Raw genomic sequence first — 42,500 nt, forward strand, 5'->3', positions numbered from 1 at the left:
GGTCGCGAAGAGTGACCGTCCCGAGCTGACCTCGGCCAAGATCATCGTCTCCGGTGGCCGCGCCATGCAGAGCCGCGAGAACTTCGCAAAGTACATCGAGCCGCTCGCCGATAAACTTGGCGCCGGTGTCGGCGCTTCGCGTGCGGCGGTGGATGCGGGCTATGCGCCGAACGACTGGCAGGTCGGCCAGACCGGCAAGGTCGTGGCCCCCGAGCTCTATGTCGCGGTCGGCATTTCCGGCGCGATCCAGCATCTGGCCGGCATGAAGGACTCCAAAGTGATCGTCGCGATCAACAAGGACGAGGACGCGCCGATCTTCCAGGTCGCTGATTACGGCCTGGTCGCCGACCTCTACCAAGCGGTTCCGGAGCTGACGGCCGAACTCGGCAAGCTCGGCAAGTAAAACGCGCTAAACACCGGCCGGAGCTATAAACTCCGGCCGGTGTTGCTTTTTGAGGCGTTTTCTTTGGCGCGGGACACGCCTTCGAAGCGATCCAATCTAGGTTTCGAGGCCGGGTTCTGATTAAATCAGACCTCCCGGCTCAGGGGGATAGGCAGGCGCGGTTGATAGCGCGCCGTTCCGGTGGATGACATTATGGCGGCAGTAATCAAGAAGGTCGGCGTGATCGGCGCGGGGCAGATGGGCAATGGCATCGCGCATGTCGCTGCGTTGGCCGGCTTCGACGTGGTGCTCAACGATATTTCGACCGACCGCCTCAAGTCAGGCATGGCCACGATCAACGGCAATTTGACGCGCCAGGTCTCCAAGAAGGCCGTCAGCGAGGACGACAAAGCCAAGGCGATGGCGCGTATCGTAGCCGGCGAGAAGCTGGACGATCTCGCGGACTGCGATCTCGTGATCGAGACCGCCGTCGAGAAGGAAGAGGTCAAGCGCAAGATTTTTCACGATCTCTGCGCTGTGTTGAAGCCCGAGGCGATCGTCGCTTCCGATACTTCCTCGATCTCGATCACGCGGCTGGCCGCCGCCACTGACCGGCCCGAACGCTTCATCGGCATTCACTTTATGAATCCGGTGCCGTTGATGGAACTGGTGGAGCTGATCCGCGGCATCGCCACCGACGACCAGACCTTCGAGGCGTCAAAGGAATTCGTAGGCAAGCTCGGCAAACAGGTCGCGGTCTCCGAGGATTTCCCGGCCTTCATCGTCAACCGCATCCTACTGCCGATGATCAACGAGGCGATTTACACGCTGTACGAAGGCGTGGGCAACGTCGAGGCGATCGACGCGGCGATGAAGCTCGGCGCGCACCATCCGATGGGCCCGCTGGAGCTCGCTGATTTCATCGGCCTCGATACCTGCCTGTCGATCATGCAGGTGCTGCATGAGGGCCTCGCCGACTCCAAGTACCGCCCGTGCCCGCTGCTGGTGAAATACGTCGAGGCGGGGTGGCTTGGTCGCAAGACCCAGCGCGGCTTCTACGACTATCGCGGCGCCAAGCCGGTTCCGACGCGATAAAGCTGTTTTGTGCCCCGGAGGCAGCGCGAAGCGCTGCAGAGCCGGGGCCCAAAGGCCGCGCGCACACTGAAGCATGGGTCCCGGCTCCGCCGTGCGTCACTTCGTGCCGCGCCGCGTCCTGGACACGGACGAAGCCTACCCTGCGGCGCTTCGTGACAATTCATGTCGCGTTAACCGCTCGCCTCTAGGTTACGCGCGGTACGAGGGTTTGCGTAATGGACATGATGGCGATGGTCAGCAGCATGCTGGCCTCTCAGCAAGGCGCGCTGCAGTCGAATATCTCGGCGACGCTGATGAAGCAGAACGCGGATGCGGAGAAATCCACCGTCCTGACGCTGCTCGGCGCCGGACAGCCATCGCTCGCCAATGTCGGCGCCGGCGTCGGCGGCAATATCAACGTCACCGCCTAAACATCATCGCTTAGAACGACGCGGCGGCTTTGCCCGTCGCAGCCCGGATCAGCTTGAGCGCATCCTCGCTCGCCCATTCCGCCGGCCCCGCGATCGTCGCGATCTCGCAGCCTTGAGGATCGACCAGCACCGAGGTGGGCATGCCCACGGCCCGGCCTATCGCCTTAAGATCCTGAAAAACCTTGGCTTTCTGATCGCTGAAATAGCCGAGCCTGATAAGATTAGCCTCTTTCAGAAACGTCTTGGGCTTCTCGGGGGCGCGGGTGTCGATATTGATCGCCACCACCTCGAAATTCGGGCCCGAAAGTTTGCCCTGGAGCTCGTCCAACGCCGGCATTTCCTTGCGGCAGGGCACGCACCAGGTGGCCCAGAGGTTCACCAGCAGCGTCTTGCCGCGGAAATCCGACAGCTTCTTCGGCCTGCCGTCGGCGTCCTCGAAGGCCAGGTCCGGCAGCTTTAGCGGTGCGGTCGCCATGGTCAGCGCCGCCACCTCGCCATGGGCAAGTGGGGCGATCCTCTGTGCGGTGTTCACCGCCGCCCGGCAGGCGGGATCGCCGGAGGGGGCCCGGCCTAGGCCCAGCCCGTACAGCGCGGCAAAGCCAGCCAGGCCCCCGACCACCACGGTGGCGATGACCACGGGGATACGGCGCGTGGCCGACCGTGCTGTCCTTTGGTCGAGCCTGTCGTTGGGGTCGAGCATATCGTTTGTCATCCGGTCGCAGATATGGCTATCAGAGGCCTCTTAATACGGCTGGCAGCCGTCAGCAAACATGCGGCGGCCACAGGCAAGGCGTGAGCAGGGGATCATGAGCAACAAGATGTGGGGCGGCCGGTTCTCGGAACGTCCCGACGAGATCATGGAAGAGATCAACGTCTCCATCGACGTCGATCGTCACCTCTTTGCCCAGGACATTGCCGCGTCCAAGGCCCACGCCGCGATGCTGGCCGCGCAGGGCATCATCACGGCCTCTGATGCGAGAAATATCGGCAAGGGTCTAGACACGATTTTGTCAGAGATCGGCGAGGGCGCCTTCGAATTCAAGCGCGCGCTCGAGGACATTCACATGAATGTCGAGAGCCGCCTGTCCGAGCTGATCGGCCCTGCCGCCGGCCGCTTGCACACCGCGCGCTCGCGTAACGACCAGGTCGCGACCGATTTCCGTCTCTATGTCCGCGATGTCCTCGATGAGACCGACGCCTCGCTCGCCGCGTTCCAGCAGGCGCTGGTCGAGCGCGCGCTGGAGCACGCCGGAACGGTCATGCCGGGCTTCACGCATCTGCAGACCGCGCAGCCGGTGACCTTCGGCCACCATCTGCTCGCCTATGTCGAGATGGCCGCGCGCGATCGCGGCCGTTTCCAGGACGCGCGCAAGCGGCTGAATGAGTCCCCGCTCGGAGCTGCAGCGCTCGCCGGTACCTCGTTCCCGATCGACCGTCACGCCACGGCGAAGGCGCTCGGTTTTGAGCGTCCGATGGCGAACTCGCTCGATGCGGTCTCCGATCGCGACTTCGTGCTGGAGACGCTGTCGGCGGCCTCGATCTGCGCCGTGCACATGTCGCGCTTTGCCGAGGAGATCGTGATCTGGACCTCGCCGCTGGTCGGCATGATCCGCCTCAGCGACAAGTTCACCACGGGATCCTCGATCATGCCGCAGAAGCGCAATCCTGACGCCGCCGAGCTGGTGCGCGCCAAGACCGGCCGCGTCATCGGCGCGCTCAATGGGCTGCTGATCGTCATGAAGGGCCTGCCGCTCGCCTATCAAAAGGACATGCAGGAGGACAAGCAGGGCGCCATGGAAGGCTTCGCCGCGCTGTCGCTCGCGATCCGCGCCATGACCGGCATGGTCCGAGATCTCGTGCCTGATGAAGCGAAGATGAAGCTTGCTGCAGGCGAGGGCTACGCCACCGCGACCGATCTTGCCGACTGGCTGGTGCGGACGCTGAAGATGCCGTTCCGCGAGGCCCATCACGTCACCGGCCGCATCGTCGCGAAAGCCGCCGAGGACGGCGTGGCGCTGCACGAGCTGCCGCTGAGGGAGATGCAGGCAATCGAAGCGAAGATCACGAAAGACGTGCTTGGCGTGCTCTCGGTCGAATCGTCGGTGAAGAGCCGGACCAGTTTCGGCGGTACCGCGCCGAAGAACGTGGCATCGCAGGCCAAGGCCTGGCTGAAGCGGCTGGAAAAAGAGCGAAAATTGGGCTGAGGGGCAAAATTTCGCTTATGTTTCATGGTCATCCGGGTCTCGCCAGAGCGCGCCAATCTCTGTATGGTGCGCCGCGCGTAGTGGGGATTTCGTCGTGACGTCAAAGTTTCGCCCGGCCGGCTCGGGGTGGGCCATCATTGTCTTGAGCCTGACGGCGCTCGCGCTTGCCGGCTGTGGCCGCAAGGGCCCGCTGGATCTGCCGCCGACCGCCTCCAGCGCGTCAACGGCCAACGTCGCGCCGCCGACCGATACCGAGACCGAAGCCCAGAAGACGCCGAGCGTGTTCAATCCCACCTATGGCGCGGACGCCGCACCGGCGGCGACCAAGGGCAGGAAGAAACCGTTTATCCTCGACCCGCTCCTGGACGAAAGACCCAGCCGATAGGCTGGGGCAACTGAGCCAACGCCATGAATCATTTTGACTATCGCAACGGCGTGCTGCACGCCGAGGCGGTGAACCTGTCCGAGCTGGCTGCAACCGTCGGCACGCCGTTCTATTGCTATTCGACCGCGACGCTCGAGCGGCACTATCGCGTTTTCACCGACGCCTTCGCGGGCGAGAAGGTGCTGGTCTGCTACGCCATGAAGGCAAATTCCAACCAGTCGGTGCTGCGCACGCTGGCCAGGCTCGGCGCCGGCGCGGACGTGGTGTCCGGCGGCGAATTGAAGCGCGCGCTGGCCGCCGGCATTCCAGCAAGCAAGATCCTGTTCTCCGGCGTCGGCAAGACGGAAGCCGAGCTGCGCGCTGCGCTGGCGGCCGACATCCTCTGCCTCAATGTCGAATCCGAGCCCGAGCTCGAGCTGCTGTCGCGCCTTGCGACCGAGACCGGGAAGACCGCGCGGATCTCGATCCGTGTCAATCCTGACGTCGATGCCGGCACGCATGCGAAGATTTCGACCGGCAAGTCCGAGAACAAGTTCGGCATCCCGATCGCGCATGCCCGCGAGGTCTATGCCCGCGCCGCGAAGCTGCCGGGCATCGAGGTCACAGGCACCGACGTGCATATCGGCAGCCAGATCACCGACCTCTCCAAGATGGAGATCGCGTTCCGCATCCTCTCCGAATTCGTGCAGACGCTGCGTGCCGACGGCCACAACATCTCGCATGTCGATTTCGGCGGCGGTCTCGGCATTCCCTATTACATGGACCGCGAGGCGCCGCCGGCGCCCGACGCCTATGCCGCGATGGTCAAGCGCGTCAGCCACAATCTCGGCTGCACGCTGATGTTCGAACCGGGCCGCATGATCGTCGGCAATGCCGGCATCCTGGTCGCCAAGGTGATCTATGTGAAGCACGGTGACGGCAAGAATTTCGTCATCATCGACGCCGCCATGAACGATCTGATCCGCCCGACGCTGTACGAGGCCCATCACGACATTCTGCCGGTGACGCAGCCTGCGACGGGGGCCGCGACCATCGTGGCCGACATCGTCGGCCCGGTCTGCGAGACCGGCGACTATCTCGCACTCGATCGCACGCTACCGACGCCAAAGCCCGGCGACCTCATCGCCATCATGACCGCCGGCGCCTACGGCGCAGTGCAGGCCGGCACCTACAATACGCGGCCGCTGGTGCCCGAAGTGCTGGTGAAGGGCGACCAGTACGCGGTCGTGCGTCCGCGCATCGAGGTCGAGCAATTGATCGCGATGGATACGCCGGCGCCGTGGCTATGAGGCTGTGATTGTCCACGATGAGCGCAGCTAGCGCTGCGCCCATCGCTGCATTGACCCTACTTCTTGAACCGGTCCCTGATTGCTGCGAGGCCGGAATCATAGACGCCGCCGAGGGCATCGACCGCTTCCTTCTCCCGCCCCGGGTCGGGCGTGTAGATGCCGGTCCATGTCACCACCGATGCGCCTTCACCCTTTGCCGTGACCTTGATGGTCGACTTGTACTGGCTCACCGGCAGTGGGCTCGACAGGAACGCGTAGGAATAGCTGTAGTCTTTGTCGTTCCGCGCAGTCTGCGTCTCCACGAACGAGGCCTTGCCGTCCCTGGTGACGAGCGTCCGGGTTGGCGGCGACTTGCCGTCCGCAATGCACTGCCCCACCGGCGGCAGCCAATCCTTGATCGCGCAGAACGGCCCGATGACGGACCACACCTCGGCCGCAGCACTGCTGACCTCGATGCTCCTCGTCAGATTGGCTGCGGACGCCGGCATGACGCCGACGCCCAGGCCGAGGGTGCAAATCGCGGCGCTGCGAACCGAAACGAGCAATCTGGAAGCCGTTGAATCGTATTTCTTCATGGTAATCTCCTGTGTCCGGCGGGCCGCGATTGCGGCGGCCGGCTTGCCAATGCCGGTCGAATAGACGCTCACCACGGTCCGCGGCCAGTTCAGAGAATGAATCGCTGCTGATACAGAAACTGAACTAGGAAGCCGCGCGCCGCGGCCCTAAGGTTGCGCCTTCGCTTGTCACGGAGGCCCGCATGACCATCGGCAGCTACAGGCAGTTCTGTCCGGTCGCGATGGCGGCCGAGATATTGTGCACGCGCTGGACCGTCGTGCTGCTACGTGAACTCGTCGCCGGCTCGACCCGGTTCAACGAGTTGCGCCGCGGCGTTCCCCGCATGTCGCCTGCGCTGCTTTCCCAGCGCCTCAAGGAACTCGAAGCTGCAGGCATCATCATCCGCCAGCCGTCGGCTTCCGAGCGCGGCGTGATCGAGTATCAGCTGACCGCTTCCGGACGCGAACTCGGCCCCATCGTCGAGGCGTTCGGCATCTGGGGCCAGCGCCGCATCGAGTCGGATCTGTCGCTTCAGCATCTCGATGTCCAGCTGTTGATGTGGGACATGCGGCGGAATTTGAACACGACGCCGATGCCGACCCGCCGCAGCGTGCTGCAGTTCGCGTATCCGGAATTACCTTCGACGCAGCGATTGTGGTGGCTGATCGTCGATCCCGACGACAGTGTCGACCTCTGCTCGATTGATCCCGGTTTCGACGTTGACCTTTACGTGTCGGTTGATCTGCGCACCATGACGGCGATCTGGATGGGACTCGATACCGTGCGGGCGGCCGCCGCAAGCCGGCGGATGCTGCTCACCGGCGATCGGCAGCTTGCCGCGGCCATGCAAAGTTGGCTCGGCCTTAGCCCGTTCGCCAAGGAACGCAAGCTGGCGAGCTGATCCAGGGCGGCGCAATTCAGTATTTGTATCGCCCCGCTACAGTTCCCGTACTGGCAAGTCCGCGCCGTGTTCTGGCACCAAGTGATGCCCGCCCTTCAACGCGGAGCTGAACTCGAGCCAGGAGACACGACATGACAGCGTATCTGATCGCGGACATCAAAGTGACTGACGGAAAGTGGGTGCCGGACTACGCCGCGTCCGTCCACGAGCTGGTGCACAAGCATGGCGGCAAGTATCTTTCCCGCAGCGGCAATGTGAAAACTCTTGAAGGTGCCCCTCTCGACACATCGCTGATCGCGATCATGTCTTTTCCCACGGCGAAAGCGGCGGAGTCCTTCGTTACTGATCCCGCCTACGGCCGATTCGCGGCAGCGCGCAGGGGCGGCAGCGAGAGCCGCTTCCAGTTGATCGACGATACGGACTTGGCCGGCACGATCCCCTATCTCGCCAAGGCTTGAACTGCGTCTTCGTCAAAAACCCGGCCGCAGGCGCAGACGTGCCCGGCCAACACAGGAGATCGAATGAACGATTCACTCGCCGGCGCCGGCCTGCTTCGCATGCTTTTCGTAGCTTGCAGCGTGGCCTTCGTGCTCGGACTCTCCGGCGTCGCGTCGGCCCGAGTCACACGGTGCGACATTACGTGGGTCAGCTGCAACAATACCTCTGCGAAATGCTCGAGCGAGAGACGGTGCATGCGCAGGTGCGACGAGAAGTATATCAAATGCAGCGGGGGCTCGGCCTCCCTGCAACTGGGGCAGCCGATCGACCTTCCGGAACTTGGCAGACGCCGCTCGTAGCAGATCGATCCAAGGAGGACAGCGCAGCGCCGGTCGTCGGCGCTGCGCTGTCGTGTTGGCGCTAGCCGGGTGGCCTGCCGCCAACCACGACGCCCGCCCTCTTCTCGATCGGCTTGATCGCCGCGGTGAAATCGGACTCGGCGCCTTCCGCGCTGATGACCGTCTCCCACAACCGGCCGACCGCCTCCGCGACCTCCATCGACAGGCCGAGCTGCTTCATCTCCTCCAGCGCCAGCCGCACGTCCTTCACCATCAATCCCGTGGCGAAGCCGAAGTCGAAGCTGCGCGGCAGCACCGAGCGCGGAAACTTGTCGCGGCTCGCGGTGTTCATGCCGGAGCCGGCATTGATGACGTCGATCATCACGGCGGGATCGAGCCCCGCCTTGACGCCCATCACCACCGCTTCCGAGGTCGCCACGATCGCGGTGGCCGACAAGAAGTTGTTGGCGAGCTTCATGGTCTGCGCCGCGCCGGGCTTCTCGCCAATGAAGAACACTTTCCCGATGACGTTGAGCGCGGGCTTGAGCAGCTCGAACTCGGTCTTCGGCCCCGAGACCATTACCGCGAGAGTGCCTTTCTCGGCGCCGCCGACGCCGCCGGAAACTGGGCAGTCGATCTGCACGATGTCATGCTTGGCGAGCAGGCCGTGAATCTTCACCGCCATCGCTGAGCCGACGGTGGAGAGATCGACGAAGCGTTTGACGCGGCTTCCCTCGATCACGCCGTTCGGCCCCGTCGCAACCGCGAGCGAAGCCTGCAGCGAAGGCAGGCTCGCCATGACGGTCTCGACCTGGTCGGCGACGTCCTTCGGCGACGTCGCCGCAGTGGCGCCGCGCGCCACCAGCTTGTCGACGACCTCCTGGCGCGTGTCGAATACGACGAGCCGGTGGCCGGCCTCGATCAGCCGCCGTGCCATCGGGAAACCCATATTTCCGAGGCCGATGAATCCGATGTCCATGGTGTTTCCTTGTGGTGAGTATTCGTTGTTGTTGATCGGCCCGTATCCATCCTCGGTGTCTTCCTGGCGAAAGCCAGGACCCATTACCCCAGGGAGACGTTTTGGCGCGAAGTGGCAACTCCGAGTGCCCGTAACCACACCTGCCAGTGGCTATGGGTCCGGCTTTCGCCAGGACGACATGGGGACGTCGCGTCCCCGTCCTTCACGACGGCACCCCTCACGCCTTGCCGTCGATCTCCGCGAACATCTCGCGCGCGATTCGAAAACTGTCAACCGCGGCCGGCATGCCGCCATAGATTGCGACCTGCATCAGGATCTCGCGGATCTCGTCGCGGCTGACGCCGTTTGTGAGTGCACCCTTCAGATGCGCGCGGAATTCGTGCTGACGATTGAGGATCGCGATCATCGCGATGTTGAGCATGCTGCGGGTCTTGCGCGGCAGCTCCTCGCGGCCCCACACCGTGCCCCAGCAATATTCGTTGAGCATCTCCTGGAACGGACGGTTGAAGTCGTCGACGGTCTTCAGGGCGTTGTTGACATAGGCCTCGCCCAACACTGCTTTGCGGACTTCCAGGCCCTTGTCGTGCATCTTCTTGTCCATGGTGTTTCCTTTGTTTTCCTTGGCTGTCGGCGCGGAAATTACGGGGTTGCGGCGGGCCAGTCACGTCCTCGTGTTATGCGGGAAAAGGGGCGTCTCCCGTACAGGAACGGATGCCTCAGTGCTGCCGTTGTGGTACGCTTCTCTACCGGGCAACCTGGAGAGTTGATTGAACGGCGTCACCCCCGACCCGTCAGACCCGATCCGCGATGGCGACGCTCTGTCGCGGCTGAAGCTGGCGCAAGCCCTGCAGCGGGCCACTTATGCCATCGCGTGGGAGCGTGCCTGGCCAAATTTGGCGCGGCTTCTCACCGTCGTCGGTCTGTTCCTGGTGGTGTCCTGGGCCGGCCTCTGGCTGGCGCTGCCGTCTATTGCCCGCGCCATCGGTCTCGTCGTTTTCGCCGGCGTCGCGATTGTCACCCTGTTCCCGTTGAGTCGCTTCCGCTGGCCGAGCCGCGAGGAGGCGCTGGCCCGACTCGACCGCGGCTCCGGCATCCGTCACCGGCCGGCCACCACGCTGACGGACACGCTGAGCTCGCAGGACCCGGTTGCGCAGGCCTTGTGGCGGGCGCAGCGTGAGCGCAAGCTGGCTTCGATCAAGCGCATCCGCGCCGGTCTGCCGAAGCCCCGGCTCGCTCTGCATGATCCCTGGGCGCTGCGCGCGCTGGTCATGGTGATGTTGGTTGCGACCTTCTTCGCCGCCGGCGACGAGCGTGCGATGCGGCTCGGGGCCGCCTTCCACTGGAACGGCGTGCTGGCCCCGACGAATGTTCGCGTCGATGCCTGGGTCACGCCGCCGCTCTACACCGGCAAGCCGCCGGTCATTCTGTCGGCCGCGAACAAGGAGGCCGCCGTGCTGCCGGCCAGCGGCCCGCTTGCCGTTCCCGCCGGCGCGACCCTGATCGTTCGCTCCTCCGGCGGCAGCCTTGATGTTGTCGTCTCCGGCGGCCTCAAGGAAGTAGCGCCCACCGAAGCCGCCCCCAAGGGCACCAACGAGAAGCATTTTGCCATCAGCGGCGACGGCACCGCGCATGTCCGCGCGCCCTCCGGCCAGCCGCAATGGGCGTTTGCGGCAACGCCGGACCGCGCGCCGACGATCGCGCTGGCCAAGGATCCCGAGCGCCAGGCCCGTGGCGGACTCCAGCTCACCTACAAGATCGAGGACGATTACGGCGTCACCGGCGCCGATGCGCAAATCGGCCTGCGTGCCGCCGATACCAAAGATGGTGTCAAGGATGGCAGCAAGGAGGCCGACACCAAGGCCGCCGCGCGGCCGCTATTCCAGCCGCCGCAATTCCCGCTCGTGCTGCCGAATGCGCGCACCCGCAACGGCGTCGGTCAGACGGTGAAGGACCTCAGCGAGGATCCCTATGCCGGTGCCGATGTCACGCTGACCCTCACCGCCAAGGACGAGGCCGGCAACGAGGCCAAGAGCGAGCCCTTCAACATGCGCCTGCCCGAGCGGCTGTTCACCAACTCGCTCGCGCGCGCGCTGGTCGAGCAGCGCCGCATCCTGGCGCTCGACGCCAACAAGAATTCGGATGTCTACGCCGCGCTCGACGCGCTGATGATCGCACCCGAATTGTTCACGCCGGATGCGGGCTGCTATCTCGGCCTGCGCAGTCTGGCGCTGCAGCTGGAAGCCGCCCGCACCGACGACGCGCTGCGCGATGTAGTGGGAAGCATGTGGGCGTTCGTGGTCACCATCGAGGACGACGGTGTCGCCGGCAGCGTCAACGCCGCGCTGCGCTCGGCTCAGGACGCGCTCAAGCGGGCGCTGGAACGCGGCGCCAGCGAGGACGAGATCAAAGCGCTGACGCAAAAGCTTCGCGAGGCGATGGCCGGCAAGGTGCGCGATCTCGCCCGGCGCGCCGAGCAGAATCCGCTTGGACCCCGGCAGCCTTTCCCGGCAGAGGTTCAGCTCATCCTCGACAAGGCGGTCGAGCTGCGACAGAAGACCCAGCATGCCAAGCCCGAGCAGCTCGAAGAGCTGGCGCAGCAGCAGGACGTCTTGCGCCAGCAGCTGCAGGCCTATCGGAAGTCGGCGAACAGCCGGGCGAAGGGGGGCGAGGACGGCGCCAATCAGTTTACGCGGGACCGGAAATGCGGAAGCTAGCGCGCGTGCCAGTCGTGAAGGCGATCTCGATCGCCTGTCTTGCCCTCCTCCTGGGAGGCTTCCCCGCTGCCGTCTCGGCCCAGCAGGACCAGGATCCCGATGCGCTGCTCGATAGCGCGGAAAAGGCGATGCAGGAGTCCGGCGACAGCCTCAGGCAAAAGGAGTCCGGACGAAGCCTGAACAATCAATCCGATGCGATTCAGAAGCTCGAGGACTACAAGCGCGCGACGGAAAAGAGCCAATCCTCCAATCGCGATCGTTCCGTCATCACGCAGCGCGATCTCGACGAGCTGTTGAAGCAGATCGAGAAGGCCGCGAAGGAAGGCAATCGCGAGGCGGCCCAGCGCCTGCTCGAGCAGCTCGCGCAGATCATGGAAAACCTCCAGATGGCGCAGCCCGGGCAATCCGGCGACAGCGACATGGAGCAGGCGCTCAACGAGCTCAGCGACATGATCCGCAAGCAGCAGCAATTGCGCGACAAGACTTTCAAGCAGGGGCAGGATTCCCGGCGTGAGCGCTCGCGCGGCAAGCAGCAGGGCGACCAGTCGATGTCGGATCTCCAGCAGGATCAGCAGTCGCTGCGCGACCGCCTGAAGAAGCTGCAGGACGAGCTCGCCAAGCGCGGCCTCACGCAGAAGGGGCAAAAGGGCCAGAAGAGCCAGGGCCAGAAGGGGCAAAAGGGTCAGCAGGGCGAGCAGGGACAGCCGGGCCAGGATGGCGATCAGGACGGTGACCAGGGCGATGACGACGGCAGTCTGGACGCCGCCGACGGGGCCATGGGCGATGCCGGCTCGCAGCTCGGCGAAGGCAATTCGGATGGTGCCGTGGACTCGCAGGGGAAAGCTCTCGAGGCCTTGCGCAAGGGCGCGCAGAAGATGGCCGAGGCGATGCAGCAGGGCGATGGCGACGGGCAGGGCGATGGCCCCGGCAACCGGCCCGGTCGTCAGCAGAGCGGCGGCAATCAGACCGATCCGCTCGGTCGCCCACTTCACGGCCGCGATCTGAGCGACGACTACACGGTCAAGATCCCCGGCGAGATCGACGCCCAGCGCGTCCGCCGCATCCTCGAGGAGCTCCGCCGCCGCTTGGGGGACAGCTCGCGCCCGCAGATCGAGCTCGATTACATCGAGCGGCTGCTGAAGGATTTTTGAGTTCTCTGTCATCGCCCGGCTTGACCGGGCGATCCAGTACTCCGAGACGGTTGTGATTCAATCGAGAGGCTGCGGCGTACTGGATGCCCCGGTCAAGCCGGGGCATGACAGCGGAATACGTGGCGCCCCGACGCCGCTACCCCTTCTTCGCCGCCAGCGCGTCCGCCACCGCCGTGCGGATGTCGGCGACCGAGAACGGCTTGGTCACGACGTCATGCACCAGCGCATTGAGGTTCGAGGCGCGCTCGCGCTGGTCGGCAAAGCCGGTCATCAGCAGAATGGTCAAATCGGGGAAATCGCGTGCGACGGAAAGCGCCAGCGCGATGCCGTCCATCACCGGCATCTGGATGTCGGTGAGCAGCAGGTCGAACCTGCCGTCCGCGCGCGTGAGGATCTCCAGCGCCTCGGCGCCGTCTTGCGCGGTGACGATCTCGTGGCCGTCCATGGCGATGGCGCGCGCCACCAGCTGGCGCATCGAATCCTCGTCGTCGGCGATCAGGATCTTGGACATGAGACCAACCTTGGGATCAATCTCGCCACCAACTTTGCCTGCGAGACCTGCGAAATCGATTATACGCTGCCGCCGGCGATGTCGCGCCGGTTGAAGAAGCGAACGTCGATATTGCGGCCCTCCGGCGGCGGCGAGGCCAGGCGCGAGCGGAAGAAGGCGCGCTCGCCGGGCTGTAGCACGGTCTGTTCCAGAACGGCGTTCCAGGCGTAGATTTCCGCGCCTTGCGCGTCGCGCACTGCGAAGCGCAAGCGGGGAATGTCGAGCGGCTTCTTGCCCTGTCCCACGATCACGCCCTCGATCACCAGCACCTGCTTACCGTCTACTGTCTCGCTGGAGAGCTTGACGTCCTTGAAGGCGAGTGCGCGCAGGTTAACTTCGAGGCCAACCATCCTGTAGAAGGCTGCCGTCTGCGGCAGCAGCCGCACCATGTCTCCGCGCCAGATCACCAGCGCCAGGACCAGCGCGCCCATGGCGGCGCAGGCGGTCGGCAGGCCGAAATGGGATTTTCGCGGGGCCGCCGTGGCCACCGGACGGCGCACTCGCGCGCCGCGGCGACGGCCGAACAGGCCACGGAACCAGGACTGGTGCTGTTCGCCGCCGACTTCCTCCTCAACGGATCGGGCGGCCGCGGACCATTCGTCCTCGGTGTCGGCGGCTTCCTGGTCCGGCCAGTCGCTGGCGATCGAGGGGCTGTCAACGACAGGCGCGTCAGCGGCTCCGTCGTCCTGGGCATAGGAGTTCCATTGCTCGGCGAGATCGGCCTGGTCGTCGGCCCGGCTGGCCGCGGCCATGGCCGGCACAGATGCCTCCTCGATGGCATCCTCGGCATGGGCGACCCACGTTTCCTTGCAACGGGAACAGCGCACGGTCCGGCCGTTCGCCCCAAGGCTCGCGGGCTTGATGGCGTAGGATGTCGTACAATGAGGGCAGACGATATGCATGGACGAGCCTTGATGCATGGACAAGTCTTGACCGTGACACGGTCGTGGAGAACCGAGACGGAAAGATGCTACCAATTATGCTACAGGACGACCGTTAACGAACCGGAAACCATAACGGCCGCAAAACCCGCGGATCGCGTGTGGCGGAGCACAGCCGTGCGGCCCGCGGCCTCTCTCGAACGGAGCTGAGCTTGGTTCGGTTCGAAAATGTCGGATTGCGTTACGGCCTGGGGCCCGAGGTCCTGCGCGACCTCAACTTCCAGATCCCGGCGCATTCCTTCCAGTTCCTCACCGGCCCGTCCGGCGCCGGCAAGACCTCGTTGCTGCGCCTGTTGTTCCTCTCGCATCGCCCGACGCGGGGGCTCGTCAACTTGTTCGGTCACGACATCTCGCAGCTCGGCAAGGACGAGATCGCAGACTTGCGCAAGCGCATCGGCATCGTGCTCCAGGATTTCCGCCTGCTCGATCACATGACGACCTATGAAAACGTGGCGCTGCCGTTCCGCGTGATGGGCCGCAGCGAATCGAGCTACCGCAAGGAGGTCATCGATCTCCTGAAATGGGTTGGGCTCGGCGAGCGCATGGACGCGCTGCCGCCGATCCTGTCCGGCGGCGAAAAGCAGCGCGCGGCAATCGCGCGCGCCGTGATCTCGCGGCCGCAGCTGCTGCTGGCCGACGAGCCAACCGGCAGCGTCGATCCGACGCTCGGCCGCCGCCTGCTGCGGCTGTTCATCGAGCTCAACAAGTCAGGCACCGCCGTCATCATCGCCACCCACGATATCGCCCTGATGGACCAGTACGAGGCGCGACGCTTCGTGCTGCACCAGGGACGGCTGCACGTCTATGAATAGGCCCGACGAGCGCGGCGTGCTGGTCGATCTCGGGCAGGAGGGGCCGCCGCTTCCGGCCCGGGCGCGCAATATGTCGCCGATCGTGCCGCGCGCCTCGATCCACGGCCGCGCGCTGGTCGCCGTTGTCGCCATCATGACCTTCCTGGCCTCGATGACGACCGGCACGGTGCTGCTGGTGAGCGCCTCCGCCGCCGAATGGCAGTCGGATGTCGCGAGCGAGATCACCATTCAGGTCCGGCCGCAGACGGGCCGCGATCTCGAACGCGACACCGCGGCGGTGACCGAGGCCATGCGCGCGCAAGCCGGCATCGTCGAGGTCAAGCCGTTCACGAAGGACGAGAGCGGCAAGCTACTCGAGCCCTGGCTCGGCACCGGGCTGTCGATGGACGATCTGCCGGTCCCGCGCATGATCATCGCGCGCGTGCAGCCCGGCACGGCGATCGATCTCGGCGCCTTGCGCGCCCGCGTGACCCAGGTGGCGCCAAGCGCGAGCGTCGACGATCACCGCGCCTGGATCGAGCGCATGCGCTCGATGACCAACGCCACCGTGCTCGCCGGTCTCGGCATCCTCGCGCTCGTCATCGTCGCCACCATCATCTCGGTGTCGTTCGCAACCCGCGGCGCCATGGCGGCGAACCGTCCGATCGTCGAGGTGCTGCATTTCGTCGGCGCCGGCGACCGCTACATCGCCAACCGCTTCCTGCGTCATTTCCTCAGGCTGGGGCTGGAGGGCGGCGTGATCGGCGGCGGCGCCGCCATGCTGGTGTTCGGCTTCTCCGAGTCGATTGCAGGCTGGTTTTCGGGCACTCCCGTCGGCGACCAGTTCGCCGCGCTGCTCGGCACCTTCTCGCTGCGGCCATCCGGCTACATCGTGCTCGCGGTGCAGGCCGTGCTGATCGGCGCCATCACCGCGGTCGCCTCGCGCCAGACGCTGTTCGCGACGCTGAATGATGTCGATTGAGATGGTTTTCTTCCTTCTCCCCTTGTGGGAGAAGGTGGCGCGAAGCGCCGGATGAGGGGTTCTATCCACGTGCACGAACGTCGAGGCGAGTTCGCGGAGACATACCCCTCACCCGTCTCGCCGCTATCGCGGCGAGCCACCCTCTCCCACAAGGGGAGAGGGGAAATCTGGTTCGCGGCCCCAGCGCTTCGCCACATAGTTTGAGGCCGACAAACCGGACTCCACTTCGCCTCAAAACGTCCTAAAATCACCTCTGGGAAGGGATCACCGACATCGCATGAGCGCGCCGACCGCCGATCGATCGCCGAAACTGCCGCGCGGGTGGCTGCGCGCGGCCGTGATGTCGACGATTGCGCTCGCCTTCGTCGGCGCGGCGGCGGGCTTTATAGCGTTTCTGTCGCAATTGCGCGGCGCCGAGATCGCGCCGGACCGCAAGGCGGACGGCATCGTGGTGCTCACCGGCGGCTCCTCGCGGGTGTCGGATGCGATGGAGCTGCTCGCTGCCGGCTACGGCAGGAGGCTCCTGATCTCCGGCGTACACCCGACCTCGACGGCGAGCGACATCTCCCGGACGCTGCCGGAGAACCAGTCTTTCATGCGTTGCTGCGTCGATCTCGACCGCACCGCGGTCTCGACCCGCGGCAATGCCGCGGAAGCGCGGCGCTGGGCCGCGGGACGCGGCTTCAAATCGCTGATCGTGGTCACCTCGAACTATCATATGCCGCGCGCGCTGGTGGAATTCTCGCATGCGATGCCGGAGGCGACACTGATCCCGTTCGTGGTGGTCGGCGACAAATGGCGCGACGAGCCGTGGTGGACCTCGGCGTCCACTTTGCGGCTGCTGCTGTCGGAATATGTCAAGTATATCGCGGCGGAGGTCAGGGTGCGGCTGGAGGATTTCGGGATTGACCTTTCGCCCGAGATGTCGGAGCAGCCTTCCGGGCTGCAGGCGAAGCGGCCCGCCACCGCACAGGCCAATTGATCGGCAACTGATCGGCAATTGATCGGATCCTCGATGTTCTTGATTTTCCTGCGATCGCTCGTGTTCAACGTGCTGTTCTACACCGTGCTGGTGTGCCTCGCGATCGTGGCGCTGCCGACCTTCGCATTGCCGCCGCGCGCCATGCTCACGGTCGCGCAATGGTGGGCAAAGGCGACGCTGTTTCTGATGCGGGCTGTCTGCAACATCAAGGTGGAATTCCGCGGCCTCGAAAAGATCCCGAGGGGACCATTGGTCGTTGTGGCGAAGCATCAGTCGTTCTGGGAGACGTTCGTCTTGCCGGGCTTCTTCGACCGTCCGATTTTCATCCTCAAGCGTCAGCTCATGCAGATCCCGGTGTTCGGCCAGTTCCTGGTCAAGACCGGGATGATCGCGATCGACCGCAATGCCGGCGTCAAGGCGCTGCTGGACATGACGCGGCGGGCGCGGGAGGCGGTGCGCAGCGGCGGGCAGCTCGTGATCTTTCCCGAAGGCACGCGCCGCGCCCCGGGCGCGCCACCGGACTACAAGAGCGGCTTCGCGCAGATCTATTCGTCCTGCGGCGCGCCGTGCCTGCCGATCGCGCTCAATTCCGGCCTGTTCTGGCCGCGCCGCACCTTCATGCGCTATCCCGGCACGCTGGTGGTGGAATTCCTCGATCCGCTGCCGCCGGGCTTGCCCAAGGACGAGTATCTCTCCCGTGTGCAAACGGTGATCGAAGACGCGACCGGTCGCCTCGTCGAAGCGGGCCGCAAGGAGCAGGAGCAGCTGATCGGCTCGGCGCCGAGCTATGCGCCGTTGGAGAGCTAGCGGTTTTCCCGATCGTCCGCCGGAGCCGGCGCGTGCGGAGAATGCGCATCACCATGCAGCATCATGGCAAGCTGATGCAGCTGCGCATCGCGAAAGCCTTCGGCCTCGATCGCCTTCACCGTCGCAGTCACGTAGTCGCGGTTGGCGCCGGACTGGCCGTGGCCCTGGAGCACGTGGCGATGCTGGTCGGTGAGCGACAGCCGACCGGCATATTGCACATGGCCGCGGTCGACGACATAGGCGAGCGCGGAGACGCGCTGCCGCGCATCGTTCTCCAGCCACACCGAGCGCATGACTTCGCGATAGACCGACGTCACCTGCTCGCGCGCGCGCAGATAGGCGACGACGTCGGCGCGGTTCTTTTCGGCGACGCGGAAGGCGATGCCGCGGCAGGCGCCGCCGCGGTCGAGGCCGAGCACCAGACCCGGCTTCTCCGGCGTGCCACGGTGGACGAAGGAATAGACACAGAGCGCGCGGTGCTCGCCGACCAGCCGCGCGGGGACGCGCTCCTCGAATTCGAAACCCGGCCGCCACATCAGCGAGCCGTAGCCGAACACCCAGAGGTCGCCTTTGGCTGTGGTGACGGAGGGGAGGGTGATTTCCGACATTTCGGGCACGGCTACCAGAACCGCGCTCCCAAGCGAAGCGAATTCTCCGCCTTTCGGAGCACGCCAACCTCGCTTACATTTGACAAAATCAGGGGTCAAAGGGTCGCCGCATGTCCGATATGACCGTTGCCGCACGCCGGCGCTCCCGCTGGGGCCTTTTCATCGCCCCTGTCATCCTCCTGATCCTCGCGGTGGCGTGGAGCTGCTTCTGGTTCTATGCGGCGTCGCAGGCCGAAATCGCCGCCGATGCCTGGCGCGCGCAGGAGGCCAAATCCGGCCGCGTCTATGATTGCGCCAAGCGCTCGATCGCGGGCTTCCCCTTCCGCTTCGAGGTCCGGTGTTCGGGCGCCAGCGTCGCCCTGGTGTCGCAGAACGCCAGCAAGACGCCGTTCACGGCGAAGCTCGACAACATCCTGGTCGTCGCCCAAGTCTACGATCCCAAGCGCGTCATCGCCGAATTTACCGCACCCGCGACGCTCACTGACGGCGTCACGCAGAGCACCTTCGTGGTGAACTGGAGCAAGGGTCGCAGCAGTGTGGTCGGCCTGCCCGCCGTGCCGGAGCGCGCTTCCATCGTGTTCGAGGAGCCGACCGTCAATCGTGTCGACGGCAGCATGCAGGTGCCGCTCGCGCGCGCAAAACAGGTCGAGCTGCATGGACGCCTTGCGGATGGATCTCCGTCCGATCATCCCGTGATCGAGACCGTGCTCCAGATCGCGCAGGGCAGCGTCCAGGGCGTTCATCCGCTGCTCGCCGAGCCGTTCGAGGCCGACACGCGGGCGAAGATCACCGGACTGTCCGATCTCACGCCAAAGCCGTGGCCGCAGCGCTTCCGCGAGATCCAGGCCGCCGGCGGCCATATCGAGATCGTGCAGTCCCGCATCCAGCAGGGCGAGATGATCGCGGTTGCGGCCGGCACGCTCGGGCTCTCGGCAAACGGCCGCCTCGATGGCGAATTGCAGATGACCGTGACGGGCCTGGAGCGCGTGATCCCCGCGCTCGGCATCGAGAAGATGCTGCAGGAGGGGGTGCCGCAGGCGACCCTCGATCGCGTCGCGCCCGGCGTGAAGTCGCAGGACCTCAACAATCTGTTCGGTGCGCTCGACCGTGCCGTTCCCGGCCTCGGCAAGGTCATCAAGCAGAACGCCAATGCCGGCGTTGCCGCCGGCATCAATTCGATCGGCACCGAGAGCACGCTGGAAGGCAAGAAGGCTCGCAGCTTCCCGCTGAAGTTCGTCGACGGCGCCGTGCTGCTCGGCCCGGTCAAGGTCGGCCAGATCCCGCCGCTGTATTAGGTCGTGAATTCATAAACCTGCCGGGCGGACAGCTCGGTCCGTCTGATGCGTTCGAAACTGTGAACAGATCGCTTCTGCGAAGAGCTTCTTGTCGGCGCCGGTGACGCAACCTGCGAGGTTCTCTCCTGCGTCGGGCGAGGAGTGCGTCAGCGCGTCTGGACAGGTAGCGTTCTGCCGCCCTATTGAAGACCAACTGACGGCTCTAAGGTCGCGGCCAAATTATCTGGGGTTCGGGGGAAACAATGCGCGCGTTGAATTGTCTCGTGGCAGCATCGCTGCTCGTTGCCTCGCTTCAGACCGCAACCGCCAAGGATAGCGAACATTGGGTGGTGTCCTGGACGGGCGCGGTTCAGGGCCCATACCCCGTCGGCAATCCGTCAGCCCAGCCCGAACAGAAATTCGCGTTTCCCGAGCCTGCGGCCGGTGCGCGGGACCAGACCTTTCGCCTGATCGTGCGGCCGGATATCTGGGGCCGTCAGGCCCGCATCCGGCTCAGCAACGCCTTCGGCACCAAACCCGTCACGTTTGACGGCGTTTACGTCGGCCTGCAGTCGGGCAGTGCCGCGTTGATCCGCGGCTCCAACATTCCGGTTACGTTCGCCGGCACGCCTTCCATTACGGTGTCGCCGGGGAATTCGGTCTGGAGCGATGCGATCGCGCTGCCGTTTGCAAAGCGGCCTGATGACCTCGCCGGCCGCCGGCTTGCGGTCAGTTTTCATGTCGCCGGCCAGAGCGGTCCGATGACCTGGCACGCCAAAGCGCTGACCACCTCCTATGTCAGTGCGCCCGCCGCCGGCGCGAAGGGCGCCCTGGAAGACGAAGCTTCCTTCCCCTATGCGACCGCGTCGTGGTTCTTCCTCGATGCGGTCGAGATGACTGCGCCTGCCGATGCCTTCGCCATCATGGCGTTTGGCGATTCGATTACCGACGGGACCGCCTCAACCATGAATGGCGACGATCGCTGGCCCAACGTGCTGTCGCGTCGCCTGAAGGCGGTCTACGGCAACAAGGTTGCCGTAGTGAATGGCGGCATCGGTGGCAACCAAATCGCAGGCCCGGCCGAATATGGTCCCGACAAACCGTACGCGGGCGGCCCCGCTTCTGGCCAGCGGCTCGAGCGTGACGTGCTGTCGCTGTCCGGCATATCGAGCCTGATCTGGCTGGAAGGTATCAACGATTTCAGCAAGAACGGCAATTTTACCACCGACCAAGTCATCGCCGCGATGAAGGATGGCGTCGCGAGGCTACGTGCGAAATGGCCGCAAGCCCGGATCATCGGCGCCACCGTCGTTTCGGCATTGGGTAGCACCAGCGCGGCACATGGTTTTCCCGAGCAGGATGACAAGCGCAAGGCGCTCAACGCATTCATCCGTAGCTCGGGGACATTCGACGGTGTGATCGATTTTGATCGGGCGACGCTCGATCCGGCCTCGGGTGGCCTCAAGCCGGAGTTCGTTCCCGAAAGCACGACTGGTGGCGCCGGCGACAAGCTTCATCCCAACCGCACCGGATATCTGGCGATGGGACAGGCCATCGACCTCGATCTGTTCAAGCCGGGAAAGATTAGTCGTAGCGCGAAGCAGTAGGATGGATTCAGAGTCTCCTCTCCCCATTCATCGCCCTCAGCTGTCGTAACTCCCTCCATGCGGGTTACGAGCTGAACTCACGGCCGCTTCGCCGGATCGTGATGACTGGCTGGGAATGCCGAGCCGCAAACTCCGCTCTCTATCCATGTCGGCCACACGATGATGCGGTCGCCCAGGCAGGAGAGATATCATGATCAAGTCCAGGCTGTTCATTGCCGGTATCGCCATCTCGACCACGCTCGCGACGCCCGCGTTCGCGCAGTGGCAATGGCAGTCGCAGGAGCCGGCAGCATACGCCTCGATGTATCCGAACGGTGATCGCAACGTCTCGAATCCCACGACGCGGGAGACGATGGCCTTCGTCCCCTCGCCGAAATCACCGCGCCCAACGGTGATGCGCGCGACCAAGGGCAAATAGCCGCCATCCACCACTTGGCCGTCGCGAACTGGGCCCGGTCATGTCCCGGCCGGGCCCAATGCGCGTTGCCTTGAACGAGGCCTTGAAAAGTTGCCTTGGACAATCGCGACAGTCGCGCGTGCGGATCGACAGCCAACGAAAATATTCCAAACAGGATCGTCAGGAAAACGTGATGCAGAAGATGCACGGCGCCGCGAATAACCGCAGCCGCATTCAAATCACTCCACACCAGGGAAGCATGCATGCGCCGGAGATGGCGCGCGGAATCCAATCCGCTTCCCAAATGGAGGAAGCTTCAAGTGCGGATCATCAATTGCGGACTGATGCTGGGTATTCTCGCTGCCTGTTCAGGGCAGGCGCATGCCGACGACAATGTCACAACCGAAATCCAGTCGCTGAAGGCGAAGCTGAAGGAGCTCCAGCAGCGCGTGGACTCCGAGGCGCGCAAGACGCGACAGGTTGAAGCGCAGGCGAAGGCCGTTCAGTTACCAGCAAGTTACAAGGCGCTCGCCGCCGATCCATGTGCGGCCGGCAAGGTCTGCTACAAGGGCGTGACGTTGACCTTCGGTGGCTGGGTCGATCTCACCGGCATCTACCGCTCGCGCAATCTCGCTTCCGATACCGGCTCAGTCTACAACTTCATCCCCTATCAGCAGAGCCGCAACTTCAACATCCCGGAAACGCGCTTCTCGGCACGCCAGAGCAGGTTCTCGGTGCTGGCCGAGGGCAATGCCGATGCCGACACGCACCTCGCGGGCTATGGCGAGATCGATTTCGAAGGTGCGGCTCAGACGGCGAGCTCGGTTGCGACCAACTCGTTCAATCCGCGCATGCGGCAGCTCAGCCTGGAACTGGACCGCACCGATCTCGGTCTTCACTTCCTCGCCGGGCAATCCTGGTCGCTGAACGCGCCGACCAAGTCCGGCATCGATCCTCGCGGCGTCGATGCGCCCGGCGTGATCGACTTCGAATCCGTTCCGGGATTTCTTGCCGCACGGCAGCCCGGGCTGCGCGTCTGGCAGGACATCGGACCGGAGTTCAAGCTGGCTGCGTCGGTCGAGAATGCCCAGACAGCGTTCTTCGGCGGCAACGTCCCGACCGTCGGCACCCCCGCCTTCGGACCACAGGGCGTGCTGAACCCGAACCTTCAGGTCAATCTGACCGGTCCCGGCGGCAGCTTCTTCAACAACCTCAATAATGTCAGTCTGAATCAGGTGCCCGACGTCACCGTCAAGGCAGCCTGGGACCCAAGGCTCGGGCCCTATAAGTTGCATGTCGAGGCGTGGGCGCTCTACCGCCAGCTGTTCGACCGCTTCAATAACGCCAACCACACCTACGACACCGGAAGCTTCGGCGGTCACATCTTCGCCGAGCTGATTCCGAAAACTCTCGATCTTCAGCTCTATGGCTCGCATGGCGTGCTGGGCCGCTTCACGGCAACGCCGTTCCCCGACGCGGCGCTGGCGCAGGACGGCACCATCCTCCCGCTGACGGTCACGGCGGCCGCCGTCGGCCTGATCTGGCACGCGACGCCCAGCCTCGATGTCTACTCCTATGCAGGCCTCGAAAAGGCCAAGGCGAATTTCGCCAATGTTGGAACGGTGCCGTTCGGCTACGGCAATCCGCTCTACAACAACACCGGCTGCTTCACCGAAAACTCGGCGGGCGCGACCTGCAACGGCAACACCAGGGAGGTTCGGCAGATCACGGCCGGGATTTACGACACCATCTACCAAGGCAATTTCGGCACACTCAAAGCAGGCCTGCAATATTCCTACACGCAACGGTTCGCGTTCGCCGGTGTCGGCGGCGCGCCGAAGACCGACGACAATGTCGTCATGACGCAGATCCGGTACTACCCATTCTAGTGACGGAGCCACGCAGGCTCGTAGCCCGGATGGAGCGAAGCGCGATCCGGGAATCCTGCCTCAAGCGACGGAAGTCCCGGATTACGCTTGCGCTCCATCCGGGCCACTTCGGTGCTACGGTTTGTTGCCGAGCTGCGCATGCGGCCGGCCGAAATCGGGCGCGGCTGAGTCCTGGCCGATTTCGACGATGCCGCGGCGGATGGCGCGGGTGCGGGTGAAGTGGTCGAACAGCGCCTCGCCGTCGCCGCGGCGGATCGCGCGGGTGAGCTTTGCCAGATCCTCGGTGAAGGTGCCGAGCATCTCCAGCACGGCTTCCTTGTTGGCCAGGAAGACGTCGCGCCACATCGTCGGATCGGAGGCGGCGATGCGCGTGAAGTCGCGAAAGCCGCCGGCGGAGAACTTGATGACCTCTGACTCCGTCACCTGCGCCAGCTCGTCGGCGGTGCCGACGATGGTGTAGGCGATCAGATGCGGCAGATGGCTGGTGATCGCGAGCACGAGATCATGATGATCCGGCGTCATGACCTCGACCTTGGCACCCATCGCCGTCCAGAACGCGCGCAGGCGATCGGTGGCAGCCGCATCAACGCCCTCCGGCGGGGTGAGGATGCACCAGCGGTTGATGAAGAGCTCGGCGAAGCCGGAATCGGGACCCGAATGCTCGGTGCCTGCGACGGGATGCGCCGGCACGAAATGGACGCCTTCCGGCAGGTGCGGCGCCATATCCCTGACGATGGCGCCCTTGACCGAGCCGACGTCGGAGATGATCGCGCCGGGTTTGAGATGCGCGGAGATCTCCTGCGCCACCGGGCCGCAGGCGCCGACGGGAATGCAGAGGATGACGAGATCGGCGTCCTTCACGGCTTCCGCATTGGTCGCGACGACCTGATCGACGATGCCGAGCTCCATCACGCGTGCGCGCGTCTTCTCCGAGCGCGCGGTGGTGACGATCTCGGAAGCCAGGCCCTGGAGCTTCGCGGCGCGCGCGATCGAGCCCCCGATCAGGCCGAAGCCGATCAGCGCAACGCGCTGGAAGTGCGGGGTCGCGCTCATCGTCCGGCCATGAAGTCGCGCAGGCCCTCGACGACGAGGCGGTTGGCCTCCTCGGTGCCGATGGTCATGCGCAGCGAATGCGGCAGGCCGTAGTTCTTCAAGCCGCGCAGCACCAGCCCGCGCTTGGTGAGGAAGGCGTCGGCTGCGTCCGAGGTCTTGCCCTCGGTCGGGAAGTGGATCAGCACGAAATTGGCGACGCTCGGCGTCACCTTCAGCCCGAGCTTGCCGATCTCCTCGGCGAGCCAGTCGCGCCAGGTCTCGGTGAACTGCTTCGACATGGCCTGGTGCGCTGTGTCCTCGATCGCGGCAACGGCGGCGTACATGGCCGGCGTCGACACGTTGAAGGGACCCCGGATGCGGTTGACCGCGTCGATGATGTGCTCGGGGCCGAACATCCAGCCGATGCGCAGCGCCGCAAGACCATGGATCTTGGAGAAGGTGTGGGTCACCACCGTGTTTTCGGTGGTCGCGACCAGCTCGATCCCCATCTCGTAATCGTTGCGCGAGACGTAGTCGCAATAGGCTGCGTCCAGCACCAGCAGCACGTGCGAGGGCAGGCCGGCGCGCAGGCGCTTGACCTCGTCGAACGGCACATAGGTGCCGGTCGGATTGTTGGGGTTGGCGAGCCAGACCAGCTTTGTCTTCGGCGTCACCGCCTTGAGGATGGCGTCGACATCGCAGGTGAGGTTCTTCTCGGCCGCGATGACATTCTTCGCGCCGACCGCCATGGTCGCGATCGGATAGACCAGAAAGCCGTGCGTGGTCGAGATCGCCTCGTCACCGTGGCTGAGATAGGTGTGGGCGAGCAGGTTGAGGATCTCGTCCGAGCCGGCGCCGCAGATGATGCGGTTGGGATCGAGCCCGAAGGTGCGCCCGATTGCTTCGCGCAGCACGCGCGAGGTTCCTTCCGGATAGTCTTCCAGATGATCCGCCACCTGCTTGAACGCCTCGATCGCCTTCGGCGAGGGCCCGAACGGCGTCTCGTTGGCCGAGAGCTTGAACACCTTGCGGCCGGGCTCTGCCACCGGGGTCTTGCCGGGCGTATAGGGCGCAATATCGAGAATGCCGGGATTCGGCATGGGGCGGGACATCTTCAACTCCGGACTGGCTTAAGCGGTTCGCGACTTACGATTTCGACCCGGTCGGGGGCACCGTATAGCGCGTTGCGTGGCTGCCGACGAGGGCCGTGGAGCGCACCGAGGCCCCCGCTTCGATCAGGGCAGCCTTGATCTTGTCGATGCTGCTTGTCGCGGTGACCGAGACCAGCAGCGCGGCGCCGTCGAAGGCGGTGTCGGGCACCGCCACGATCTCAGCGAGCGGCGACAGGGCGCGCGCGACCTCCGCATTCCACCCAGAGACGCGTACGCTGAAGGTCTCGACCTCCGTCACCAGCGCGCTGTCGGCGACGCGCGAGACCGCGAACACGGGCAACGCCGCCGGATGGTCGGCGCGCTCGACGAAGGGCAGCCGCGCGATGATCTTTGGCGCGCCAGCTTCTTCCAGCGACAGCCACCACGGCGTGCGGCTCGAGGTCGCCGAGACCAGCGCCAGATCGCCCTTGGACTTCGCGACGGCCTCGACCGCCGCCTGCGCGCTGAAATGCGCGACGTAAGGCACGGTGAAGCCGAAATGGAATCGCGCGGAATCGCGCATGGCCGGCTCGCTCGCCGAGATGTCGGCGTGGACCGAGAACGGGGCCTGGACATAGGTGAAGGTCGCGATGATGACGCGCCAGATGCTCTCGACCGTGTCGAGCGGCAGGATGCCGCGATGACGCTGCACGAGGTCGCGCATCATGGAGGCCTCGCGTGCCGGGCGGAACGCCGAGCCGACCTCTTGGGTCTGCTTCACCTGGATCAGGCGGTCGATGATGTCGCCGCGTTGCATCAGCAGGCGATGCATGCCCTCGTCGATCGCGTCGATCTCCTTACGCAATTCCTGGAGTGATGGTGGCGCGGGCGGACGTTGGGACATGTCTGACAGGTGCTGCTGAGAGGCGTTCCAATGCGGATCAGTCGAGCCGTCACCGCTGTGATGGATATCCTGATTAGGCAGTCGGGGCTGCGAAAGCAAAGAGAAATGCAAAGAGAAATCGGGCCCTTTCCGCCCGTGGCGCGACAGGCGAATTTGGCTGATCCGGGCCGTGACTTGACGAAAACCGTCCAGGACGGTAGTTTTTACCCGTTCCGTGGTCATTTGAGCCGGCCGGCTTGCAGCCACGTTAAAAAACTCGCTAAACAGGCCGGGGACGCTTTCGATCCCGGCCGAACCTATCGTTCAGGCCGGGTTTTTCATGGCCTGATGTCAATGCGGTCACCACGACGACCGCAAACGAGGTCGATGGTCAGATGGTTGGCGTCCAGTCAATTCCGAGTCCCGCGATCACCGCCGACGAGCGGTCGCACGAGGTGGATCATCCGAGTTCGCACGTCGCGCAGTTCGGCTCGGAGCAGCCGCTGCGGCTCGACTGCGGGGTCGATCTCAGCCCGTTCCAGATCGCCTACCAGACCTATGGCGAGCTGAATGCCGATCGCTCCAACGCGATCCTGATCTGCCATGCGCTGACCGGCGACCAGCACGTCGCCAATGTGCACCCTGTCACCGGCAAGCCCGGCTGGTGGGAGACTTTGGTCGGCTCGGGCCGACCGCTCGATCCCAGCGAGTATTTTATCATCTGCTCCAACGTGATCGGCGGCTGCATGGGCTCGACCGGCCCGGCCTCGATCAATCCCGCGACCGGCAAGGTTTGGGGGCTCGATTTCCCCGTCATCACCATCCCCGACATGGTGCGCGCGCAGGCGATGCTGATCGACCGGCTCGGCATCGACACGCTGTTCGCGGTCGTCGGCGGCTCGATGGGCGGCATGCAAGTGCTGCAATGGACTGCGGCGTATCCGAGTCGCGTGTTCTCCGCGCTGGCGATTGCCTGCTCGACACGACACTCGGCGCAGAACATCGCGTTCCACGAGCTTGGCCGCCAGGCGGTGATGGCCGACCCCGACTGGCACCATGGCGGCTATGCCGATCGAGGCATCCATCCGCATCGTGGCCTCGCTGTCGCCCGGATGGCGGCGCACATCACCTATCTCTCCGACGCCGCGCTGCATCGAAAATTCGGGCGGCGCATGCAGGACCGCGAGCTGCCGACTTTCTCTTTCGACGCCGACTTCCAGGTTGAGTCCTATCTGCGCTACCAGGGCTCGTCCTTCGTCGAGCGCTTCGACGCCAACTCCTATCTCTATCTGACCCGCGCGATGGACTATTTCGACATCGCCGCCGACCATGGTGGCGTGCTGGCGAAGGCGTTCGCGGGAATCCAGACCCGCTTCTGCGTGGTCTCCTTCACGAGCGACTGGCTGTTCCCGACCTCGGAATCGCGCGCGCTGGTGCACGCGCTGAATGCGTCGAGCGCGCGGGTGTCGTTCGCCGAAATCGAGACCGATCGCGGTCACGACGCGTTCCTGCTCGACGTGCCCGAGTTCTTCGACATCGCCCGTGCCTTCCTGCAATCGGCGGGCAAGGCGCGCGGGCTTACCGCCAGGAATGCTTAACAAGGACGACTAGGCATGTCTGTACAGGAAACGTTGCCGCTCGGCGGCGTTGTGGCCGGGCAACCCGGTGATTTTCGCGCCGACCATGTGCTGGTGGCCGAGATGGTCAAGCCGGGCTCGAAGGTGCTCGACGTCGGCTGCGGCGAGGGCGACCTGCTCCAACTGCTGGAAACCCGCGGCGTCGACGGCCGCGGCATCGAGCTGTCGCGCGAGGGCGTCAACCGCTGCGTCGCCAAGGGTCTTGCGGTGGTGCAGGGCGATGCCGACACCGACCTCGTGAATTATCCGGATGACGCCTTCGACTACGTGATCCTGTCGCAGACGTTGCAGGCGACGCGGCAGCCGAAAGTGGTGCTGGAGAATTTGCTGCGCATCGGCCGCCGCGCCATCGTGTCGTTCCCGAATTTCGGCTTCTGGAAGATGCGGCTCCAGCTCCTGATCGGCGGCCACATGCCGCGCACGGAGAACCTGCCGGCAAGCTGGTATGACACCGCCAACATCCATTTCTGCACCATCAAGGATTTCGTCGAGCTCTGCGACGCGATCGACGTCAAGATGGAACGTGCCGAGGCGCTCGACCTCTACGGCCGTCCGCTGCGGCTGCGGATGCCCTGGTGGGTGTGGAATCTGTTCGGCGAGCAGGGCGTGTTTCTGCTGACGCGGGGCGGCAGGAAGTAGGCCGGCCCGTTACCCCATCTACGCGACCCAGTACCTGGTGACGCCTTCGCGCTAATGCGCCGCCAGTGACCTCGGGTCGCGCACCGGCCATCTTCCCGCTTCCACCAGCGTGACGAACCGTTCCACCATTTCGTTGAACAGCGCTGGCTCTTCGAGATTGAGGACGTGGCCGGACTTTGGAAACATGGCGAGCCCTGCCGCCGGCAGATGCTTCTTCAGAAACAGGCTTGCGCCCACGCACGGATCGTCCTCGTCGCCGCAGATGATGAGTGCCGGCGTCGTGGCCGCTCTGATCGCGTCCGTCATCGTAAAGATCGAGGGACGGCCGGCCTGGAAGCCGCGCATCGTCCGCGCTGATCCCTTGGCGTCGTGCCGCGCCAGGGCGGCATAGAAATCGGCGTGACCGCGCGGGTCCTTCACCAGGAAGGGGATCCGGCTCGGCGCCTCGCGCGTGACTTTTGCGACTTCGGCTGAGCCGAGCATCTCGAATTGCTCTGCGTTGGCGCGGCACTGCTGGCGCCAAGCGTCGAGGTTCTCGATCTCCGAGCCCGAGCCGACGCCGGCGAGCGTCATCGACAGCGCACGTTGGGGCGCGTTGAGCCCGATCTGGAGCGACGAATAGGCGCCCATCGAGAGGCCGACGAAGTGCGCGCGATCGATCTTCAGATGATCGAGCACCGCGAGCGCATCGGTGTAGAAATGCGTGTAGCCGTAGACCTCGCCATCAGGCACGTCCGATGGCGTGTAGCCGCGTGCGGAATAGGTGATGCAGCGATGGCCGCGCGAGAAGTAGCGCATCTGCGGCTCCCAATTGGTGTAGTCGGCCGCGAATTCGTGCAGAAAAATAATCGGCGTGCCCGTGCCCGCTTCTTCGAAATAGAGTCGACAATTGTCCTTCGTGAGGGCGTGAGGCATCCGGTTTTCTCCCTGAGGTGGCTGCGGCTTTGGAATGCCGTCCTGCGGTCAGCGCATACGATGGTAGCACTTATTAATCATCGTCCAAATTCTTAGGGGCCGCGTCTTGTTCTCGCCACATCAGGATACTGATACAGCCCGCGGATGTCGGCCACCGCACGGGCCGACGGGGAAGTGGGGTGTCAACGAAGGATGAAGAATGTTCGAGTTGTTTGCGTCTCGCCTGTCGCGCTGTGTCGTCGCGCTGGCTGTTTTCTTCGCGGCGTTCGCCGCCTTCACTTCTCCGGCGTCAGCACGACCTCATCGTCATAGCGCAGAGCGGCACGCTTACGCGCATCACGCCAGCAGACATCATCATTACCGGCATGCACGCGGCTCGCGCTTCGAGCGCGGCGCGGCGCAATTGCAGGCGAACGGCTTCGGCAACACCTTCGCCAGCTATGATCCGAACGCCAATAGCGGCGGCATCGCCATAAGCGGCAGCGCTGGAACGGCTATGAGCGGCAGTGGTGGAATGGCCATGAGCGGCAGCCGTGGAATGGCCATGAGCGGCAACGCTGGAATGGTTACCAGCGGTGAGATGACCACGCGCGCCAGCCGTCGAATTATGAGGCGTGGAGGTGGGATAGCCACTAACGCGAATGACGGCGGCATGGCCAATAGCGCGACGAGCGGCGGCGGCTTCGGCGGTGGGTCGGGCCTCGTGTCCGAGGCACGCCGCTATGTCGGCGGCAATCCGACCGGTCGCGGTAGCCTGTGGTGCGCGCGCTTCATGAACATGGTGCTCGAAAAGACCGGTCATCGTGGCACCGGCTCCGACATGGCGAATTCGTTCGCGCATTACGGCACGCGCGTGTCCGGTCCGCAGGTCGGCGCCATCGCAGTGATGTCGCGTGGTGGCCGGGGCGGTCATGTCGGCATCATCACCGGTGTCGACGCGCAGGGCAATCCGATCATGATCTCCGGCAACAACGGCAACCGCGTTCGCGAAGCACCGGTCTCGCGCGGCCGGATCTATGCGTATGTGATGCCGAACTGACGGCCGTCATTGCGAGGAGCGAAGCGACGAAGCAATCCAGACTGTCTCCGCGGGCGCATTCCTGGATTGCTTCGCTTCGCTCGCAATGGCGGAGCGGGGCCAGCGCGCAGCGTCACACCAGCTTCGGCTGTTCCAATGCAACCGCGTCGCCCACGCCGATGTCGCCTTCAGCGATCACCTCGGCATAGATGCCGCAGTCCATGTGGCCGAGATTGCTCGAGAGCGTGGCGGGGATTTCGAGATCGCGCTTGGCGGTATCAGGGTCGACATTGGTGGCCGGGCAGCGCTTGATGCGCTTGACCACTTGCAGCCGGGCCTGTCCGATCGCGAGCGTCTGGCCGACGAGGTCGAGCTCGGACCAGGCCGGCCAGCCCTTCACGTAGAGATTGGCGCGGAAGCGTAGCGGGTGGACGGCGGCGCCGCCGAGCATGGTCTCGAGCGCGCGGACGCTGTCGAGATTGATGATGGACACGACCTTGCGGGCGACGTCGGAAAAGCTGTGGTCGCGGCCGGACAGGATCTTGGGCGGGCCCTTCAGCTCCGGCTGAAATTTTTCCCTGAAATAGTCCTCGATGGCGGCGCGCCCGGCGGCGGTCTCGAGATCGCCGCTGGCGACGATCTGGCCGTCCTTGCGGATGGTCAGGCAATTGGTCGCGTCCTCGAACCGGCTGTCGAGCGAAGCTAGCCGCTCATTCCGCGCCAGCATCAGGAACTGGATCTTCGGCTTCCACTGCGGTGCTTCCGGATCGAAGCCGCTCGGGCCGTTCTCGATGGCGTAGCGGCGGTCGGCGGGCAGGGTCTGGCCGGCTCGCAGGGAGACGCGGGGCAGGGCCTCCGGCGTCAGGCCCTTGATCGGGTAGCGGTAGAGCCCGGTGATCTCGGCGGTCTGGCTGATTGTCATTGCGCTGGGTGTCATGCCGCTACTTAGGGGATTCGGCCCACCGGCGCCAAGCGGGCGGATCCGCGCACGAAATTGTGAACTCGCCTCTTCCGGTCCGAGGCCTCGCTTCCCACATCTGGGTCAGGCCGGCGCCAGCGCCGGCTGATAACGACCGTTGCCGGTTGAGAAACGTCAATGCGGTAATCGGAAACCCAATGAAGATGCCGTTTGGAGTGCCTTTGAGGGCTCCAGGGGCAGGCCGAGGGAAAGACCACGAAATGAACATCGAAAAATATACCGAACGCTCCAGAGGCTTCGTCCAGTCCGCGCAGTCGCTTGCGGTGCGCGAAGGGCACCAGCAGTTTTCGACCCTGCACGTCCTGAAGGTGCTGCTGGACGACAATGAAGGCCTCGCTGCCGGCCTGATCGACCGCGCCGGCGGCAATTCCCGCGCAATCCTGAAGGCGACCGAGGACGCCCTGAACAAGGTGCCGAAGGTCTCTGGCGGCGGAGCCGGCCAGATCTATCTGGCGCCCGAACTCGCGCGCACCTTCGACGCCGCCGAAAAGGCTGGCGAGAAGGCCGGCGACAGCTTTGTCACCGTCGAGCGGCTGCTGCTCGGCCTGGCGCTGGAGAAGACCAGCGAGGCGGGCGCGATCCTGGCCAAGGGCGGCGTCACCCCGCAAAACCTCAACGCGGCGATCGAAGCGCTGCGCAAGGGCCGAACGGCGGACTCCGCCACGGCCGAGAACGCGTATGACGCGCTGAAGAAATATGCCCGCGACCTCACTCAGGCGGCGCGCGACGGCAAGCTCGACCCGGTCATCGGCCGCGACGAGGAGATCCGCCGCACGATCCAGGTGCTGTCGCGCCGGACCAAGAACAATCCCGTCCTGATCGGCGAACCCGGCGTCGGCAAGACCGCCATCGCCGAGGGCTTGGCGCTGCGCATCGTCAACGGTGACGTGCCGGAGAGCCTGAAGGACAAGAAGCTGCTGTCGCTCGACCTCGGCTCGCTGATTGCAGGTGCAAAATATCGCGGCGAGTTCGAGGAGCGGCTGAAGGCCGTGCTGCAGGAGGTGACCGGGAGCGATGGTAATTTCGTCCTGTTCATCGACGAGATGCACACGCTGATCGGCGCTGGTAAGGGCGATGGCGCGATGGACGCGTCCAATTTGCTCAAGCCTGCGCTCGCCCGCGGCGAGCTGCACTGCATCGGCGCCACCACGCTCGACGAGTACCAGAAGCACGTCGAAAAGGACGCGGCGCTGGCGCGGCGATTCCAGCCGATCTTCGTCAGCGAGCCCTCGGTCGAGGATACGATCTCCATTCTGCGCGGGCTGAAGGACAAATACGAGCAGCACCACGGCGTGCGGATCACCGATTCCGCGCTGGTCGCCGCCACGACCCTGTCCAACCGCTACATCACCGACCGCTTCCTGCCGGACAAGGCCATCGACCTCATGGACGAGGCGGCCGCGCGGCTCAAGATGCAGGTCGATTCCAAGCCGGAAGAGCTGGATTCGATGGATCGGGAAATCATCCGGCTGAAGATCGAACAGGAAGCGTTGAAGAAAGAAAGCGATGCCGGGTCGAAGAGCCGCCTGCAGACGCTGGAGAAGGAGCTGGCCGATCTCGAGGAGAAGTCCGCGGCGCTCACCGCACGCTGGAGCGCGGAGAAGAACAAGCTCTCCGACGCTCAGAAACTGAAGGCCGAGCTCGACGGCTTGCGGGTTGAACTTGCCAACGCACAACGGCGCGGTGAATTCCAGAAGGCCGGCGAGCTGGCCTATGGCCGGATCCCCGAATTGGAAAAGCAGCTTGCGGAGATCGAGGCCAAGGAGAACTCCGGCGAGATGATGGAGGAGGCGGTCACCGCCAACCACATCGCGCAGGTGGTCTCGCGCTGGACCGGCGTGCCCGTCGACAAGATGCTCGAAGGCGAGAAAGACAAGCTCCTGCGGATGGAGGACTCGCTCGGCAAGCGCGTCGTCGGCCAGGCCGAGGCCGTGCGTGCGGTCGCGACCGCCGTTCGCCGTTCGCGCGCGGGGCTGCAGGACCCGAACCGGCCGACCGGCTCGTTCATGTTCCTCGGGCCCACCGGCGTCGGCAAGACCGAGCTGACGAAAGCGCTCGCCGAGTATCTGTTCAACGACGAGACCGCGATGGTCCGCCTCGACATGTCCGAGTACATGGAGAAGCACTCGGTCTCGCGGCTGATCGGCGCGCCTCCGGGCTATGTCGGTTATGACGAGGGCGGTGCGCTCACCGAAGCGGTGCGGCGCCGGCCCTACCAGGTCGTGCTGTTCGACGAGATCGAGAAGGCGCATCCCGACGTGTTCAACGTGCTGTTGCAGGTGCTCGACGACGGCCGCCTCACCGACGGCCAGGGCCGCACCGTCGACTTCCGCAACACGCTGATCATCATGACCTCGAACCTCGGTTCGGAGTTTCTGGTGAACCAGCCGGAGGGCGAGGATACCTCGGCGGTGCGCGAGCAGGTGATGGGCATGGTGCGGGCGCACTTCAGGCCAGAGTTCTTGAACCGCGTCGATGAGATCATCCTGTTCCATCGCTTGCAGAGGAGCGAGATGGGCCGGATCGTCGAGATCCAGTTCGCACGGCTGCAAAAGCTTTTGATCGATCGCAAGATCGTGCTGACGCTCGACGCTGCGGGCCGCGACTGGCTCGCCGCCAAGGGCTGGGATCCCGCCTACGGCGCACGGCCGCTGAAGCGCGTGATCCAGCGTCACGTCCAGGATCCGCTCGCCGAGATGATCCTGGCCGGCGACGTCAAGGACGGCGACAACGTTGCGATCTCCTCCGAAGGCAACGTGCTGACCTTCAACGGCAAGGCGCCGCAGACCGCGGAGATCGCCCAGTTCGAGGCGCCGGTGTCGAAGCGGAAGCTGAACTGATCGTCGGCATTCGAAGCCTGAAGCAACAAGCCGCCCCGGAGATGTCAACCTCTCCGGGGCGGTTTGTTTTGCGGGTTGTTGGCGAACTTACTGCGGCGACCTATTTCTTCGTGAGCTTGTAGATCGCGTTCTCGATGTCAGAAGAGAAATAGATCGTGCCGGATTCCCCGATGCCGACGCCTGTCGGAATGTGCGTCGGCAGTCCTCCGGGTGCACCCACGAGGCCGATTGGAAGATTGGCCGCGATCTCGGTAACCGTGCCGGTCTCCGGCACGATTTCGATCAACCGTTTGGCGCCGACCTCCGCTACGATCAGCTTGCCGTCTCTGGCGCGGGCGATGCCTTCGGGCATTTTCAGGTCCTTGGCGACGACTGTCTTTTCGCCGTTGCTCTCGATCATCGAGATCACGCCGGAAAAGGCTTCGGTGAGATAGACCTCGCCACGCGATCCAGCGACGAGCCCGACCGGGCCCTCGAGGCCGCCGATCAGTGTGGTGCGATCCTTGCCGTGCTCGCCGCTGACGCGGACCAGCGATTTGGTGCCGAACTCGGCCACCAGGATGCTGCCGTCCGCGAGCACGAGCGCGTCGTGCGGCGCCTTGAAGCCGTGCAGCATGTCGCGGGTGGCCCCGGTCTTGCCGTCGATCACCTGCACCGTGCCGGTGAACCAGCTCGATAGGACCACATCGTTGCCCTTCGCCGTTGCGCTCATCGGATATTCGAGCGTGACGCCGGCGGCGTGCATGCGCGCCTTCTCGGTGACCTCGCCGGTCGCGCCGTCCACCGTGCGATAGGCGAACACGTCGGCGACGTGGATCGTATCCTTGCCGTTCTCTGACGTGACGCCGATGCCGCCGGGCAAGGCGAGCTTGCCGATGATCACCTGCCGCGCCTGGCCGGTCGCCGGATCGACCTCCTGGATGCCGTTATCGGCCATGTTGGAGACGTAGATTCGGTCCTTGTCGTCGATCGCGAGATTGTCCAGCGACGGCTTCAATTGTGCGACCATGGTCTTGGCGCCCGACTTGGGATCGACCCGAACGAGCTGGCCGAGCGCGGTGTCGACTACCCAGAGATCGCCCTTGGAATCGAAGTTCACCGCGGCCGGGACCTTGAAGCCGTCCGCGACGACGGTCAGCTCGGCCTTGTCGACGTCGACCTTTGCGACCTGTCCCTTGAACCAGAGCGGACCGTAGAGCTTGTCGTCGGGACCGAACTCGAAGCCGTTGAGGCCGCCCATCTTCTCCATGATCTGGCGCGGCGGTTTGACGCCCTCGACGTCGATCTCATAGAGCGTGTCGCCGAGGAAGACGGTGGTGGCGTACAGCCTGCCGTCCTTGCGGAAGGCGAGCGAGTTGATGCCGGGAAGGCCTGAAGCGAGTTTCTTGATCGGGCCGTCGCCCTTGCGCGAATAAAGATCGCCGGCCAGGAATCCGGTCCAGGCCATGGTGCCGTCGGGGGCGAATGCGATGTCGTCGGCCATTCCGATCGGGGCGGGGATTGCAACCTTCGCGCTACCGCCGGGGATGTCGACCTCGTAGAGCGCCGCGCCCGCGACGCTGCCGGCAAACAGATGGCCGGCCTTGTCGATCGCAAGCCCGTGCACGCCGTGGAACGCCGAGCCCGGAACGAGCTTGGTGACCTCCCAGTTTTCGGCCGAAACACTGGTAGCGGAGACGACCGCAGCGACGAAGGCTGCGCAGGCGAGCCTGTTCTTCATGGCGAGACCTCCCGCTTTTTTGGAAAGTATTCGCTCCTCATGCCGCTTTGGCAAACGAAACTTGACGTTGTGATGCGGCCAAGCCGGGCCCCGCGCGACGTCGTCAAATCCGGATCGTACTTGAATATGTCCGGCCGATCTCGGCCCGGTTCGCCGGCTTTACCTGTTGGTGACCTGCAACGGACCGCCGGTGGCGTCCGACATCCGGGCGATGGCACCGGCGCGGCCGCTCATCATGCCGTCGAGCCGGTCGCGCTCCTTCTCGAAGCCGGCCAGCATCGGGCCTTCCAACGAGCGGCCGCGCGGCAGTTTCACACGCAGCGGATCGACGAAGCGGCCGTTGACCAGGATTTCGTAGTGGACGTGCGGGCCGGTCGACGCGCCGGTCGAACCGACGAAGCCGATCACCTGGCCCTGCCGCACCTTCTTGCCGGGCTCCATGCCCTTGGCGAAGGCCGACATATGGCCATAAGCGGTCTCGTAGCCGTTGTTGTGCTTGATGCGGATGTATTTGCCGTAGCCGCCCTCGGGGCCGGCCTTCTCGATCACGCCATTGCCGGAGGCGAAGATCGGCGTGCCGTAGGAGGTGGCCCAGTCGACGCCGGTATGCATCTTCACATAGCCGAGGATGGGGTGACGGCGGCCGCCGAAGCCGGAGCGCATGATGGCGTTGTTGACGGGCTTGCGCACCAGGAACTTCTTCGCGCTCTTGCCGGTCTCGTCATAGTAATCGACGACGCCGTCATCGGGGCTCTGGTAGCGGTAGTATTTCTTGGTCTCGCCGCCGAGCGTCAGCGAAGCGAACAGCACGTCGTTCTTTTCGCTCGCGGTCACGCCTTCGTCTTCGCCGGCGTAGAACACGTCGAATGAATCGCCCGGCGCCACCTTGCGCTGGAAATCGACGTCGTAGGAATAGATCTTGATCATGTCGTCGATGACGGGCATCGGCACTTTGTTGCGCATCGCGGTCTCGTAGATGCTCTGGTAGAGCCGCACGCCCGTGCCGTCATCATCGTCATCGTCGTCGCTGTTGGCGTTCGCCGCCGCGTCGGCGACGGTGTTCATGCTGGAGACGTCGACCGCGACGTATTTGCCGAGATCGGACAGCGCCGCGATCGCCTCGACCATGGTCTCGTTGGCGATGACGACGCGGTAGGGCTGCAGGCGGGCGCCGGGGCTTGCGGGCGCCATCAGGATCCGCAGCTTCTCGCCTTCCTTCAGGCCGCCGTCGCGGCCGCGCGGCCCAAGCGTCGCGGTGATCGCCTTGATCTCCTCGGCCGTGGCGCCGAGATCGCGCAGCACGCCGGCGACGCTGTCGCCCTTCTTGACCACGTGGACGCGTTCGCCGTTGGGATTTCCGCCGGTGATCTGCTCTTTGGTCTTCGGCAGCAGCGTGACGTTTTCCGGCACCACGCGCGTCTCGAAGCCGGCATAGGGATCGGACGGCGACACTTCGGTGGCGTAGGCGCTTCTGATATCGGACGGGCCGGTCGCGCCGGAGACGTCGGCCGCAGCATTGGAGAGCGCGGCGTAGCGCACCCCGCCATTGCCGCGCCAGTTGGCGGCATCGCGGACCCGCATCAGGATGTCGTCGAGCGCCACCACTGCGGAAATCTTGGCTTTCGGCAGCACCTGGGAGAGGTCCTTGGTGACGAACGAGACCTCGGCGTCGGGTTCGACGGCTTCCGGATTGTTGGGATCCTCGGATGCCGCCTTCGGATCGGATCCGACATCTGTGAGAAGGCGCTGGGCGTTGAATGGCGGGATCTTCGCCGACAGATCGCTCGTCGTCATCGACAGATTGCCGGCAATCCGGATGAAGGGACGCACCCGCATCACGTCGCGGTTGCCGACGCGGGCGACGGTCGAGACGCGCACGATGTTGCGCGAGGCCGTGGATTCGCTCGGCGGCGGCAGGCGGTCGCTCTTGTGCAGCGTGGCGGTGCGGTCGGCTGCGCCGAATGCGCCGCGCAGCGCGCCTTCGACGCGCTCCGGCACCTTGGCGAAGGTCATCTCGCCGTCGAGCGAAGCGAAAACGGCGCCGCCGATCAGGGCTGCGCCGCAAAGTCCGGTTAGAATCGTCCCGCTGAACCATTGCACCGAGACGCGGCGGCGATCGATGACGGCGGCTTCCGAACCATCGACGGACAGCGGCGGCTCGTGGCCGAGATCGATGATCCCGGTCTCACGCCCGTAAGCGCCGCGTGACGTCCTATGGTTCAACCCAAGTCCCCCAATCAACGATCCGAGAGCCCGATTTCGAGCAGCCCCGTTTCGAGCAACCCTGTTTCGAGCCCCTCCTTGAGCCGCCCTCTTCGGGGCGTCTCTGGAAAAGGCAAGCCGCATAGGCGTCCGCGGTCAGAAGGCCCAGATGTCGGACCGGCCGAATTTACGAACAGCTAAGCGGAAAAAGATCTCTCGATGTGTCTCGAATGTCTGAAGAAGGCCGCTTCATCGTACGATCGCCTTCCTCTGACCCCACACAAACCGCCGGCAGCCCCCACTGGCATCCCTGCGATTCAAGCTTTGTCTGTACCAGAACGCCGGGGGATTGTGGCTCAAGTACGGCGCCTAATATGGAAAAGTTTCCCGAACGGCCGGGCGTCAGGGGCCTTCCAGGGACGAGCGATCCAAGTCGCGTCCAAGTCGCCTCATGCCGCCTCCGGAGCCCTCTCGAGCCCAAACTTTTTTTGAGTTTTTTCTCCGCGCTGGCGCGATCCAGCCGCTCAGCGACTTTCTAACCTGCTGTAATCGCGTGGATTTTTCGAACAATCCACCGTGCGACGATTTTCTGACAATGGTCGTTGACAACCCCGATGGGTGGGGCCTATAACCCGACCACTGAGCGCGGCGCCGCCGGGTCACTGACCAAGGCGAGCGAACGCGCCACTGATGCTCCTCACCTTGTTGAGTGACACAACAGTCGACGTAAGTCGATTGGAGTTCATCCATCGTCGGTAAGGGTGTCGGAACCCTTCCTCTCTGGAAGGTTGGGACCTCCTGGTCCCGGGCTGTTTGACAAGTGAAGATGAAGAAAGAGAAACGTGGACGGCGGAGTCCTTGCGCCTCTCGGATACTGAAGAGCTTCGGCTTTTGAGTTCTGAGAGGGGACGAAAGACTTCGGCGGTACACGTTTTAAGGTTACACCATCGTTGCCAGCGATGTGAATCGCGGGCAGCTCATCGACTTCGGTCGATGAAAAATGGTGGGACCTCGTCAAAACGTTGTGATCAGCCGGTTCAAAGTTCAAGTCCAACTTGAGAGTTTGATCCTGGCTCAGAGCGAACGCTGGCGGCAGGCTTAACACATGCAAGTCGAGCGGGCGTAGCAATACGTCAGCGGCAGACGGGTGAGTAACGCGTGGGAACATACCTTTTGGTTCGGAACAACACAGGGAAACTTGTGCTAATACCGGATAAGCCCTTACGGGGAAAGATTTATCGCCGAAAGATTGGCCCGCGTCTGATTAGCTAGTTGGTGAGGTAATGGCTCACCAAGGCGACGATCAGTAGCTGGTCTGAGAGGATGATCAGCCACATTGGGACTGAGACACGGCCCAAACTCCTACGGGAGGCAGCAGTGGGGAATATTGGACAATGGGCGCAAGCCTGATCCAGCCATGCCGCGTGAGTGATGAAGGCCCTAGGGTTGTAAAGCTCTTTTGTGCGGGAAGATAATGACGGTACCGCAAGAATAAGCCCCGGCTAACTTCGTGCCAGCAGCCGCGGTAATACGAAGGGGGCTAGCGTTGCTCGGAATCACTGGGCGTAAAGGGTGCGTAGGCGGGTCTTTAAGTCAGGGGTGAAATCCTGGAGCTCAACTCCAGAACTGCCTTTGATACTGAGGATCTTGAGTTCGGGAGAGGTGAGTGGAACTGCGAGTGTAGAGGTGAAATTCGTAGATATTCGCAAGAACACCAGTGGCGAAGGCGGCTCACTGGCCCGATACTGACGCTGAGGCACGAAAGCGTGGGGAGCAAACAGGATTAGATACCCTGGTAGTCCACGCCGTAAACGATGAATGCCAGCCGTTAGTGGGTTTACTCACTAGTGGCGCAGCTAACGCTTTAAGCATTCCGCCTGGGGAGTACGGTCGCAAGATTAAAACTCAAAGGAATTGACGGGGGCCCGCACAAGCGGTGGAGCATGTGGTTTAATTCGACGCAACGCGCAGAACCTTACCAGCCCTTGACATGTCCAGGACCGGTCGCAGAGATGTGACCTTCTCTTCGGAGCCTGGAACACAGGTGCTGCATGGCTGTCGTCAGCTCGTGTCGTGAGATGTTGGGTTAAGTCCCGCAACGAGCGCAACCCCCGTCCTTAGTTGCTACCATTTAGTTGAGCACTCTAAGGAGACTGCCGGTGATAAGCCGCGAGGAAGGTGGGGATGACGTCAAGTCCTCATGGCCCTTACGGGCTGGGCTACACACGTGCTACAATGGCGGTGACAATGGGACGCTAAGGGGCAACCCTTCGCAAATCTCAAAAAGCCGTCTCAGTTCGGATTGGGCTCTGCAACTCGAGCCCATGAAGTTGGAATCGCTAGTAATCGTGGATCAGCACGCCACGGTGAATACGTTCCCGGGCCTTGTACACACCGCCCGTCACACCATGGGAGTTGGTTTTACCTGAAGACGGTGCGCTAACCCGCAAGGGAGGCAGCCGGCCACGGTAGGGTCAGCGACTGGGGTGAAGTCGTAACAAGGTAGCCGTAGGGGAACCTGCGGCTGGATCACCTCCTTTCTAAGGATGGTTCTTCAGAAGCTTGCTTCTATCGAACCGTTTTAGAAACATCAGTGGCCAACGGTCGTCAGGATCGTTGAGCTGCATTGGCGGGATTTCGCCGTCTTCGTTTCTCTTTCTTCGCGGACGAACACGCGCTGGGGCTGCAACCTTGCAGAATCCCTGGTCCTTGACTGGATATGCGTTAGGGGCTTGTAGCTCAGTTGGTTAGAGCGCGCGCTTGATAAGCGTGAGGTCGGAAGTTCAAGTCTTCCCAGGCCCACCACACTCATCGAGTGAGCATTCGTCTTCTGGTTACGGGGCCATAGCTCAGCTGGGAGAGCGCGTGCTTTGCAAGCATGAGGTCGTCGGTTCGATCCCGTCTGGCTCCACCAGATGGTTTGATCACCGGCTGCTCATACCGTCGTCCGCGAAACATCACTTCGCACTTACTAGTCCGGATGGACAGTAAGCTGCGTGATTTCTGACATCGTAAAGAGGAGATCGATCCGAGTTGGATCGGGCAACAAGTAATTGTTGCGCGATACTTCATTATCTCCGGATCATTTCGGCGCTCGTGCGTCTTCCATTGTAGCTCACAAGGCTGCTTTGAAAGACAAGCGAGTTGTAAATGATCCTTTTAGCGAAGCTTGACCGCCTCGCTATCGGAACGATCTTACGAAGCAAGCTGGTCTTTCTAATCATTGTCCGGCTGCAGATAGCGTTCATCGAGGGCGCGTGCCGCAAGGTAGTTCTGCAGACAACATTCTGCCGAGTGTGTGGACATTGATAATGAGAGCAATCAAGTGCCTTAAGGGTGTTCGGTGGATGCCTTGGCGCTGAGAGGCGATGAAGGACGTGCTACGCTGCGATAAGCCGTGGGGAGCTGCGAAGAAGCTTTGATCCATGGATTTCCGAATGGGGAAACCCACCTTCGATAGCCGGAACTCCAAGACCTCGGTCGAAAGACTGTGGTGTGGGGTTCAAACAGAAATGTGAGATGCCTAGGCCTTTAGATTTCGATCGAAGAGGTTTTGGATTTCCGGTTATCAAAAGAAGGTATGAGACTTCTGAATACATAGGAGGTTTCAAGCAAACCCAGGGAACTGAAACATCTAAGTACCTGGAGGAAAGGACATCAACAGAGACTCCGTTAGTAGTGGCGAGCGAACGCGGACCAGGCCAGTGATACATCAAAGACAATCGGAACCAGTCAGGAAAGCTGGGCCTTAGAGGGTGATAGCCCCGTACGAGTAATGCGATGATGTATCCACGAGTAAGGCGGGACACGTGAAATCCTGTCTGAACGCGGGGGGACCACCCTCCAAGCCTAAGTACTCCTCAGCGACCGATAGT

Annotated in this window: 36 protein-coding genes, 2 tRNA genes, 2 rRNA genes and 1 riboswitch (1 of these 41 running past the window's edge); of the genes, 26 read left to right on the forward strand and 14 right to left on the reverse strand. The window is 63.8% G+C overall.

From position 1 onward, the window contains the following. The 3 genes from ACFQX9_RS09685 to ACFQX9_RS09695 form a co-directional block, all read left to right on the forward strand. A partial coding sequence (locus tag ACFQX9_RS09685) for an electron transfer flavoprotein subunit alpha/FixB family protein (RefSeq protein WP_377786610.1) occupies positions 1 to 403 on the forward strand: 403 nt, incomplete at its 5' end. A 192-nt stretch (positions 404 to 595) separates the two neighbouring features. After that, complete coding sequence (locus ACFQX9_RS09690) at positions 596 to 1,477, forward strand: 3-hydroxybutyryl-CoA dehydrogenase (RefSeq protein WP_007597339.1); 882 nt, start codon at positions 596 to 598, stop codon at positions 1,475 to 1,477. 215 nt (positions 1,478 to 1,692) lie between these two features. Next, complete coding sequence (locus ACFQX9_RS09695) at positions 1,693 to 1,887, forward strand: hypothetical protein (protein WP_007597338.1); 195 nt, start codon at positions 1,693 to 1,695, stop codon at positions 1,885 to 1,887. 10 nt (positions 1,888 to 1,897) lie between these two features. Here the strand turns inward: ACFQX9_RS09695 and ACFQX9_RS09700 are convergent, their stop codons facing one another. Beyond that, positions 1,898 to 2,587 (reverse strand): TlpA family protein disulfide reductase, encoded by a 690-nt coding sequence (locus tag ACFQX9_RS09700; protein ID WP_377788047.1) that lies wholly within the window; start codon positions 2,585 to 2,587, stop codon positions 1,898 to 1,900. 106 nt (positions 2,588 to 2,693) lie between these two features. Between ACFQX9_RS09700 and argH the strand changes: the two genes are divergently transcribed. From argH to lysA, 3 genes are all read left to right on the forward strand, one after another. After that, positions 2,694 to 4,091, forward strand: a complete 1,398-nt coding sequence (argH, locus tag ACFQX9_RS09705; RefSeq protein WP_377788050.1) for an argininosuccinate lyase — start codon at positions 2,694 to 2,696, stop codon at positions 4,089 to 4,091. A gap of 94 nt (positions 4,092 to 4,185) precedes the next feature. Then, a complete protein-coding gene (locus ACFQX9_RS09710; protein ID WP_007615309.1) occupies positions 4,186 to 4,476 on the forward strand; it encodes a lipoprotein in 291 nt (96 codons plus the stop codon). Between the two features lie 23 nt (positions 4,477 to 4,499). Further along, positions 4,500 to 5,765 carry a diaminopimelate decarboxylase gene (gene lysA, locus ACFQX9_RS09715; protein ID WP_377788054.1) on the forward strand — a complete coding sequence of 422 codons (1,266 nt, stop codon included), beginning with the start codon at positions 4,500 to 4,502 and terminating at the stop codon, positions 5,763 to 5,765. Positions 5,766 to 5,821: 56 nt separating this feature from the next. Here lysA and ACFQX9_RS09720 read toward each other — a convergent pair whose 3' ends face one another. Next, positions 5,822 to 6,340: an SRPBCC family protein gene (locus ACFQX9_RS09720; RefSeq protein ID WP_026232494.1), complete on the reverse strand. Its 519-nt coding sequence runs from the start codon at positions 6,338 to 6,340 to the stop codon at positions 5,822 to 5,824. 182 nt (positions 6,341 to 6,522) lie between these two features. On the opposite strand from ACFQX9_RS09720, the gene ACFQX9_RS09725 reads away from it, so the two are divergent. Next, a complete protein-coding gene (locus tag ACFQX9_RS09725) occupies positions 6,523 to 7,221 on the forward strand; it encodes a winged helix-turn-helix transcriptional regulator (RefSeq protein ID WP_377788058.1) in 699 nt (232 codons plus the stop codon). Between the two features lie 131 nt (positions 7,222 to 7,352). Further along, entirely contained in the window at positions 7,353 to 7,679 is a 327-nt protein-coding gene (locus tag ACFQX9_RS09730) for a DUF1330 domain-containing protein (protein ID WP_018453248.1), read from the forward strand. A gap of 400 nt (positions 7,680 to 8,079) precedes the next feature. Here the strand turns inward: ACFQX9_RS09730 and ACFQX9_RS09735 are convergent, their stop codons facing one another. Both ACFQX9_RS09735 and ACFQX9_RS09740 read right to left on the reverse strand, forming a co-directional pair. After that, positions 8,080 to 8,976 carry an NAD(P)-dependent oxidoreductase gene (locus ACFQX9_RS09735; RefSeq protein ID WP_377788063.1) on the reverse strand — a complete coding sequence of 299 codons (897 nt, stop codon included), beginning with the start codon at positions 8,974 to 8,976 and terminating at the stop codon, positions 8,080 to 8,082. A 217-nt stretch (positions 8,977 to 9,193) separates the two neighbouring features. Next, entirely contained in the window at positions 9,194 to 9,577 is a 384-nt protein-coding gene (locus ACFQX9_RS09740) for a carboxymuconolactone decarboxylase family protein (protein WP_377788066.1), read from the reverse strand. Between the two features lie 166 nt (positions 9,578 to 9,743). Here ACFQX9_RS09740 and ACFQX9_RS09745 point away from each other — a divergent pair, with 166 nt between their 5' ends. Both ACFQX9_RS09745 and ACFQX9_RS09750 read left to right on the forward strand, forming a co-directional pair. After that, positions 9,744 to 11,690, forward strand: coding sequence for a TIGR02302 family protein (locus ACFQX9_RS09745; RefSeq protein ID WP_377788069.1), 1,947 nt, complete (start codon positions 9,744 to 9,746; stop codon positions 11,688 to 11,690). Next, complete coding sequence (locus tag ACFQX9_RS09750; RefSeq protein ID WP_085350740.1) at positions 11,678 to 12,841, forward strand: DUF4175 family protein; 1,164 nt, start codon at positions 11,678 to 11,680, stop codon at positions 12,839 to 12,841. The genes ACFQX9_RS09745 and ACFQX9_RS09750 overlap by 13 nt, the downstream gene beginning before the upstream one ends. Positions 12,842 to 12,977: 136 nt before the next feature. Here the strand turns inward: ACFQX9_RS09750 and ACFQX9_RS09755 are convergent, their stop codons facing one another. Together ACFQX9_RS09755 and ACFQX9_RS09760 are read right to left on the reverse strand one after the other, a co-directional pair. Next, positions 12,978 to 13,352 (reverse strand): response regulator, encoded by a 375-nt coding sequence (locus ACFQX9_RS09755; RefSeq protein ID WP_018453253.1) that lies wholly within the window; start codon positions 13,350 to 13,352, stop codon positions 12,978 to 12,980. 59 nt (positions 13,353 to 13,411) lie between these two features. After that, the gene (locus tag ACFQX9_RS09760; RefSeq protein WP_085385492.1) at positions 13,412 to 14,293 is read right to left on the reverse strand and encodes an MJ0042-type zinc finger domain-containing protein; all 882 of its coding nucleotides are present in this window, start codon (positions 14,291 to 14,293) and stop codon (positions 13,412 to 13,414) included. Positions 14,294 to 14,484: 191 nt separating this feature from the next. Between ACFQX9_RS09760 and ftsE the strand changes: the two genes are divergently transcribed. The 4 genes from ftsE (at position 14,485) to ACFQX9_RS09780 (ending at position 17,894) form a co-directional block, all read left to right on the forward strand. After that, the gene (gene ftsE / locus ACFQX9_RS09765; protein ID WP_008135325.1) at positions 14,485 to 15,144 is read left to right on the forward strand and encodes a cell division ATP-binding protein FtsE; all 660 of its coding nucleotides are present in this window, start codon (positions 14,485 to 14,487) and stop codon (positions 15,142 to 15,144) included. Next, the gene (locus tag ACFQX9_RS09770; protein WP_377788075.1) at positions 15,137 to 16,105 is read left to right on the forward strand and encodes a cell division protein FtsX; all 969 of its coding nucleotides are present in this window, start codon (positions 15,137 to 15,139) and stop codon (positions 16,103 to 16,105) included. Before ftsE ends, ACFQX9_RS09770 begins: the two co-directional genes overlap by 8 nt. Before the next feature lie 277 nt (positions 16,106 to 16,382). After that, complete coding sequence (locus ACFQX9_RS09775) at positions 16,383 to 17,087, forward strand: YdcF family protein (protein WP_018453256.1); 705 nt, start codon at positions 16,383 to 16,385, stop codon at positions 17,085 to 17,087. Positions 17,088 to 17,120: 33 nt separating this feature from the next. After that, positions 17,121 to 17,894, forward strand: a complete 774-nt coding sequence (locus ACFQX9_RS09780) for a 1-acyl-sn-glycerol-3-phosphate acyltransferase (protein ID WP_085361285.1) — start codon at positions 17,121 to 17,123, stop codon at positions 17,892 to 17,894. Here the strand turns inward: ACFQX9_RS09780 and ACFQX9_RS09785 are convergent. Next, complete coding sequence (locus ACFQX9_RS09785; protein ID WP_018453258.1) at positions 17,891 to 18,502, reverse strand: gamma-glutamylcyclotransferase; 612 nt, start codon at positions 18,500 to 18,502, stop codon at positions 17,891 to 17,893. The genes ACFQX9_RS09780 and ACFQX9_RS09785 overlap by 4 nt on opposite strands. Before the next feature lie 110 nt (positions 18,503 to 18,612). Here ACFQX9_RS09785 and ACFQX9_RS09790 point away from each other — a divergent pair, with 110 nt between their 5' ends. From ACFQX9_RS09790 to ACFQX9_RS09805, 4 genes are all read left to right on the forward strand, one after another. Next, complete coding sequence (locus tag ACFQX9_RS09790) at positions 18,613 to 19,797, forward strand: DUF2125 domain-containing protein (RefSeq protein WP_018453259.1); 1,185 nt, start codon at positions 18,613 to 18,615, stop codon at positions 19,795 to 19,797. A 242-nt stretch (positions 19,798 to 20,039) separates the two neighbouring features. Further along, entirely contained in the window at positions 20,040 to 21,383 is a 1,344-nt protein-coding gene (locus ACFQX9_RS09795; RefSeq protein ID WP_377788080.1) for a GDSL-type esterase/lipase family protein, read from the forward strand. Between the two features lie 190 nt (positions 21,384 to 21,573). Continuing rightward, positions 21,574 to 21,801, forward strand: a complete 228-nt coding sequence (locus ACFQX9_RS09800) for a hypothetical protein (protein ID WP_204512470.1) — start codon at positions 21,574 to 21,576, stop codon at positions 21,799 to 21,801. A gap of 299 nt (positions 21,802 to 22,100) precedes the next feature. Next, on the forward strand, positions 22,101 to 23,669 hold the full coding sequence (locus ACFQX9_RS09805; protein ID WP_204512469.1) for a hypothetical protein: 1,569 nt from the start codon (positions 22,101 to 22,103) through the stop codon (positions 23,667 to 23,669). A 114-nt stretch (positions 23,670 to 23,783) separates the two neighbouring features. On the opposite strand, the gene ACFQX9_RS09810 is transcribed toward ACFQX9_RS09805, so the two are convergent. From ACFQX9_RS09810 to ACFQX9_RS09820, 3 genes are read right to left on the reverse strand one after another with little or no spacing between them, the layout of a single operon-like run. Continuing rightward, a complete protein-coding gene (locus ACFQX9_RS09810; RefSeq protein WP_204512468.1) occupies positions 23,784 to 24,722 on the reverse strand; it encodes a prephenate/arogenate dehydrogenase family protein in 939 nt (312 codons plus the stop codon). Beyond that, positions 24,719 to 25,813, reverse strand: a complete 1,095-nt coding sequence (hisC, locus tag ACFQX9_RS09815) for a histidinol-phosphate transaminase (protein ID WP_204512467.1) — start codon at positions 25,811 to 25,813, stop codon at positions 24,719 to 24,721. Before hisC ends, ACFQX9_RS09810 begins: the two co-directional genes overlap by 4 nt. A gap of 34 nt (positions 25,814 to 25,847) precedes the next feature. Continuing rightward, entirely contained in the window at positions 25,848 to 26,696 is an 849-nt protein-coding gene (locus ACFQX9_RS09820; protein WP_026232498.1) for a chorismate mutase, read from the reverse strand. A gap of 204 nt (positions 26,697 to 26,900) precedes the next feature. Further along, positions 26,901 to 26,980, forward strand: a riboswitch (SAM riboswitch). A gap of 90 nt (positions 26,981 to 27,070) precedes the next feature. On the opposite strand from ACFQX9_RS09820, the gene ACFQX9_RS09825 reads away from it, so the two are divergent. Both ACFQX9_RS09825 and metW read left to right on the forward strand, forming a co-directional pair. Continuing rightward, a complete protein-coding gene (locus tag ACFQX9_RS09825; RefSeq protein ID WP_204512466.1) occupies positions 27,071 to 28,273 on the forward strand; it encodes a homoserine O-acetyltransferase in 1,203 nt (400 codons plus the stop codon). A gap of 15 nt (positions 28,274 to 28,288) precedes the next feature. Further along, positions 28,289 to 28,951, forward strand: coding sequence for a methionine biosynthesis protein MetW (gene metW / locus ACFQX9_RS09830; RefSeq protein ID WP_085361203.1), 663 nt, complete (start codon positions 28,289 to 28,291; stop codon positions 28,949 to 28,951). Between the two features lie 51 nt (positions 28,952 to 29,002). On the opposite strand, the gene ACFQX9_RS09835 is transcribed toward metW, so the two are convergent. Next, a complete protein-coding gene (locus tag ACFQX9_RS09835) occupies positions 29,003 to 29,866 on the reverse strand; it encodes an alpha/beta fold hydrolase (RefSeq protein WP_085361204.1) in 864 nt (287 codons plus the stop codon). Between the two features lie 199 nt (positions 29,867 to 30,065). On the opposite strand from ACFQX9_RS09835, the gene ACFQX9_RS09840 reads away from it, so the two are divergent. Further along, positions 30,066 to 30,905: a TIGR02594 family protein gene (locus tag ACFQX9_RS09840; RefSeq protein ID WP_018453268.1), complete on the forward strand. Its 840-nt coding sequence runs from the start codon at positions 30,066 to 30,068 to the stop codon at positions 30,903 to 30,905. Positions 30,906 to 31,017: 112 nt separating this feature from the next. On the opposite strand, the gene ACFQX9_RS09845 is transcribed toward ACFQX9_RS09840, so the two are convergent. Next, entirely contained in the window at positions 31,018 to 31,806 is a 789-nt protein-coding gene (locus tag ACFQX9_RS09845) for an MOSC domain-containing protein (protein ID WP_085361205.1), read from the reverse strand. A 257-nt stretch (positions 31,807 to 32,063) separates the two neighbouring features. Between ACFQX9_RS09845 and clpB the strand changes: the two genes are divergently transcribed. Then, positions 32,064 to 34,703, forward strand: coding sequence for an ATP-dependent chaperone ClpB (gene clpB / locus ACFQX9_RS09850; RefSeq protein ID WP_018453270.1), 2,640 nt, complete (start codon positions 32,064 to 32,066; stop codon positions 34,701 to 34,703). Between the two features lie 100 nt (positions 34,704 to 34,803). Here clpB and ACFQX9_RS09855 read toward each other — a convergent pair whose 3' ends face one another. Together ACFQX9_RS09855 and ACFQX9_RS09860 are read right to left on the reverse strand one after the other, a co-directional pair. Then, entirely contained in the window at positions 34,804 to 36,423 is a 1,620-nt protein-coding gene (locus tag ACFQX9_RS09855) for an SMP-30/gluconolactonase/LRE family protein (protein WP_085350725.1), read from the reverse strand. Between the two features lie 159 nt (positions 36,424 to 36,582). Beyond that, positions 36,583 to 38,646: a M23 family metallopeptidase gene (locus ACFQX9_RS09860; protein ID WP_085385476.1), complete on the reverse strand. Its 2,064-nt coding sequence runs from the start codon at positions 38,644 to 38,646 to the stop codon at positions 36,583 to 36,585. Positions 38,647 to 39,676: 1,030 nt separating this feature from the next. Between ACFQX9_RS09860 and ACFQX9_RS09865 the strand changes: the two genes are divergently transcribed. The 4 genes from ACFQX9_RS09865 to ACFQX9_RS09880 form a co-directional block, all read left to right on the forward strand. After that, positions 39,677 to 41,165, forward strand: a 16S ribosomal RNA gene (locus ACFQX9_RS09865). Positions 41,166 to 41,353: 188 nt separating this feature from the next. Further along, a tRNA-Ile gene (locus tag ACFQX9_RS09870) sits at positions 41,354 to 41,430 on the forward strand. Between the two features lie 33 nt (positions 41,431 to 41,463). Further along, a tRNA-Ala gene (locus ACFQX9_RS09875) sits at positions 41,464 to 41,539 on the forward strand. 405 nt (positions 41,540 to 41,944) lie between these two features. Next, positions 41,945 to 42,500 (forward strand): 23S ribosomal RNA (locus ACFQX9_RS09880); it runs 2,317 nt beyond the window's last position. Together the 16S and 23S rRNA genes with 2 tRNA genes alongside form the textbook arrangement of a ribosomal RNA operon.

Source organism: Bradyrhizobium sp. GCM10028915 (genome assembly GCF_042666195.1).
Classification (GTDB): Bacteria; Pseudomonadota; Alphaproteobacteria; order Rhizobiales; family Xanthobacteraceae; genus Bradyrhizobium; species Bradyrhizobium canariense_D.

Bases quoted from the DNA above. Each gene is read 5' to 3' on its own strand.
- ACFQX9_RS09800 (WP_204512470.1), top strand. From the start codon at position 21,574: ATGATCAAGTCCAGGCTGTTCATTGCCGGTATCGCCATCTCGACCACG.
- ACFQX9_RS09700 (WP_377788047.1), bottom strand. From the start codon at position 2,587: ATGCTCGACCCCAACGACAGGCTCGACCAAAGGACAGCACGGTCGGCC.
- ACFQX9_RS09695 (WP_007597338.1), top strand. From the start codon at position 1,693: ATGGACATGATGGCGATGGTCAGCAGCATGCTGGCCTCTCAGCAAGGC.
- ACFQX9_RS09785 (WP_018453258.1), bottom strand. From the start codon at position 18,502: ATGTCGGAAATCACCCTCCCCTCCGTCACCACAGCCAAAGGCGACCTC.
- ACFQX9_RS09855 (WP_085350725.1), bottom strand. From the start codon at position 36,423: ATGAAGAACAGGCTCGCCTGCGCAGCCTTCGTCGCTGCGGTCGTCTCC.
- ACFQX9_RS09795 (WP_377788080.1), top strand. From the start codon at position 20,040: ATGCGCGCGTTGAATTGTCTCGTGGCAGCATCGCTGCTCGTTGCCTCG.
- ACFQX9_RS09775 (WP_018453256.1), top strand. From the start codon at position 16,383: ATGAGCGCGCCGACCGCCGATCGATCGCCGAAACTGCCGCGCGGGTGG.
- ACFQX9_RS09750 (WP_085350740.1), top strand. From the start codon at position 11,678: ATGCGGAAGCTAGCGCGCGTGCCAGTCGTGAAGGCGATCTCGATCGCC.
- ACFQX9_RS09725 (WP_377788058.1), top strand. From the start codon at position 6,523: ATGACCATCGGCAGCTACAGGCAGTTCTGTCCGGTCGCGATGGCGGCC.
- clpB (WP_018453270.1), top strand. From the start codon at position 32,064: ATGAACATCGAAAAATATACCGAACGCTCCAGAGGCTTCGTCCAGTCC.
- ACFQX9_RS09810 (WP_204512468.1), bottom strand. From the start codon at position 24,722: ATGAGCGCGACCCCGCACTTCCAGCGCGTTGCGCTGATCGGCTTCGGC.
- ACFQX9_RS09740 (WP_377788066.1), bottom strand. From the start codon at position 9,577: ATGGACAAGAAGATGCACGACAAGGGCCTGGAAGTCCGCAAAGCAGTG.
- hisC (WP_204512467.1), bottom strand. From the start codon at position 25,813: ATGTCCCGCCCCATGCCGAATCCCGGCATTCTCGATATTGCGCCCTAT.
- ACFQX9_RS09730 (WP_018453248.1), top strand. From the start codon at position 7,353: ATGACAGCGTATCTGATCGCGGACATCAAAGTGACTGACGGAAAGTGG.
- ACFQX9_RS09820 (WP_026232498.1), bottom strand. From the start codon at position 26,696: ATGTCCCAACGTCCGCCCGCGCCACCATCACTCCAGGAATTGCGTAAG.
- lysA (WP_377788054.1), top strand. From the start codon at position 4,500: ATGAATCATTTTGACTATCGCAACGGCGTGCTGCACGCCGAGGCGGTG.
- argH (WP_377788050.1), top strand. From the start codon at position 2,694: ATGAGCAACAAGATGTGGGGCGGCCGGTTCTCGGAACGTCCCGACGAG.
- ACFQX9_RS09845 (WP_085361205.1), bottom strand. From the start codon at position 31,806: ATGACAATCAGCCAGACCGCCGAGATCACCGGGCTCTACCGCTACCCG.
- ACFQX9_RS09840 (WP_018453268.1), top strand. From the start codon at position 30,066: ATGTTCGAGTTGTTTGCGTCTCGCCTGTCGCGCTGTGTCGTCGCGCTG.
- ACFQX9_RS09720 (WP_026232494.1), bottom strand. From the start codon at position 6,340: ATGAAGAAATACGATTCAACGGCTTCCAGATTGCTCGTTTCGGTTCGC.
- ACFQX9_RS09770 (WP_377788075.1), top strand. From the start codon at position 15,137: ATGAATAGGCCCGACGAGCGCGGCGTGCTGGTCGATCTCGGGCAGGAG.
- ACFQX9_RS09780 (WP_085361285.1), top strand. From the start codon at position 17,121: ATGTTCTTGATTTTCCTGCGATCGCTCGTGTTCAACGTGCTGTTCTAC.
- ACFQX9_RS09690 (WP_007597339.1), top strand. From the start codon at position 596: ATGGCGGCAGTAATCAAGAAGGTCGGCGTGATCGGCGCGGGGCAGATG.
- ACFQX9_RS09825 (WP_204512466.1), top strand. From the start codon at position 27,071: ATGGTTGGCGTCCAGTCAATTCCGAGTCCCGCGATCACCGCCGACGAG.
- metW (WP_085361203.1), top strand. From the start codon at position 28,289: ATGTCTGTACAGGAAACGTTGCCGCTCGGCGGCGTTGTGGCCGGGCAA.
- ACFQX9_RS09790 (WP_018453259.1), top strand. From the start codon at position 18,613: ATGTCCGATATGACCGTTGCCGCACGCCGGCGCTCCCGCTGGGGCCTT.
- ACFQX9_RS09835 (WP_085361204.1), bottom strand. From the start codon at position 29,866: ATGCCTCACGCCCTCACGAAGGACAATTGTCGACTCTATTTCGAAGAA.
- ACFQX9_RS09760 (WP_085385492.1), bottom strand. From the start codon at position 14,293: ATGCATATCGTCTGCCCTCATTGTACGACATCCTACGCCATCAAGCCC.
- ACFQX9_RS09755 (WP_018453253.1), bottom strand. From the start codon at position 13,352: ATGTCCAAGATCCTGATCGCCGACGACGAGGATTCGATGCGCCAGCTG.
- ACFQX9_RS09735 (WP_377788063.1), bottom strand. From the start codon at position 8,976: ATGGACATCGGATTCATCGGCCTCGGAAATATGGGTTTCCCGATGGCA.